At 48.2% G+C, this 57,671-nt stretch carries 33 protein-coding genes and 1 tRNA gene (1 of these 34 running past the window's edge); 23 read left to right on the top strand and 11 right to left on the bottom strand.

Annotation, left to right across the window (positions count from 1 at the left end):
• The 5 genes from PKI34_09300 to PKI34_09320 all read left to right on the top strand — a co-directional run.
• The coding region (locus tag PKI34_09300) for a hypothetical protein (GenBank protein HNS18002.1) at positions 1-2,642 on the top strand (2,642 nt) is incomplete at its 5' end.
• 45 nt (positions 2,643-2,687) lie between these two features.
• A complete protein-coding gene (locus PKI34_09305; GenBank protein ID HNS18003.1) occupies positions 2,688-4,307 on the top strand; it encodes a hypothetical protein in 1,620 nt (539 codons plus the stop codon).
• 3 nt (positions 4,308-4,310) lie between these two features.
• Positions 4,311-4,670, top strand: coding sequence for a hypothetical protein (locus PKI34_09310; protein HNS18004.1), 360 nt, complete (start codon positions 4,311-4,313; stop codon positions 4,668-4,670).
• 13 nt (positions 4,671-4,683) lie between these two features.
• On the top strand, positions 4,684-10,071 hold the full coding sequence (locus PKI34_09315) for a hypothetical protein (protein HNS18005.1): 5,388 nt from the start codon (positions 4,684-4,686) through the stop codon (positions 10,069-10,071).
• A 32-nt stretch (positions 10,072-10,103) separates the two neighbouring features.
• A complete protein-coding gene (locus PKI34_09320; protein ID HNS18006.1) occupies positions 10,104-11,801 on the top strand; it encodes a hypothetical protein in 1,698 nt (565 codons plus the stop codon).
• Here PKI34_09320 and PKI34_09325 read toward each other — a convergent pair.
• On the bottom strand, positions 11,798-12,952 hold the full coding sequence (locus tag PKI34_09325) for a tyrosine-type recombinase/integrase (protein HNS18007.1): 1,155 nt from the start codon (positions 12,950-12,952) through the stop codon (positions 11,798-11,800). The genes PKI34_09320 and PKI34_09325 overlap by 4 nt on opposite strands.
• Before the next feature lie 86 nt (positions 12,953-13,038).
• Positions 13,039-13,125 (bottom strand) — tRNA-Ser (locus tag PKI34_09330).
• 329 nt (positions 13,126-13,454) lie between these two features.
• On the opposite strand from PKI34_09330, the gene PKI34_09335 reads away from it, so the two are divergent.
• From PKI34_09335 to PKI34_09355, 5 genes are all read left to right on the top strand, one after another.
• Entirely contained in the window at positions 13,455-15,227 is a 1,773-nt protein-coding gene (locus PKI34_09335; GenBank protein HNS18008.1) for an aconitase/3-isopropylmalate dehydratase large subunit family protein, read from the top strand.
• 228 nt (positions 15,228-15,455) lie between these two features.
• Positions 15,456-16,793, top strand: a complete 1,338-nt coding sequence (locus PKI34_09340) for a metallophosphoesterase (protein ID HNS18009.1) — start codon at positions 15,456-15,458, stop codon at positions 16,791-16,793.
• A gap of 188 nt (positions 16,794-16,981) precedes the next feature.
• Positions 16,982-17,299 (top strand): TusE/DsrC/DsvC family sulfur relay protein, encoded by a 318-nt coding sequence (locus PKI34_09345; GenBank protein ID HNS18010.1) that lies wholly within the window; start codon positions 16,982-16,984, stop codon positions 17,297-17,299.
• A 10-nt stretch (positions 17,300-17,309) separates the two neighbouring features.
• The gene (locus PKI34_09350; GenBank protein HNS18011.1) at positions 17,310-17,936 is read left to right on the top strand and encodes a hypothetical protein; all 627 of its coding nucleotides are present in this window, start codon (positions 17,310-17,312) and stop codon (positions 17,934-17,936) included.
• A complete protein-coding gene (locus PKI34_09355) occupies positions 17,909-19,231 on the top strand; it encodes a (Fe-S)-binding protein (GenBank protein ID HNS18012.1) in 1,323 nt (440 codons plus the stop codon). Before PKI34_09350 ends, PKI34_09355 begins: the two co-directional genes overlap by 28 nt.
• Positions 19,232-19,280: 49 nt before the next feature.
• Here PKI34_09355 and PKI34_09360 read toward each other — a convergent pair whose 3' ends face one another.
• The 5 genes from PKI34_09360 to PKI34_09380 all read right to left on the bottom strand — a co-directional run bounded on the left by PKI34_09360 (position 19,281) and on the right by PKI34_09380 (position 28,632).
• Complete coding sequence (locus PKI34_09360; GenBank protein HNS18013.1) at positions 19,281-20,456, bottom strand: aminotransferase class V-fold PLP-dependent enzyme; 1,176 nt, start codon at positions 20,454-20,456, stop codon at positions 19,281-19,283.
• 120 nt (positions 20,457-20,576) lie between these two features.
• The gene (locus PKI34_09365) at positions 20,577-22,058 is read right to left on the bottom strand and encodes an aminotransferase class V-fold PLP-dependent enzyme (protein ID HNS18014.1); all 1,482 of its coding nucleotides are present in this window, start codon (positions 22,056-22,058) and stop codon (positions 20,577-20,579) included.
• 155 nt (positions 22,059-22,213) lie between these two features.
• Entirely contained in the window at positions 22,214-24,079 is a 1,866-nt protein-coding gene (locus PKI34_09370) for a hypothetical protein (GenBank protein HNS18015.1), read from the bottom strand.
• Between the two features lie 21 nt (positions 24,080-24,100).
• Positions 24,101-27,832 (bottom strand): hypothetical protein, encoded by a 3,732-nt coding sequence (locus PKI34_09375; protein ID HNS18016.1) that lies wholly within the window; start codon positions 27,830-27,832, stop codon positions 24,101-24,103.
• 143 nt (positions 27,833-27,975) lie between these two features.
• Positions 27,976-28,632, bottom strand: a complete 657-nt coding sequence (locus tag PKI34_09380) for an ABC transporter ATP-binding protein (protein HNS18017.1) — start codon at positions 28,630-28,632, stop codon at positions 27,976-27,978.
• Between the two features lie 128 nt (positions 28,633-28,760).
• Between PKI34_09380 and sucC the strand changes: the two genes are divergently transcribed.
• Positions 28,761-29,960, top strand: a complete 1,200-nt coding sequence (sucC, locus tag PKI34_09385) for an ADP-forming succinate--CoA ligase subunit beta (protein HNS18018.1) — start codon at positions 28,761-28,763, stop codon at positions 29,958-29,960.
• A gap of 74 nt (positions 29,961-30,034) precedes the next feature.
• Here the strand turns inward: sucC and PKI34_09390 are convergent, their stop codons facing one another.
• The gene (locus PKI34_09390; protein HNS18019.1) at positions 30,035-30,892 is read right to left on the bottom strand and encodes a DUF6263 family protein; all 858 of its coding nucleotides are present in this window, start codon (positions 30,890-30,892) and stop codon (positions 30,035-30,037) included.
• Positions 30,893-31,030: 138 nt separating this feature from the next.
• On the opposite strand from PKI34_09390, the gene PKI34_09395 reads away from it, so the two are divergent.
• Together PKI34_09395 and PKI34_09400 are read left to right on the top strand one after the other, a co-directional pair.
• Positions 31,031-31,357 (top strand): YegP family protein, encoded by a 327-nt coding sequence (locus tag PKI34_09395; protein ID HNS18020.1) that lies wholly within the window; start codon positions 31,031-31,033, stop codon positions 31,355-31,357.
• A 19-nt stretch (positions 31,358-31,376) separates the two neighbouring features.
• Positions 31,377-32,291 carry an alpha/beta hydrolase gene (locus PKI34_09400; GenBank protein HNS18021.1) on the top strand — a complete coding sequence of 305 codons (915 nt, stop codon included), beginning with the start codon at positions 31,377-31,379 and terminating at the stop codon, positions 32,289-32,291.
• A gap of 77 nt (positions 32,292-32,368) precedes the next feature.
• On the opposite strand, the gene PKI34_09405 is transcribed toward PKI34_09400, so the two are convergent.
• Positions 32,369-34,699 carry a GH92 family glycosyl hydrolase gene (locus tag PKI34_09405; protein ID HNS18022.1) on the bottom strand — a complete coding sequence of 777 codons (2,331 nt, stop codon included), beginning with the start codon at positions 34,697-34,699 and terminating at the stop codon, positions 32,369-32,371.
• Between the two features lie 212 nt (positions 34,700-34,911).
• Between PKI34_09405 and PKI34_09410 the strand changes: the two genes are divergently transcribed.
• From PKI34_09410 to PKI34_09455, 10 genes are all read left to right on the top strand, one after another.
• Positions 34,912-36,150: a glycosyltransferase gene (locus tag PKI34_09410; protein ID HNS18023.1), complete on the top strand. Its 1,239-nt coding sequence runs from the start codon at positions 34,912-34,914 to the stop codon at positions 36,148-36,150.
• Positions 36,143-37,876, top strand: coding sequence for a hypothetical protein (locus tag PKI34_09415; protein ID HNS18024.1), 1,734 nt, complete (start codon positions 36,143-36,145; stop codon positions 37,874-37,876). The genes PKI34_09410 and PKI34_09415 overlap by 8 nt, the downstream gene beginning before the upstream one ends.
• 5 nt (positions 37,877-37,881) lie before the next feature.
• Positions 37,882-39,165 (top strand): hypothetical protein, encoded by a 1,284-nt coding sequence (locus PKI34_09420; GenBank protein ID HNS18025.1) that lies wholly within the window; start codon positions 37,882-37,884, stop codon positions 39,163-39,165.
• Between the two features lie 27 nt (positions 39,166-39,192).
• The gene (locus PKI34_09425; protein HNS18026.1) at positions 39,193-41,433 is read left to right on the top strand and encodes a tetratricopeptide repeat protein; all 2,241 of its coding nucleotides are present in this window, start codon (positions 39,193-39,195) and stop codon (positions 41,431-41,433) included.
• A gap of 219 nt (positions 41,434-41,652) precedes the next feature.
• Positions 41,653-44,541, top strand: coding sequence for a T9SS type A sorting domain-containing protein (locus PKI34_09430; GenBank protein ID HNS18027.1), 2,889 nt, complete (start codon positions 41,653-41,655; stop codon positions 44,539-44,541).
• 35 nt (positions 44,542-44,576) lie between these two features.
• Positions 44,577-46,067: a T9SS type A sorting domain-containing protein gene (locus PKI34_09435; GenBank protein HNS18028.1), complete on the top strand. Its 1,491-nt coding sequence runs from the start codon at positions 44,577-44,579 to the stop codon at positions 46,065-46,067.
• A 120-nt stretch (positions 46,068-46,187) separates the two neighbouring features.
• Positions 46,188-49,145 carry a gliding motility-associated C-terminal domain-containing protein gene (locus PKI34_09440; GenBank protein HNS18029.1) on the top strand — a complete coding sequence of 986 codons (2,958 nt, stop codon included), beginning with the start codon at positions 46,188-46,190 and terminating at the stop codon, positions 49,143-49,145.
• Positions 49,146-49,256: 111 nt separating this feature from the next.
• Entirely contained in the window at positions 49,257-51,203 is a 1,947-nt protein-coding gene (locus PKI34_09445; protein HNS18030.1) for a gliding motility-associated C-terminal domain-containing protein, read from the top strand.
• 3 nt (positions 51,204-51,206) lie between these two features.
• Complete coding sequence (locus PKI34_09450; protein HNS18031.1) at positions 51,207-53,357, top strand: Tex family protein; 2,151 nt, start codon at positions 51,207-51,209, stop codon at positions 53,355-53,357.
• 5 nt (positions 53,358-53,362) lie between these two features.
• Complete coding sequence (locus PKI34_09455) at positions 53,363-54,046, top strand: porin family protein (GenBank protein HNS18032.1); 684 nt, start codon at positions 53,363-53,365, stop codon at positions 54,044-54,046.
• Here PKI34_09455 and PKI34_09460 read toward each other — a convergent pair.
• Both PKI34_09460 and PKI34_09465 read right to left on the bottom strand, forming a co-directional pair.
• Positions 54,043-55,254 carry an FprA family A-type flavoprotein gene (locus PKI34_09460; GenBank protein ID HNS18033.1) on the bottom strand — a complete coding sequence of 404 codons (1,212 nt, stop codon included), beginning with the start codon at positions 55,252-55,254 and terminating at the stop codon, positions 54,043-54,045. The genes PKI34_09455 and PKI34_09460 overlap by 4 nt on opposite strands.
• A gap of 119 nt (positions 55,255-55,373) precedes the next feature.
• Positions 55,374-57,671, bottom strand: partial view of a TonB-dependent receptor gene (locus PKI34_09465; protein ID HNS18034.1) — the 3' portion only. The gene runs 105 nt beyond the window's last position; only the last 2,298 of its 2,403 coding nucleotides appear in the window; its start codon lies off the right edge, out of view; the stop codon is at positions 55,374-55,376.

The raw sequence follows: 57,671 nt of genomic DNA on the forward strand, positions 1-57,671 counted from the left end.
AATTTTTCCAGAAGAATAAAACCGCCATCCTGTCGGTTTCAGCAGCCATGCTGGTGTTGCTGGGCAACAAGATCAAGACGGCAACCGTCATCGTCACTCAAAACCTCTTGCTCAAGGAAGGCATTGGTTTGCGACTGAAGGATACCATTGCCCTGAAAGCAGCTATCCTTCAGGAAGAATACCTGGCCTTTGCCAAGGCAAAGGGAACCAAAGCAACCAACGTGGCTACACTGGCCACGTTTGCTTTTAACAAGGCGCTGGCAGCCAACCCAATCGGTGTGGTGGTTACAGCCATCACGGCCCTGGTGGGCGCCATAAAGCTTTATGATACCTACAGCGCAGAATCCATTCGGCTGGAAAAAGAAAAGCAGCAGGCTCTGTCCCAGGTGTTGCAAGCCAATGAAAAGCTGTCCCAGTCCTATGATAAGCAGGGGGAAGTCATCGGAGAATTTACCAAACTGTCCATCGCCCAGCGCAGTGCCCTGATCGAGCAGGTGGACAAGACACTGGAGCTGGCCGAAGCTGAACTGATCCTGATGCAAGCACGGCGCCAGGGGATTGCCCAGGATAATTTCCGGTTGAACACCTGGCAGAAGTTTGTCTCGCTTCTTTTGGGCAGCAATGCAGCCACGTATGAAGCAGTCAAATCCGTTGAGAATTCAATCAGTGCCACCCAGGAGCTGGATACAGGGCTTGAGGATCTGATGGGAAAGATATCCCAGCTGCGCGAGCAGAAATTCTCCCTGGATGATATTGTCAATGCAGAAGCCGATGCCGATTTGATCGCCTCGGAAACCCTGGCCAATATCGAGGAGAAAATCCGCCTGTACCAGATTGCCCTGAAGAACGCTGCGTACCAGAGTGAAGATTTTTACCGCATCCTGGCCAAGATCAAGGATGCAGAAAAGATACAGGCCTCCCTGCAGATCGAAGTGCAAACCGAAACTGAAGCTGGTTCCGGCGGACAGAAGATCCAGCAGGCAGTTGACCAGGTACAGCAGGCTATTGACTCGTTTCACCAGCAGGCCTACCTCAATACGCTTTCGGCCAATGAACGGGAACTACAGGCTATCCGTGAAAAGTACGACAGGTACCTTGTCATGGCTACAGGTAATCACCGGCAGATTGCGGAGCTGGAAACCTTAAGGGATCAGGAATTAGAGCAAAAAGCCGTAGAGCAGGCTGCGCAGTCCCGGCAGCGTTATGAGGATTTGCTTAGCCAGAGGGATGAATTCCTGGCGTCGCTGCATCAGAAATCCATGGATGATCGCTCCCGTGAACTGCTGGAGAACCAGAACCACTGGAATGCGATCAAATCCCAGCTGGATATGTTCCACAGCCAGGGTGTGATCTCCGATGAGCAGTATTTCTCAACGCTGATGAATATTACCCGCATGGGGCGGGAGGATCAGCGCAAGATCCATGATGAGTTCAACCAAAAGGAGATCCAGGCCAACCAAGCAAAGAATAAAGCCATCACCCAGGCTAACCAGGAGGCTCTGATGGGAACGTTGTCTGTATTCAGCAACGTTCTTTCCGGGATGCAGGGGCTCTTTGATGAACAAAGTGAGGAGTTTCGTGCCCTGGCCATATTCCAGGCAACCATTGACACATGGGCGGCTGCCGTGGCAGCGTACAAATCCACGGTTGAAATACCCATTGCCGGTCCTGTGCTGGCGCCAATTGCAGCGGCTGCTGCCATCGCATTTGGAATGGCCAAGGTGGCAAAGATATCCACGGCTTCCTACCAAACGGGTGGATATACCGGCGAAGGTTCCCGAGAGGAGGTGGCTGGCGTGGTGCATAAAAATGAGTATGTCGTGCCTTCTTTCCTGATGGAAAACCCCATGGTAAAATCCTATATCCAGGAGATCGAATCCTTAAGAAGCATGAAAGACTATGCGGATGGTGGGTATGTGGAAGGTGGTTCGTACCGTATGGGTGAATCCATGATGGGTGATCCCCAGGTCAAACGTGCCCGCAGCATCATGGAGCTGCTGGCCCAAAACCCGGAGTTAGCCTCTGATCCAATACCAATGGATGCATACCTGGGCATGCAGTCCATCATTGAGGACATGCAAAAGAATTTTCTCACGGTTCAGGAGCTTATCCATCAACGCGATGAGCAATTAAAGAGCTCTGATTCCAATCCGCAGCAGCTGTACGATGAGTTCAGCGAGAAAATCTCCAGGGCAGAAGCCACCCAGATGCGCATCCAGCAGGCTGTTGAAAAACGTGACCGTCTCCTGATACAGTCGATCCGGTATCTGGATGATCATCCCATTGACCAGGAGGCTGCACTTTTGCCCATTGAGGGTGAGGGGTTTTCCCAAAGATCCACCAGTGGGCTGTCTTCGGTAGCGCTTAACCGCTCCATGGCCTATCAGATCAATACCGGTGACATCCATGGGATCAATGTGCCTTCGGCAAAAGACTCCCTCACGGCCTCAGCGGTTGCTCCTGTGGTCAACATTCCGGAGTTTCCCCGCTACACAGAGCAGCAAACTCCTGAAGAGCTGCTGGAGATGCTGGGCAAGCTGATCAAAAAGCTGGATGATCCCATCCAGGCCAGTGTCTCCTGGTGGGACATCAAAAAGAAAAACGATGACTTTGACCGGATCCGCAAAGCGGTCGGGGTGTAGGTGCTGTCCTTTTTAATCTTTGGTTTTCGTTGAAGTTTTGCTCCCATGATTACCATCAGCAAAACTCCTTCAAAAGTCTCTTTTTGCAATAATCCGATCGTTTTTGGCGTGTCCACCAATAACATGTATGCCTCCGATGGGGTAACTGCAAAAATTGTGTTGCAGCTTACCGCCACGGATGAGACCGTAGGACACGGATTTACACTGTCGTTCAACGATCATACCCTGGCATTTACCCTGGCATCTTCTCCTGATGAATCCGGCCTCCAGCTGATCGTTGCCTCAGGCGGGATCACACTTTCAGAGTGGGGCGACCTTCTGGTTGAAGGACTTCGCAGCAACTACCATCTGATATCCAACTACCATATATCGGGTATGTATATGGGCAACTACCGCATCACCCTGGAATCCATCAAACCAAAAGCGGATTATTCACTGACCTTGTCCGATAACACCATTGCCACACTTTCGGTGGAATCCAACCGGGCAGGAGCCACACCGGTGATGAGGGAGAATTTCAAGATCCTTGGCCGCGTCTACCTGGTGAATAATCCCGGTGAACTGACCTTTCTGGCAGAGGAACAACTCACTCCCGATGCTTCGGGAAACGCACAGTTTGACTTTGCCCAGTACCTGCTGGTGGAAATCGTGGACAGTAGCCGGTTTTTGTTTCCCCAGGTTGTCTCGGATTTCATCTTTGACCGCTCCGATCAGATCAAGCGCTTTGTGGTGCAGTTCTGTGAAAGCTACACAGGACTGTATCACCGCTTGCACATCACCTGGTCCACCGATACCTATGTCACGGTGGGAGGCATTGATTTTGCCCAGATGGCTAAATTGAGCCAGGAAGGTTCCTCGTTTTTTGACATGCTGCCCTATAACAAGGATTTCCTCACATGGCGTCCCCAGAGTAAAAAAATCTGGATCCGCCAGCCGGAAATGCTGCATTTTCTGGTGTGGTATGATGATACCTCCTGGCTGGCCCTGCTGATCAAAATCACCTACTCGGATAATTCAACCTATACTTTCACCAAATATACCTATTCGCCTATCCACAAGTACGATATCGTCGAGGTGGTGTGCACCTATGCCAAGCTGGATCTGATCTCTTTACCGCAGTCCCAGGGCAAAACCATCCAAAAATATGAGGTCTTTCTGGTGGATGATGGCGTGCAGGTTTCCCGGACCATGGAGTTCATCCTGGACCGCACGGTGTACCCCAACCAGCGGTTCTTTATCTTTCGCAATTCCCTGGGTGGTTATGACAGCCTCCGGTGCACCGGGGAAACCATCAAAGAAACCGATGTCGCACGGTTTACCGTGGAGCGGATCATCCCTGATTTCTCCGTGATGGATCCTCCCCGAAGGCAGATCCTTGCCCGGGAAACACAAAAATACACGACCAGCACCGGGTTCATCACCAAGCTGGAATCCGAATACCTCCGGGATTTTTTCCTTTCCAATGAAATCTATGAATTCATTGAAAACCGCCTGTATCCTGTCCTGGTGCTGTCCACATCCCTGAAGGTGCATAAGGATAATGACTATCTGTACTGCAGGGAATTTGAATATGCCAGGGCATATGAGGACGTGAATTATGCTCATGATGAGAACATCTATACATCGAAGAATTTCAACCAGAGTTTTAACTCAAGCTACCTCTAGACAATGGCCGTAAGATCATGGAACGAACTGAAGTCCTATGTGCAGCAGTATTTCCTGGAAAACTATGACGAGGAGATCACTGCCGAGCAGCTGCGGGTGTTTCTGATTGACCTGATTGACTCGGTTGCGATGTATTTCCAATCCAACGAGGGAACCATCCGCAAAGGCACGGTCAATGTGCTGACATCCGGCACCCAGGTGATCTTTGAGGTGCCGTTTTCCGATACCAATTATGTGGTCATCGGAAACTGCTTTGCTGCCAATAACCTGGTGCTTCACTCGGAATACGATTTTACCACAACCGGTTTTAAAGTCAAATCTGCAATCAACGGGAGATATAAATATGTGGCATTTCCTTTCTAAAATACTTCTGCTTTTGATTTTGGTACCCGGGGTGCTCCGGAGTCAGTCCATGTACGGGGATCGCATCTATGTGGATTCGCTCTCCTCAAAGATCCCCCAGGGAGTGGATACCTTGAAATTCATTTCCAATACAGATTTTCTAAAGACGGCTCGTTTTGAATCCCTTATCATGCTGGATACCGTAGCTGGAAATAATGGCAATTATATCGTACTGCTGGATACCTTGATCATCAAATCAGGTGACAGTCTGTATCTGCTCAGATTTGATGATGACACGCTGTTTTTAAACAAGGATACGATCCGCCTGGATAAGAACGATACCATATGGCTGCAGGATATCATGGATTGGCCGGATACTTCCTCCCTCATTCAGTACTTAAGCGATACCACCTGGGATGCAACCCGGTGGTGGGTCATAGAGCAATCCTATCTGATACAGGAACAGGATCTGCTCTGGGTAAATGATTCTGCTAATTATCTTCACCGCACAGATACAACCACCAAGGTCGCATCCCGCCACTGGGTGCTGCAGCTTGGATACCTCAAAGAAGAATCAGATCCTATATGGTTGTCGGATTCATCTTATTATTTGCATCATTCGGACAGCCTTACCAAAATAGCATCCCGACATTGGGTGCTGGGTCAGATACATGACAGCATTGCAGGCATAAATGTGGAAAGCTTTTGGACCTGGGTGGATTCGGCAACGGATACCCTCTATAACAATAAAACAGGGGTATTGTACCTGGCCACGGATGTCATAACAGACAATACGTTACGTACAGAAAACAATACAGTACTGGGCCGGAATGCTGGAGGATCTTTCACCCACTCATCCGGTGTGCAGGGGTGGTATAATACCTTGCTGGGCAATAATGCAGGAAACATCATCAGCAGCGGTTATGAAAATACGGCCATGGGATACAATGCCCTGGATGCCGCCACGACAGGATACCAGAATGTGGCCATTGGTAATAATGTGATGACTGCAGGAAGCACAGTATACAGAAATGTCGGGATAGGCTACAATGCCCTTTCCGGAGCATCTTATTCCAGCAATAACAACGTGGCCATCGGTTATGCGGCCATGGATGCCGCCACAACCGCAGATAACTCCGTTGCCATTGGTACGAATGCCCTGGGAGCTAACCAGTCGGCAGATTATTGCATTGCCATTGGCTCAAATGCATTATCCTATCTGACATCTTCTGCAGATGATAATTATAATATTGCCATTGGCCATAATGCGGGAGCCAGCCTGGATTACCAGAACAATGTCCTGATAGGCCATGAGGCTGGCCGGTACCTGGGACAATGCCAGGAAAATGTGGCACTGGGAAAGAATGCCTTATATGGAAACACCTCTGGCGTATTCAATTCCTCCATGAATGTCGCCATTGGAAATAATGCAGGATACTACATTTCCGGTGGTTCGATGGGCAATACAATCATAGGTACAGCTGCTGGGGCCTATCTGACCACAGGAGACTATAATGTTGTCATTGGAAATTATACGGGATCCGTCATGGGCTCCTCAGGGCTGACAACACAGAACAACCAGTTATGGATTGACGCTTCTGCAACTGCCAATCCATTAATCAAAGGTGATTTCAATATGGACACTTTAAGAATCAATGGTGCCCTGAGCATACGCGATGTCTCATCGAGCGTTGAAAAATATTTTCTTGTGCTGGATTCGGCAACCCATCGCATCTGCAAAATGGATACCACCGGATGGGGTGGTGGCGGTGGTGGTGTGGGAGTGGAATCAGATCCGGTATGGACAAGCGAAAAAACCAGTTATCAGGCAAAAGCCGATACGAATGCCTTTGATGCTTCAAAATTCTGGGTGCGTTCTCAGATCCATGACAGTATTGCTGGATTGGATCATTATAGCAATAATGAAGGCGTGCTTGATGTCAAAACTGCAGGAGCAAATTCCTCGGCCATATCAAGTAATACCTCCGGTAGTCCGGACATCTATATTAAGGGCGGAGCTAACATTACGATCACTGAATCTGGTGATACCATATTTATAGCAGGTAGTGGCGGTGCCTCAGGTGATAACCTGGGTGATCACAATGCCACAGAAAATTTAATGCTCAATGGTTTTGACATCAAAGAAGTGGATTCCCTTTACGCTTCAAACATTTATTCGGTAAGTGGAGAATTTGAATCCGCCATTGAAGCCATCTCCGCCTCATCCAGGCCTACTGCTGTTCTTAAAAAGACCACAGCGTATGCCTATGGCGTGCAAAATCCCTTGCAGCTACAATCATACGGTACATCCACCACCGGTGACGGGATAGGTGCAGGCATTGAATTTTTAGGGAAAGATGATGCCCAGAATTATACTCTGATGGGTAATTATCAGGTCATGATGCCGGAGAACGGAAACGGAAATGAAACATCAAAAATGGTTTGGCAGACCATAAAACAAGGTGGTTCCCCAACGGATGAAATGATCCTCAGTAGCGATAGCCTGACTGTCAATGGCGGGATAAGGGTAACAGGCTCTACCTTGAGATTTACCAGCGTTCCCAATGCAGAATATTCTACTGTTTTGATGTACAATCCAGCTACTAAGCTCATAAGCTATTATGACACCACCGGTCTTGGTGGCAGCGGAGCTGGAGGGGATATGTTCAAATCCACGTATGATACAGATAGCGATAATATCGTTGATAACTCTGAGAAAGTCAATAATGCCCTGTCCAATGGGTACGGCATCATGTCGCTTTCCTTTGACGGCTCTTCACCTAAATCCATCGTAATTGATACGGCTACTCTGAAAACTGTCTTTGACGGTGGGGGTGGTGGCGGAGATATGTATAAGCTGACATACGATAACGATAATGACGGTATCGTGGATAATGCCGAAAAAGTAAACAATGCCCTGTCCAACGGATATGGCATTTTGACCCTTTCTTATGACGGATCTGCCACAAAATCCATTGTGATTGATACCGCTTTATTGAAAAGCGTATTTGGTGGTACAGGTGGCGGAGATGTTTATAAGGTCGGAATGCCTGTGAATAATCAAGTGGGAATATGGACAGGCGATGGAACCATTGAAGGGGACAGTGACCTGGCGTTTGACGGATCAAAGCTCACTGCCAGTAAGTTCTATATTTCTTCTCCAGCCTTGGGTTCATCGGATTATGATAAATTCCTGGTTTTGGATGCATCCGGCAGTGAAGTGAAAACCAGGACAGGTTCCCAGGTGCTATCGGATATCGGTGCAGAAGCCGCACTAACCAAAGGCAATCTTACAGAAAATGTACCTGGTCTGCAGTTTGACAATGCCCGACAGGTGATCGGAGGACCTTCCACCTTAAGTCTGACTAGCGGATATGTCATACCCACCACTTCACAGGAGGCAAACTGGAATGCTGCTTATGGCTGGGGCAATCATGCCCTGGCAGGATACCTGACCACTGAAGCCGATCCGCAGGTGGGTGTCATCACTGCGAACTACCTTTCCAAATGGGATGGCTCTACTCTAAGCACCAGCAACATCCTGGATCATCCCAATTATGTCAGGATTGAGGACTCCCTGAAAGTCACCAAGCTCCGCGCCAATGAAACATCCAGGCTGGTCATGTGGAATATGACCACCGGGGAATTCAGCTATGTGGATACGGCTGCTTACCGGGATGGTGGTGGCGGAGTGATCCAGGAAATGGATCCTGTCTGGATCAGTGATTCTATAGATTACCTGCACCACTCGGATACGACCACCAAAGTTGCATCCCGGCACTGGGTGCTTGACCAGGGATACATAACCGAAATCGGTGCTGAAACCGATCCTGTATGGATCAGTGATTCCACAGATTACCTGCACCATTCGGATACGACAACCAAGGTTGCATCCCGCCATTGGGTGCTTGATCAGGGGTACATAACCGAAACCGGTGCTGAAACCGATCCTGTGTGGATCAGCGATTCCACAGAGTACCTGCACCATTCGGATACAACCACCAAAGTTGCCTCCCGCCATTGGGTGCTCAATCAGGGGTATATAACCGAAACCGGTTCTGAAACCGATCCGGTATGGATCAGCGATTCTATAGATTACCTGCACCATTCGGATACAACCACCAAAGTCGCATCCCGACACTGGGTGCTTGATCAGGGTTACATAACCGAAACCGAAGCTGAAACCGATCCTGTGTGGATCAGTGATTCCACAGAGTACCTGCATCACTCGGATACTACAACCAAAGTCGCATCCCGACATTGGGTGCTTGATCAGGGCTTTTTACTGGAAATCCCTGAGGAAAAAGATCCGCAGTGGATCCATGATTCTGCAGCGTATCTGCATCGCAGCGATACGCTGACAAAGGTTGCATCCAGAAAATGGGTGACTGACCAGGCATATATCAGTAAGGAAGAAGATCCCCAGGTGGGATCATCCAACACCACGAACTACCTTTCCAAATGGGATGGTCTGGCCCTGAATGCCAGCCAGGTGTATAATGATGGCACTTATGTTCGAATACCGAATGCCTTGAAAATTGGTTCAGGTTCTCCCAGTTCAAGTCTTGATGTGGATGGTAGTGCTATCATTGATGGCACTTTATCGACTAATGATTTGAGAATAACCGGTGCCAGTGCCGGTGCATCTTTGATTGCCCTTGTGCTGGACGGAGGGCAAAATGTGGATCTGAATACCTTGTCGGATGATTTTGCGGCCATCGAGGATTCTTCCAAATGGAGCAAAAGCGGCAGTTATGTATTCCAGAAAACCCTGACGGATTATGTGGGAATAGGCACCAATACTCCATCAGGACTCTTTCATGTGTTTGGCAACATGTATATTGGCAAGACTGCCGGCAATCCAATAAAACCAAGAATCATCAACAACGAAGTACCTTCCACATATATACAATTTGATCCTGGTGCAATCGTCATCAATCCAGACTGTTACATTCAGGGTGATCTGCTGGTTTCAAACGATTTTCATACGGATGAGATAAATACCGAGGCCATCGTGGAAATGACATCCGGTAATGGTATCACCGTGAAAGACTGGGGTGGAACCTCGATCGCATCTTTTTCATCCAATGGTACTCTGTTAAACCGTCCTGCACGAATCCCTGTAGAAACTCTTTCGAATCAAACTTCCGTGGTATCACCCAGCAAGTGGATATCGGTATATATCATAGATGCAGATGCCAACATTGAAGTATGGTGCGATAATGCCATTATCGGGGCAGGTCAGCTCTTTACGGTGATCAGTGACAATGCAGATGATCAGTCCTACACGATCACCCTGAAGGATTATGGCGCAGGCTCGGTGATCACAACCATTCCGATTGATCCCTCATTCGATACCAAGGCAGTGACACTCCTGTACACAGGAACTAAATGGGTTGTCTATTCCACCGGAAATGATTGAGAATAATTGCTGAAACCATAAATTAACCGATCGTGTTTTCTCTCTGGGTCAATGGTGAATTCCTGCAACTGAAAAAGCAATCCCTGTCGGTTGTGCTGTCCTCGCCCTTGTTCCTGGGACAGGAAACAATGAATTTCAGCCTGCCGTTTGAGGTTCCTAATACACCCTCCAATCAAAAGATATTGGGTTATCCCGGTGCTTATTTTTATTATAAGCTTCCTGAGGATAACCGTTTTGATTTCCGGCTGTATTACTGCGGTGCATTACTATTTTCAGGGATCCTGAAAATAGTTAATGCCTCCAGAGAATCCATGGAACTGCTGTTGATCGTTGCCAATGCCAGTCTGCTTAACCAGGTCAGAGAAAAATACTTGACGGAAATTGACCTTGGAGGTAACCGGGACATTGATCCCTATTATGTGACCTTTGAGACTGTTAAGGAGAAAGGCTATCCCCAGGTGGATTACAATGTTTTTCCTGTAGAAGACACCAAATTCTTTGACGGAACCCCGTTTGAAGCGTATTATAAAGAGCATTTCAACTCGGTCAATTTCTACCTGCAGGCTTATGGATTTTATTTCATCAATGCACCCATTGTCCCGTTCCCATACCTGGGTTATGTGTTCGGACAAATATTCAAAACCGCTGGCTTTGAACTGGTGGACAATGTGTTTAGAAAAGATCCTGACCTGGCCCGCCTGGTCATCTTCAATACATACTGCTCAAGTACCTTTGAAAAGGATAGTGCATACCTTTTGGATCCGCCCCGGACGATCAATTTGCAAAACCATGTGCCCTTCATTAAAGTGGCAGATTTCCTTTGGGAAATGGCAAACCTTGGAATTTTGACGTTTGTCAGTCCCCAGAATGCAAGGGTAATCACCCGAACCATCGACCAGCTTTACAATGATCCCTCATACCTGGATGTCAAATTGCTGGTGGATGCAAATTCCATCAGCATGGAATTTGAACCTGCCAAAGGATTTTCACTATCCTTTGCCGGGGATTCCTCGGATGATTACCTCAAATCCCAAACCTTCGATACATCCTCACTTCATTATGTGGGTGAAGTTCAGTCAATCGAAGATTTGCCTGCGGATGACAACCAGGTGAATGACTGCATGCTGGTGCACAGTGAGCATGCTTTTTATGTCTGGAGCTGGGAGGCTTATGACAGCACGTACCGCTGGATCCGATCCTCGGATCAGCTAAATCCATTTTACCAGGGAGATCGTGAATTTTCAATCGATGCTGCCAATGGATCCCTTGTACCGGATCGGGGCACTTCGGTCTACGGGCAGCATACCTGGCTTGTCCCTAAAACCGAACAGATAGGCAACTGCAGGGGATTTCCCAACTTCCAGTCCAATTCGTTTTCCCTGAGGCTGCTGCTGTACCATGGAATGAAACAGAATGGCGGGTATGAAGAGTATCCGTTTGGTTCCTCGCACAACTTTGATTATTTCAACAACAAATGTGGCGATCTTGCCATAACCTGGCATGGTCAGTACGGCTTTTATCAAAAATACTGGAAATCATTTCTTGATTGGTACCTGGGGGGAGTGAGGATCCTCAAATTCAAAGCCTATGGCCACATAGGGGATATCAAGTCAATTGATCTTTCGCGGAAATACCGCTACAACAACCTGCTTTTCTTTATTAAATCAGTGAAGATCAATTTTGATGAATCCGGTCAGGTGTCGTTTGAATTTGAAACGGCCCTGCTTTAAAACGCCCTGGATTTGTTTTTGATTTGTTCTATGCCATCCGGACGGGCATGCTTGGAGTATATGGTGGTCATGTCCAGGGATGAATGATCAGCCTGCTGCCTCACATATTCTGCAGAAATACCGTCCTCCAGCATTTGGATGATGCCACTATCACGCAGGGAATAAAATTTAATGGATATGGGCAATTTGAGATCCGTCCTCAGTTTTTCCCATCTTTTGGCAATTTTACGACTATCAACTTTTATTTTACCAGGTTTGAATCCCTCGGAAAATAGGTACCAACTAGGATCTATTTTTTCTATATCCATTTTTTTAAACATCTCTATCATATAGTTTGGTATGGTTCCGATTCGATCGGATCCATTTTTAGCCGTTTGTGCCGGGATGAAAATTGTCTGCTTTTTAGTATCAATATCCTTGATTTTGATCCCCATGATTTCTTTTGGACGAATCAATACATGAAAGGCCAGTAAACACATTACCAAATAGGAGTAGTCATTTTTCTCAAGATATTCTTTGATCCTTATTCTCGTTGGTTCGTCAATAATTTCTCTGTTCTTTTTCTTCTCTTTTTTCTTCGAAATTTCACTGAAGGGATTGGTTGCTGTATAATTTTTTTCTATCATCCAATTCCAAAATATCCTAAAGAATATCAGGTAGTTGTTGTAGGTTTTTTCACTGACTTTATTCTTTCTGTAAACATTGTTCATGAACTCTACGGCGAAATACTTGTTGAAACTGAAAATGTTCATTTCAGTTTGTTTTTCTTTCTCCATCCATTCTTTTAGTTTTTTCCCGAATGAATTATAGGATCTGAATCCATCAGGACGCATTTCTCTTTTTTTCTCCGCCAAGAATGTATCAATAACCTCGTACAATCTGTTAAATGCCTTTGGTGCTTCTTCTTCAACATAAGGATTCCAACCCTCTGCAAGTTTCCGGTTTATTTTTACGATCAATTGCTGGGCAATTCTTCTGCGATCCAATCTACTCTTGATCCGATTGAACTTTATTCTTTTCCTGCGTAATAGATTGGAATAGGGATCAAGGGCATAAAAATAAATGTACCAATCTTTGCCTTCCACCAGTCGGGCAGGAATATAGTCGGGGCAGACCACCGAACTTTTTCTTTTTTGTCTGGATTTCGACATTTCGTTATTATTGTCCTGATTCTGTCCCGTTATGTCCTCTAAAAAATTCCGAAAGCTGGATTTATCAATACTTTCGGAATTTTTTGCGGAGAGAGGGGGATTCGAACCCCCGGTACCCTTTCGAGTACGACAGTTTAGCAAACTGTTGGTTTCAGCCGCTCACCCACCTCTCCGTTTGTCAAACTACCCCGCTTTCATTCAGAGGTGCAAAAATAGGAATTTTTGGCAAATCGGCGAGGAATGTGGAAAATAAATAAAGCTACAAGCTACAAGCTGCAAGTATTATCTTTTAAATTTTTCATTTTATATCCTTCATGCTTCATGCTTCATAGACTATTTGATCATACCTAAGATTTCGATAACTTTGCCGCTCAAAAATATCCACGAATGACCACAAATGACGCGAGGCACTCAGCGCTTCGCAAATGACAACGAATGACCGCGAATAACGCGAGGCGCGCAGCGCCGAGCAAATAACCACAAACCACCAAATCAGAATCCTATGGGACGAACATTCGCAGAAAAAATCTTCAACGCCAACGCAGGCGCCATTGTATTTAAAAAGCCCGACATCGTCATGTCGCACGATAATACGGCCAGCATCGAGAAAACTTTCCGGAAAATGGGAGGAACAAAGGTCAGCGACCCGGATCAGCTGTTCATTGTGCTCGATCATAACGCCCCACCAACCAGTTCAAAATTATCCAACGACTACCAGCGGATACGGGAAATCGCTGCAGATCAGGGTGTGACCAAATTCCACGATGTCGGTGATGGTATCTGCCACCAGCTAATGGCCCTCTATGCCCGCCCGGGTATGCTCATTGTCGGCAGCGACAGCCATACCTGCACCGCCGGCGCCTTCAACGCATTCGCCGCCGGTATCGACCGCACTGAAACTGCCGGGCTTTGGAAACAGGGGGAAACCTGGTTCCTGGTACCAGAAAGCATTAAAGTAATACTTCATAAGAAATTTAATAAAGGAGTGTATGCTAAGGACTTATCTCTCTGGATCATTGGCATGATCGGTTCCAGCGGGGCCGATTACCGTTCCATTGAATTTCACGGGGATGGTGTAGCCACCCTTTCGATCTCTGACCGTATGACGCTCGCTAACCTGGCCTCTGAAATGGGTGCCAAGAATGCAGTTTTTCCGGCTGATCCTATTCTGGAAGAACATTTTGGTAAAAAAATTCCGGGTGTATGGGCGGATGAAGATGCACAGTATGTCAGGGAAATTACCATCAACCTGGATGAAATCTTCCCCGTGGTGGCGGCACCGCACCATGTGGATAATGTGAAAGCGGTTTCGGAAGTACAGGGTACCAGGTTGCATCAGGCCCTGGTGGGAACCTGCACCAATGGCCGCCTGGAAGACCTGCGCGAAGCAGCCCGCGTACTCAAAGGCAAAAAAATACCTCCCGGATTCCAGTTCCTGGTGATCCCTGCATCTAAGGAGATCTATCTTCAGGCAATGGAGGAAGGTCTTATCCGCATATTCATCGAATCCGGGGCCAACGTCCTGTCGTCTTCCTGCGGCCCCTGCCTGGGTACCGGCCAGGGAATTCCTGCCGACGGTCATACGGTCATATCCACGGCCAACAGGAACTTCAAGGGAAGGATGGGGAATAAGGAATCCGGCATCTACCTTGCATCGCCGGCAACAGTGGCGGTGTCGGCCCTTCACGGTGAAATAACGGATCCCCGCGGAATAAAGGCTTCGGATAAGTTCCCTTACGCTTCGGCTCAAAGTCCTACGGTCACTATCCCCGATGGCGAAGACCGCTTCCTGAAAGGAACGTGGAACTACGCGGATGTCAACAACCTGAACACGGACCAGATGTTCGCCGGAAACCTGACGTATAACGTCCTCAGCTCTGAGCCGGATAAGATAATGCCCCATTTGTTCAAGGGTTTCGACGACAGCTTTGCCGAAAGGGTCAAATCAGGGGACATTATCATTGCCGGTGCCAATTTCGGCTGCGGCAGCTCACGCGAACATCCGTCTGTGGGGCTTGCCTATGCCGGGATCAAAGCCGTCATCTGCAAATCCGTCAACCGTATATTCTACCGCTCATCCGTCAACCAAGGGCTTCCGATCATTATCCTTCCAGAGGCTGTGAATGACTATAAAGCTGGTGATAAGATTGAGATCGAATTCGAGAAAGGGATCGTTAAAATAGGGGAGAAGTCGTTCGCTTTTGAACCTTTGCCCGATAAGCTGATGGCCATCTTTCAGGCTAAAGGCCTTGTCAATTATATCCGGAACGCGTAAAAATTGATGGAATAGAACACGGATAACGCGGACGAAAAGGAATATCACGGGATAATTTGTCCGCGATATTCACCTTAAGCCACGTTGTAGTCAATGTACCCTACCCCTGCACCCCTCCCCTGCTTGCAGGGGAGGGGACGGGGGAGGGGTACTTGGTAGTTTCCCTGGTGCTTGTACCGGAAACATGGGGGAGGGGTAATTGGTAGGCCTCACCGGATAATGTTCATAATGAGTAAAAAAACAAAGATATTGCTATCGGCAGCAGCCCTCCTTCTCCTGGCTGCCTTCTATGTCATCACTCTGAAGACCGCTCCGAAAAATGCCAGTTACTTCCCTTTCCTGCTTCTGCTCATTGGGCTTGACCTTTTCCTTTGGAAATCAATCCATCCGCTCTTAAGAAAAACGGCAGTTTACTTCCGGATACCTTTTACCATACTTTACTGGTCACCCTTCCTGATCCTCATCCTGAGCCAGTTATCAGCGCTGTTCCTTGAAGCTGGTGACACATCATCGCCTTTCCTGATCTACCTGATGGGCTTTGTATTCGTAATGTATGCCTGCAAACTCATTCCTGCACTCATCCTGCTTCTGACGGTGATTTTACGCCATCTTTTAATCACAGGCAGACGGCTCTTCAGCAGGAAGAGCGACTCATCGGCCAGAGGATTGAAAAGCCTCCGTATGGTGCAGTACGCTGGCTATGGCTTCGGGATGATCCTGCTGGTCTTTTTGGTTCTCGGCATGGTTGTATGGGGATATAATTACCAGGTCATTGAACAAAAGCTTGAGCTCTCCGACCTTCCTGAAGGTTTCCAGGGATTGCGCATTGTCCAGATCTCTGATCTCCATTTGGGTACCTGGCCCTCCGTGAAGAAACTGGAACAGGTTGTAAACACGGTGAACTCCCTTGACCCTGATCTGATCCTGTTTACAGGAGACCTTGTCAATTCGGTGACCGGTGAGGCGATTCCCTATGAAGGTACCTTAAGCCAGTTCAGTGCGCCACTTGGAATTTTTGCAGTACTTGGCAATCACGATTATGGTGATTATGCATCGTGGGATACCCCTGAAGCAAAGGAGAAGAATATGACGGAACTGTACAGTTACTTTGACAGGATTGGCTGGAGGCTGTTATGCAACCGTCACGAAATCGTTCACTTGAACGGCGATAGCCTGGCAATTGCCGGGGTTGATAACTGGAGTGTCTACGACCGTTTTGAAACAAGGGGAGATCTCCGGCAAGCGACGACGGGATTGGATGATACCCGGATGATCATCCTCCTGACGCATGATCCAACCCATTGGGAAGAGGAAGTCATCCGGGATTTCCCGCAGATTGATCTTACACTGTCCGGTCATACCCACGGTTTTCAGTTTGGCATTGAGACCAACCGCTTTCAGTGGAGTCCTGTCCAATGGCTGTACGGCAAATGGGCCGGAATATATGAATTTGTTCATGCAGACGGGCGAAAACAATACCTTTATGTCAATCGCGGGTTGGGAGCTATCGGGTATCCGGGGCGTGTAGGGATTAAGCCGGAGATAACGCTATTGGTGCTTGAGTGATTGGTAGCTGCAAGTTACAAGCTACAAGCTGCAAGCTGCAGGAATCTTTATCCGTAGTGAAGATTTTGATAACTTTGCACCCAATAATATCGACAAATAACCACGAATAACGCGAGGCGCGCAGCGCCGAACAAATGGCCACGAATGACAACGAATGACTACGAATAACCACGAATAATCTTCCATTTATGCCAAAACTTGATATACAGGGAACCGCGTTTGATGTTGACGGCGATGGTTTTTTACAGCAGCCTGAGCTCTGGAACGAAGAAGTGGCCGTACTCTTTGCCAAACACGATGGTACTGGGGAATTGAATGAAAAACACTGGGCCGTGATCCACTTTATCCGTGACCACTGGAAAGAAACGGATATGGCTCCGATGGTTCGCAAAATCTGTGAACATACCGGACTTCGGCTCCGGGAAATCTACGAATTGTTCCCGATGGGGCCTGCGCGGGGCGCCTGTAAGATCGCCGGCTTACCCAAACCGGATGGATGTGTTTAAATAGTCCATTATGACCACATTCCATTGGGTTTTTCTGACCTGCACAGGTGTTTGCTTCCTGGTTTGCCTGTATCATTTCGTACGCTCCCTGTTCCTGACAAGGCCCAGGGAATATGCCAAAGCCAGGGGGAAGGTGTTCCCGGCCGTTGCCTACTCCTTTACCAAGGCGATGTCCCCTTCACGTAAGGAATCAGCCTACCTTCACCTGCCAACCTACGTCAGTGGCCTGGTCTATCACCTTGGAACATTTTTAAGCCTGTTCCTGGTCTTTCTTTTCTTTTTCAATGTTTACCCTACCTTACCCTGGTCTGCAATTTTTGCCGGTGCACTGTCCATTTCTTTTCTTGCTGGCTGGTTTATCCTTATCAAACGGATCATCAAAAAGGAGTTACGGCAGCTCTCCAATCCTGATGATTTTATCAGCAATGCACTGGTCACGGCCTTTCAGGGGTTCGTTGTCCTGACACTGCTGATAAATTCCCTCACTCCGGCTTTGCTCATCTGCGCTTCCGTGCTGATGCTCTATATTCCCATTGGAAAATTGAAGCATGTCGTTTATTTTTTCACTTCCAGGGTTTACCTGGCCATTTTTTTTGGAAGACGGGGTGCATGGCCCGTAAAAGAAGAGCGATCATGAGCGATGACCTGATGACATCCCGGGAAAAAGCACTGAAGGCATTGAAGGATAACCTCGACGGGCGCCTACTTTCAAACCTGAACAGTTGTGTTCATTGCGGATTGTGCGGTGAATCCTGCCAGTATTTTCTGACAACACGGGATCCCCGGTTCATCCCTGGCCGCAAGGTGGATTTGATTTCGGGCATTTACAGAAGATACCACACCGTAGCCGGCAGATTCATCCCCAGGCTGGTTGGCGCCCGGGATCTGGACGAAGATGCGGCCCGGGAAATGGTGGATGTGCTCTTCGGTGCGTGTACGATGTGCGGAAGATGTACGGCACACTGTTCCATCGGGATTGATATTCCGTTTTTGGTCAGATCAGCCCGGACCTTGCTCTCTGAAATGGACCTGGTGCCAAAAGGTTTAAGGTCAACGGTCGATGCCGCCATCCAGTCGGGTAATAACATGGCCATACCGCACAACGAATTTGTGGATACGATCCTCTGGCTGGAAGAAGATCTGAAAATGGAGGTAAATGATGAATCTGCCTCGATCCCCCTTGACCAGCCAGGCAAAAAGATCATGTATACGCTGAATCCCAGGGAGCCAAAATTCTTTCCGCTTTCGATCAGTGCCATGGCCAAGGTCTTCTATGCAGCAGGTGAGAGCTGGACTTTGTCGAGCAAGGTCTACGATGTCACCAATTATGCCTATTATTCAGGCGAGGATCGGCTGGCTGCTGAACTCACCGACCGGCTGGTCAGTGAAATGCAAACCCTCGGCTCGGAGATAATGGTTCTGGCAGAGTGTGGACACGGTTCCCGCTCCATCCGCTGGGAAGGACCCGAATGGATCGAAAGGTCCTATCCATTTGAGGTGATCACGGCCGTTGAATTACTGGCAGATTACATCCGCTCTGGCAGAATAAAGGTAGATCCCGCCAAAAACAAACTTCCGGTAACCCTTCACGATCCCTGCAACCTTGTCAGGCTGGGCGGAGTGATTGAAGAGCAGCGCTACATTCTGAAGCATACGGTCAGCAACTTCATTGAGATGACACCCAACCGCACCGACAATTACTGCTGCGGTGGCGGTGGCGGCCAGCTTTCGATGAGTGAATACAACGACAGAAGGCTGAAGATCGGCAAGCTGAAAGCTGACCAGATACAAAGAACCGGTGCAAAGATCGTCGCCACGCCCTGCCATAACTGCATAGACCAGATCATGGGACTTAACCAGCATTACGGACTGGGCGTGGAGGTTAAAACACTGGGCGAGATCGTAGCAGATGCGCTGGTGCTCAATCCATAAAATCAAAGGTCAAAAAGCAAAACTTAAAAATACTTTTGATCTTTGATATTTACTCTTTGCTTTTTGATCTTCTCATGAGGGCTATTTCCTTCACAGCCTCAATAGCCCTATCAATGTGCTCTTCCGTGTTGAACGGTCCAATGCTGAACCTGACTGAGCCGTGGATTTTATCTGTTCCAAGCTGCACATGCACCAACGGTGCGCAATGCAATCCCGTACGGCAGGCGATGTTGTGGTCAACATCCAGCATGGTCCCGACATCTCCTGCCTCCCAGCCCTGGATGTTAAAGCTTAAAACGCCGTTGTGGTGATCTGAACTCTCAGCACAATAGAGAATGACACCGTCAATTTGCCGGAGTCCATCCCGTAATTTTTGCCAGAGCACCATATCTTTCCTGTGCAGGTTCTCAACGCCCTGTTCCCTGATCCAGCGGTTCCCCGCACAAAGCCCTGCCACGCCGACAATATTCAACGTGCCGACTTCCATCCTGTAGGGAAACTCCTCCAGATGGAACGGATAGGCTGAACGCACACCTGTCCCTCCAAAGCGTGTACCCCTGATGGGAACATTTTCTCCAACATAGGAGCCGCCGATGCCCGTGGGCCCGAACAGGCATTTGTGCCCGGTGAAGGCAAGCAGGTCGATGCACATGGATTGTACGTCAATCGGAATGTGACCGGCTGTCTGGCTTGCGTCAACGGCAAAATAGATCCCTGCTTCCCGGCAGCAACGCCCAATTTCAGCAATTGGCTGAATGGTGCCAATCACATTCGATCCGTGGTTGATGATCACCAGCCGCGTGTTCTTCCGGAAAGCTTTCTTTACATCATCAGGATCAAGGTAACCACGATCATTAAATGGAATATAGGTGACGTCAATATCACCATCGTGTTTTTTATGATACAGGGGCCTGAGAACCGAATTATGCTCCAAATTGCTGGTGATCACGTGATCCCCCTTGCTTAACATGCCCTGAATGATCATGTTCAGCGAGTCACTCGCATTGTAACTGAACGTAAGATAGTAGGGATTCGTACCATTGAAAAAATCAGTCAGCATTTTTCGTGTTGAAAAAACCAGTTCTTCACATTCCAGTGTCTTGTCATACCCTGACCGGCCTGGATTGACACCGTTCTTCCGGTAAAATTCATCCATGAAATCGTAAACCACTACCGGCTTCGGGTAGGTTGTCGCCGCATTGTCAAGGTAAATCAATTCTCCCATCCCTATGCTTATTTTGATCTGTGAAATTAATAACAATAATTCAGTTACCAATGAACAATTTCCAACTGAATATTTTTAATTGACAATCGACAATTGACAATTGACAATCATTCTAAACCTCTACGTCAGATCAAACCAGTCTTTCACAAGTACAGTCTTGTCCTCAGGCTCGCTTATGTGCCTGAACTCATTGGTCCTTTTGTTATATTCATACTGCCCTGAATAACGATGACCATTCAGGGCAATAAATTCTATGCCTTCCAAAATACGGTCAAGGTCATCGCCGGTTACGGTGGGATGAAGTGAAAGCCTCACCCAGCCTGGTTTCACCGAAAGATCACCGTGACTGATCCGCTGCGTGATCTCACGCGAATGCTCGTGGCTCACGTCCAGCAGGAAATGACCGTAAGTTCCTGCGCAGGCGCAGCCGCCCCTGACTTGGATGCCAAAAAGATCATTGAGCAATTTGACAACCAGGTTGTAATGCAATCCGTCCAGATAGAAAGAGATCACTCCCAGCCGTTCCCTTATGTTGTTGGCCAGGATATGGATCCCCGGGATCTGATCCAGTCCTTCGAATGCCTTTCTGACCAGAAAGGCTTCCCGCTCCTGTATCATTTGTGTTCCCATCTGGTTTTTTAACTCTATGGCGAGCGCAGTTTTGATTGCCTGTAAAAATCCAGGAGTACCCCCGTCTTCGCGTGCCTCAATGTCATCAATGTATTTATATTCTCCCCACGGGTTGGTCCAATCCACTGTGCCACCTCCCGGTTGATCGGGTACGGGATTATCGTAAAGTGAGGAAGAGAAAACCAGCACGCCTGAACTGCCGGGCCCGCCCAGGAACTTATGGGGAGAAAAGAAAATGGCGTCCAGCCTTTTCATTGGATCTTCGGGATGCATGTTGATATCGACATAGGGCGCTGAAGCAGCAAAATCAACAAATATGACTCCGCCGTTCTCATGCATGATCCTGGCGATCTCGTGATAAGGTGTCTGAATCCCCGTGACGTTGGAGCAGGCAGTCACCGATGCGATCTTCACCGGCCTGTCGCTGTACTTTTCAAGGCTGCGACGCAGCTCGTCCGGATCGACCAGCAAATCTTTGTCGGGCTGCAACTGTACGATGTCGGTCGCTGTCTCAAACCAGGAAGTATGATTGGAATGATGTTCCATATGGGTGAGGAACACCACAGGACGTAGCTTTTCCTCAAGGCAATCCCTTCTGGCCAGTCGCCCACAACCCCTCAGTCCCAGGATACGCTGAAACTTATTGACAACACCCGTCATCCCAAATCCTGAAGTGATGACCACATCCGACGGGCTGGCGTGCACGTGGTCCTTGATCTTCTTTTGTGCCAGGTGATAGGCCTTGGTCATCAGCGTTCCCGTTTCGGTGGTTTCGGTGTGGGTATTGCCAACATAAGGTCCGATCACATTCACCAGTCTTTCTTCTATCGGCCTGTAAAGCCTTCCGCTTGCAATCCAGTCGGCGTAGAGGATCAATTTTTTTCCAAATGGAGTGGTTATCACCAGGTCCTGGCCGATGATGTTTTGTCTGAATTGCTGGAAATATTCCTCGAGCTCTTTTTGCCTGTCCATTGGGGGGATTTCTGCCGGTAAAAGTAACGAATTATTTCGATTCTATTCCTCCGTGCTCCTCAGTGAAACCCTCTGAGCGCCTCTGTGGTTAAAGGTATTTTTACTACAGAGGTGAAGGAGATAACTCAGAAGCATACGGAGAAAATGAATGATAATTAATCCTGAATTATTCTAAAAATCTTTATTTCCATGTCATCCAGATAAAAACTTCCCTGATCTTTATTCCAGATGTAAAAGCGTATCTGATCAGCGTCATCGTAAAGGTGTGGTAACCTGAATCCTGTTTCCGCCAGTCGCCATTGTCCCGTAAGAGCATCAGGAACCTTTTTTAACTTAAAATTCCTGTAATACAATGACCTGTATCGGTCATCCAGTATGTCAGTTATGAATACTGCACCTTTTGCTGCATTTGTATCCTCTTCAAAATACCTCACGGAGAAACTGACATAAAGGTCGCCCCTCCCTGTAAGGTCTTCTCTGGTTGCCAACGGATAGCCAAAACTGTAAGGATGGATGCTGTCCATTCTCAGATGATGGTTCCCCGAGAAGGCCTTTCCGGTATCGGCCTCCTGCAGCTTGATCCAGCCCGGATATTCCCGTTCGAAGTCTTGAAATACGGAGACGACGGGTGTCTCTGCCAGCCTGCCGTAGATTGTTTCCTTATCCGTTCCTGTCTGGTCTTCAAACCGGGTGGAAGTTTTTAGAAAGGTGTACCAGTAAGCAGACTTGTCCATCGAATCCGCGTGAATGATGCCCCTGGAGTACTGGTAGCTCTGGATAAGGTTCAATCCGATTGCTAATACAATGAGTCCGCAGATGATCGTTTTTCCTGTTCTGGCCAACCGGTCATAAAAAATACCGACCGGGATCAGGAATATTCCGTAGTGATCAACCATTGGCCTCATGCCGAAACCATCCCCGTAAAACCAGTTCCACCAGGCGGAAAAAAAGTAGAGAGCAGATAGGAGAAAGGAGAGATGAAAAATGAATTCATATCTAGATTTATTCCAGAGAATGAAATAGCCGGGAATCAATAATAACATGAAAGGGGTGTACACAAACCAGCCTTTCTTATAACTGAACAGAAAATCGATGATATGCGGATGAGTCAGGTTAAATCCTTCTCCCGGATACAACCAGTGAAACGGACTGCCGGTCTGAAGGATAAGCAGGATCAACTGCGGTGAAACGGTTAGTAAAAATATAGCTGCTGCTTTCAGGATAGTGGGGGCAGGGTATCTCTGTGCGCCTCCGTGACTTCCTCCGCGCGCCTCTGCGGTAAAAAAAGATTTGATGCCGGACAATAGGGTACTTGCCTTACCTGCCAGAAAAGGAACTGCAAGGAGCACGATGATGTTCACCGGCCGGATCAACACCACCAGACCCAACGCAAAGGCCGCAAGCAGCAGCATATTGGATTGCCCTTCTGTGAAGTATCTCCTGACTGAGAAAGCAAACAGCGTGACCGCAAAAAAGGAATATACGTGGGATAACGATGGTTGAATGAAAGCATAGAAGAACAAATTCGTGGCAAACACAACAGCTATTAACAGCATCAGTAAGACATTATCGGATAGCGGATACGTCCTGAGCAGCCTCTTTAGAAAAAGCAATCCCAGGAACAGATAGAGCAAAGCTGACAGTGCCACGCCGTACTGAAACAGGATTTCGTGCCCATCCGCTCCCAGGCCTGTCAGGTGCGACGCACCCAGTGCCGCCAGAAACAGGGGCGTCTGAAGCAAGGCAGTACCGCAGGTATACTTGTTGATCAGAACCTCGCCACCCCTGATGAAATAATGAGGCTGGTGATACCTTTCGTCTGCTGCCGATGATCTTTTTATGAACTCTTCAAAATCAATAGTATGGTAAATAAAAATTGATGGTAACCAGGCATAATACCCATTCCCGTCACCATCGATGAAGACCTTCCTGGAGGAATAGAATCCGAAATTGACAATAAAAAACGCAATGATGAGGGTCAGGAGAATAAACAGCTGTTGTTTCGATGACCGGCTTTTCATGAACAGAGAAAAACAGCTTCCTTAGTCAGCCGTTGAGATCTGGATATAGGTCACTTCAATGTCACCGCCTTCGGAGTATAGCTTCAGCCAGCTGTTGTCGATCCGGTACCAGGGATCCTGTGCGCTGACACGGATGATATAGTCGTTCAGCTCATTATCCTTTATGCTTTTTAGGACGATCCCGCCGCTGCGCGTGGCTTCACGGCCATAATTGAGGTACACTTTGGGCTTGGTCTCACTCAGCACGCGAGCTTTCATCACGATGTAGTTATTCTTGCGCTGGCGAATATCCACCGGGATGAAATCAAATTTCCGTTCGGTGTTGTTGCTGATGATCACCGAGGAGTTCAGAATGTCCACAATGGCATGGTCTGCTATGTATTTCTTGATCTGGTTGATCATGTTCAGAGGATATACCTCATCATTCTTGATTTCGTGGGCCGTCATATAGGCATCAATGGCTTCATCGAGGATCTTTTGTGTGTAGAGGTTATCCGCCTTTGCAACCGCATCCTGGTAGGCCTTTTTCAGCTCCATTTCTTTGTCGAGCAGGATCTGTTCCACCTGTTTCAGCTTATCCTTTGGGTACTGTTGTCCGGGATCAATGCTGATGGCGTTCTGGTACTGCACCTTTGCGCTTTTATGGTCCTGAAGTGCAAAAAAGGAATCACCTGCCTCAATGGCCTTGTTGTAGGATTCCAGACGTGCCTGTTCATTGGCCGCCAAGATCGAATTGATCTCGTCGATTTTGCTTTTGGGGTAGTTCTCACCCGGCTTGATGTTGATTGCCTTCTGGTATTCAGTCCTCGCCTTGTCATAATTTTTTGCACCGAAAAACTGATCCGCTTCGGCGATGGCTGCATCAAACGATTTCTGAACCTCCAGATCCCTTAATACGGAACTAATACGCTCAATCTGTTCCTGAGGGTATGACTGGCCAGGGTCGTGGACCAGGGCATCCTGGTATGCCTGTTTCGCCCTTTCATATTCCTTGCCGTTGAAAAGTCCATCTGCTTTTGCAATGGCATCGTCGTAAGCCTTTTGCCGGGCACTGATGGCAGCCAGGATCTCTTCTATCTCGCTGACCTTACCTTCAGGATAGGCTTCGGCAGGTTTCAGGGCCAGGGCTGCCCGGTATTCATTCAGGGCATCCTGATACTCCTTTTTTGCCAGGAGTTCGTCGCCAGAATCAATGTGGGATGCATACGATGCCTCCAGGTTCCTGATCTCTTCCAGGATCTGGTTGATTTTAGCAATTTGTTCCGGAGGATAAGTTTCCGCTGGCTTCAGGCTTTGCGCTTTTTGATAGTCAGTCAGGGCTTTCGTATAATCCTTCGAATTGAAATACTCATCAGCCACTCCAAGGGCTGTCTCATACTCTTTCTGGATCCGTGCCATTTCCGACAGTATCCTGTCGATCTCTGCAATCTTTTCCTTCGGATAGGACTCGGCAGGCTTGATACCGGATGCTTTCTGGTAGGCGGAGCGTGCATCTTCATAGACCTTCAGGGCAAACTGGCTGTCACCTTCCGCGATGGCCTGGGCATAGGCGTCCTCTTTTGCCTTCAGATCGGAAAGCAGCAGGTCGATCTCATCGATCTTCTGCCGGGGGTAGCTCTCCGCTGGCTTGATCTCCCGGGCCTGCACAAAAGCACTCCTGGCCTCAGCGTAACTTTGCTGTGCTAAAAGCTTATCCCCCTGGGCAATGGCTTTTTGATAGGTTTCTTCCGTTGCTTTGATATCCGTCTGAATCCTGACGATCTCTTCGATCTTTTGCTGTGGGTAATCTTCCTCTGGTTTGATCTTCAATGCATTCTGGAAAGCGGTCATCGCTTCTGCATAACTTTGGACCGACAGCAAACTGTCGCCTGTTCCGACAGCCTGCTGGTAGGCTCTGTCACTGGCGGCGATGTTAGCCAGAATGCCTTCAATGTCTGAAATTTTGCTTTTGGGATAGATCTCATCAGGTTTCAGCGTGAGGGCCTGCTGGTATTCGGAAAGTGCACCGGGATAATCTTTTTTTGCCAGCAGTTCGTCGCCGGAAGCAATGTGGGATGCATATGATGCCTCCAGGTTCCTGATCTCCTCCAGGATCTGGTTGATTTTGGATAGTTGCTCCTGAGGATACGTTTCTTCGGGTTTCAGGTCGTGGGCTTTCTGATAATCCGTCAGCGCCTTGCTGTATTCATTGTCTGTGAAATACTGATCCGCCCTTGCGATGACCAGATCATACTCTTTCTGGATCCGTGTCATTTCCGACAGGATCCTGTCGATCTCTGCAATCTTTTCCTTCGGATAGGACTCGGCAGGCTTGATACCGGATGCTTTCTGGTAGGCGGAGCGTGCATCTTCATAGACCTTCAGGGCAAACTGGCTGTCGCCCTCGGCGATGGCCTGGGCATAAGTGTCCTCCTGGGCTTTCACATCAGCGAAATGCCGGTCGATCTCCTCAATCTTTTGCCGGGGATACGTTTCCTCCGGTTTGTACGTAAGTGCCTTCTCGTAGTAGGATTTTGCAGACGGGAGGTTGCTGGCGGCAAAAAGACTGTCAGCCCTTGCAATGGAGACCACGTACTGCTGTTCCTTTTCACTCTGGAGGGCAATGTTGTTGAGGATGCGGTCAATTTCCGCAATTTTATCCTTTGGTAAGGCTTCGGCGGGTTTTAAAACACTGGCTTTTTCAAACATAGCCCTTGCTGCTGCATAATCGTTTTTCTGCAGCAATGTCGTTGCGTTGGTTACCGTGAGGTCATACGCCGACTGGACACGCTGCATCTCGGCGAGCTGCGGATCGATCCGGGCGATCATGTTCCGGGCGTAGGTTTCCGAAGGCTTCATGGCCAGCGCCTTTTCATACTCGATCCTGGCATTTTCGAAATCCTTGTTCAAGTAATACTCATCGGCCAGGGCAACGATCCGGTCATAAGCATCTCTTTCAGCCTTGAGTCTTGCCAGGATGTCGTCAATCTCCTTGATGCGGTTTTTGGGATACGCTTCCTCTGGTTTGATGTTACTCGCATCCTGGTAGGTGGATCGTGATGAGGCGTATTCCTTGTTATCATACTGGCCATCTGCCTTGGCGATAATGCTGTTGTACTGATCCTGCAGCAGCTGCAGCTTGGCAAGAATTTCATTGATCGCTATGATCCGGTCAATGGGATATTGTTCGTACGGTTTCAGGTCGCTGGCAACCAGGTATTCACCTTTTGCCTCCAGGTAACGTTTTTGCGCAAACAAATCATCCGCGTGGAGTATGGCAGCAGCATATTTCGCATCCACTTCCGGGTCGGACCAGATTTTGTTGATCTGGGCAAGCCGGTCTTTGGGGTATTGAGCGGTGGGATCTATTCGAAGCGCATTCTCGAACTCAGCCTTTGCCCTGCGGTAGTCAGCAGCTTTAAACCATTTCTCAGCCGATGTGACAGCAACTTCAAAAAGGATATTTTTTGTTTTCTGATCATCCAGTATTTCCTTGATCCCTTTTATCCTTTCCTGAGGATATTTTTCCCCGGGCTTCAGTTTGCGGGCAGTTTCAAATTCGTAAAGGGCACGGTCATATTTTCCTTCTTCAAAATACTGGTCTGCCTTTTTGATGGCCACAGTGTAGTCCTGTTCGGTTTGTACAGGGTCTGCTGTCTGTGCGAAGGATGTTACAGGATGGGTTGTTGTCAGTAAAACGATGATGATGAGCAGGGGTAGTGCACGCCTGTTTCCGGAATGAAGTAACCACTGCGTTCGTATCCGATGATGCATGGGAGTTACAAATAGTTATAAATCAAATACTTGTTCGATAAAAAAAATGAATGAAAATAAGTCGCAAAAGTACGACTAAGCCGAATACCGTTGTGAGGATAACGCAAATTTTCACGAAATGTTTGACGCAGTGTAAATTCCTGTCAGGCTTCAATGATGATCCCATCGCGTATCAGAAGCTGACGGTCCGACATTCCTGCCAGTTCCGTGTTGTGGGTGACAATGATGAATGTTTGATTGAACTGGTGGCGAAGGTCAAAAAAGAGTTTATGCAATTCTTTGGCATTTTGTGAATCGAGGTTCCCGGAAGGTTCATCAGCCAGAATGACGGAGGGGTGGTTGATCAGTGCCCTGGCCACGGCCACGCGCTGCAGTTCACCTCCTGAGAGAGCGGCGGGTTTGTGGTGCAACCGTTCGGTGAGCCCAAGGTACCCGAGTATTTCCGCTGCTTTGCTTTCGGCTTCTTTTTTACCGGATCCGCTTATGTAAGCCGGAATGCACGTGTTTTCCAGCGCTGTGAACTCGGGCAGCAAATGATGAAACTGGAAAACAAAACCAATCTGGCGGTTGCGGAATTGAGCAAGTTTTTTATCGGCCAGCAAATGGACCGGTGTTCCATCGATGAGTATGCTGCCCCGGTCGGCCCGCTCCAGCGTGCCGATGATCTGAAGAAGCGTCGTTTTCCCTGCTCCTGATGCACCCACGATCGTTACGATTTCTCCCTTGCGGATGTCCAGATGAATGCCTTTCAGCACAGCTAGCTGTCCGTACGACTTGTGAATATCTCTTGCGGTGATCATCATGACAACAAAAACAGGGGCAAAGGTCAGCTGAAAATAAAAATTTACCAAGCAATCGTGGTAAAATATTATCAAATACGTATTTTTGAGACCTTCTAACCATTAATTTTTTAACATCATTCATTTGTATGAATCTTCACGAATACCAGGGCAAGTCAATTCTGAGAAAATACGGTGTACAGGTACCGGAGGGCACAGTGGCATTTTCGCCGGATGAGGCGGTGGACGCGGCGTGGTTGATCCGTGAAAAGAGCGGTGTGGACAAATGGGCTGTCAAGGCCCAGATCCATGCAGGCGGACGCGGAAAAGGCGGAGGGGTGCGGATTGCCAAATCGTTCGATGAAGTGAAAGAACACGCCAAAAATATGATCGGCATGATGCTGATCACCCCTCAGACAGGCCCGGAGGGGAAAAAGGTTGGCAAGGTGCTGGTGGAGCAGAACATCTACTATGAAGGCGAATCCCCCGTTCAGGAATTTTACATGAGCATGCTGCTGAACAGGAATTCGGCAAAGTATATGATCGTTTACTCACCCCGCGGTGGAATGAACATCGAACAGGTGGCTGAGGAAACACCTGATCAGATTTTCAGGGAAGAGATTGAGACCGGGGTGGGCATCACGGATTTCCAATGCCGTAAGATCGCTTTCAACTTCGGGCTCAGCGGGAAAGCGTTCAAGGAGATGACGGCTTTCGTAAAAGCATTGTACAAAGCCTTTCTTGATTCAGATGCATCCCTGTTCGAGATCAATCCTGTTTTCAAGACATCCGATAACCGCATCTTCGCCGCCGATGCCAAGGTAGTCATTGACGACAATGCAGTTTACCGCCACCCAGACATCCATACCATGCGGGATCTGGAAGAAGAGGATCCCACCGAGGTGGAGGCCAGCAAATTCGATCTGAACTACATCAAGCTCAATGGCAATATCGGATGTATGGTCAATGGCGCAGGGCTTGCGATGGCCACCATGGATATCATTAAGCTTTCGGGTGGTGAACCGGCTAACTTTCTGGATGTGGGAGGCTCAGCCAGCGCCCGAAGGGTGGAGGAGGCCTTCCGGCTTATCCTCCAGGATCCCAACGTCGAGGGAATCCTGGTGAATATTTTTGGTGGCATTGTCAGGTGCGATATCGTTGCTCAGGGTATCGTGGATGCTTGTAAAAACATTGGAGAGATCAAGGTGCCGATCATCGTCAGGCTGCAGGGCACCAACGCCACGGAAGGAAAAGAGATCATCGACCGGTCAGGCTTGAAGGTCTATTCAGCCATACATCTTCAGGAAGCTGCTGAACGGGTGACAAAAATCTTACAGGAAAAATCCTAATGGATGCAGTGGGCTTCCGGTTGCCAGTAACGCTTAAATTTCCTGCCAACCGTACCAGGTCAGATGCCGACGGATCAGTAGAGGGTTTTCATGGTCACATCCGAATCAATCTTGATTGAAACCCGCATTCCCTGTTCTTCAAGAACCATTTCAATGTGCTGCTTGGTCACTGATTCCAGGGGGTAACCCGTTTTCCGGTCAATTTGCACGGTACCGGCGGCGGTCCCTTTCATCGAGCTGAGCTTGGCGCCTTCGACAGGTTCATATATGGAGGTAACTTTCAAAAAAGCTCTTTTTTTATTGACAGACTCCAGCGTATAGGTCGTGATGCAATCAAAGGTAAATCCCTGACTTCCGATGGTCATCCGCTCTTCCCAGGAACTTCCCGGCAAAACGCTCTTTGAGCTGAACACCGGATACCAGGTCTGGCTGTTATCGAACATGAACATTCCCCCTGAAGAACCCTGGCTGAGCGTTTCAACATAATTGGATTGAAGCACCTGACCTCGTCTATCAATGCTCATTAGTATCACTTTACCGATCAGGCCATCCATTGCTTTCTTGACCTCTTTTCCCATCGGATCCGCGGGTTCGTCAGTGCTCTCGCTGTCGAAGGTGGATTCCGAACCCATCATTTTCTGGGTGCCTTTTATCCGGTCGATCCGGGTAGCCAGTGTGTAACGCGACAATGAATCCTCTTCCACCGTGGTCGTATAATAGGTGTCCATGTTTTGGTCAAGACTGATATTATACCCTACGGTCTCGGTCTGGATCAGATTTTTCATGAGATATGCCAACTTGTATTCCTGGCCGGCACGGAGGTTATAGGTCAGTAACAGGCTGTCCTTTTTCGTGATGGCTGCAGAGCAAAGTGCAAGGGTAATCAGCGACACCACGATTAGAATTCGTACGGGAAATGCATTACTTTTCATCTTATTCACTTGTTTTTGGAACGCAAAAGTATGAAATATTTATCGTTTTGCGCTTCGAATGCATAACTAAATAATGAATATAACATTTTATGTATCTTTGCAGAGCGGGAAAAATGTTTCATTTAAAATACAGTAAAAATGGCAAAATTTGAAATTTATCAAAGCGGCGCTAAGAATGAATACCGGTTCAGGCTGGTAGCTTCCAATGGACAAAATATCCTCAGCAGTGAAGGATACAGCTCGAAAGCAGGATGCATGAACGGAATCGACTCCGTAAGAAAAAATGCATCGAATACAAAGGCTTTTGAAAAATCGGTCACCCCCAACGGAGCATTCCGCTTCAACCTGAAAGCACCGAATGGACAGGTCATCGGCACAAGTCAGAATTATAAATCCGAAAGCGGCCGTGATAATGGAATCCAGTCGGTCATGAAAAACGCCGGCGAGGCAAAGATCATCGAATAACGGATCTGAAAATCTTTTCATGAAAATCCGATTTCCTGGATGTAAGGTCAGCTATGTTTTTCTGATCTCCATCTTTTTATTCCTTCTGACATCCTCCTGCGAACAAGGGGATGTCAGGAGGGATGAGAATGATTCCATTATGGGAGAGGCCCTGTCAAGTGATAAGGTAAAAATCGATTATCGCGTCAACGGAGATAAAAAGGATACGACCCTGATCTTCATCCACCAATGGCTTTGTAACCAGACCTATTGGCAGAACCAGATCTCTTACTTCAGTGGCAATTACCGTGTGGTCACCCTGGACCTTGCAGGCCACGGAAGATCCGGGAACGACCGGAACGATTATTCAATGGACCTGTTTGCCGATGATGTCATTGCTGTGATGAAGGATATCAAAGCCAGAAAAGTTTATCTGATCGGTCATTCCTTTGGCGCCTCTGTTGCTGTGAAAGTCGCCCTGAAGGTACCCGACAGGGTGTTGGGCATCCTGGCGGTGGATGCGTTTCAAAACCTCACCCAGGATTACCCGGAAAACGAGATTGAAAATAAGTTTAAGCCTTACCGGTCGGATTTTCAAACGACGGTGAAAAAACACGCCAGTCTGTTGTTTGGAGATCATCCCGATACGCTGCTGGTACAACGGGTGATCAACGACTGGGCTTCTGCTGATCCGGATATGGCCATTGCGGTGATGACTGAATATTTGCGCTTTAAACCTTCGGAATGGACGAAAAATCTGACTGTTCCGGTCTTTGCACTGAATGCAAGCAAATTTCCGGCAAATGCCCTGGGCAATCAAAAGATGCTGAAAAGCTATAAAATGTACTCGTTGCCCCGGGTTGGCCATTTTCCCCAGCTGGAAAATCCGGGATATTTCAATGAAGTCGTAAAGACGATCTTGCGGGAACAATCCCAAAAACCTTCACCGAGGTAAGCAAATCCTGACATTTTTATTGTCAGCCTGCCGCTCTGCCTTCCACGGCAAGGATTCCTCACCATTTTCCGTGCGAGTCAATCCTGAGTCATGGAATAAGGAATTTCTTCAGCGCTGATCATTTGCCTGACGGGTTCCGGTCCCATCGTGAATTCCAGCTCACCGCCATTCATCAAAGTGGAATGCTCCAGGTAGTACCGGTGATACGGTTTGCCATTCAGCGATATGGACTGAATATAGCTATTTTTCTCCGTTCGGTTGATTGCTTTCACCGTGAATATTTTTCCGTTTTCCAGATGGATGTCAGCCCTGTTCACTGACGGGGCTCCGATGACGTACTGACCGCTTCCCGGACAGACCGGATAGAAACCCAGGCTGCTGAAAACGTACCAGGCCGACATTTGCCCGCAATCCTCATTTCCGCAGACGCCGTAGGGGGTATCGTCAAACAGATTCTGCATTACTTGATGGATACGCTCCTGCGTTTTCCAGGGCATTCCGGCATACACATACAGGTAGGCAATATGCTGACTGGGTTCGTTCCCGTGGGCATACTGCCCGATCAGCCCTGCTATGTCTTCAACCTGCCCGTACTTCTCCCTGCCCACCTCCAGAACGAACAGTGAATCCAGTTTTCTGACAAAAAGTTCATTTCCACCCATCAACCTGATCAGCCCTTCCGGATCGTGAGGAACATACCAGGTGTATTGCCAGGCGTTTCCTTCCGTATAATCACCCCCGTATTGCGCATAGTACGGATCAAAAGGTTCCCTGAAGGGGCCGTCGGATCGTCTTGCTCTCATAAACCCGCTGTTGCTGTCCCAGACATTCCTGTACGCCGTTGCCCTGTTCATGAAAAGTAAATGGTCCTTCTCCTTTCCCATCATCTGGGCCATCTGCGCGATGGCCCAGTCATCGTAAGCATATTCAAGCGTTTTGGATGCTCCTTCGTTCTCTTTGTCAATCGGAACAAATCCGTAGTTCATATAATGTTCCAGTCCGTCATAGGGCCCGTAGGTTGCACTTGCTTTCATCGCTTCAAAAGCACGTTCCGCATCAAATCCCCGGATGTTTTTCTGATAGGCGTCAGCAATGACCGAAACGGCATGATAACCGATCATGCACCAGGTTTCATTGCCGTGGAAGGACCACACCGGCAGCAGATGGTGAACACTCTGGTCATAATGTGTCAGCATTGAACGGATCATGTCGGCGACACGGTCAGGCTGGATGATGGTGAACAACGGATGAGCGGCCCGGTAGGTATCCCATAGCGAATAGATCGTGTAATTCGTGAAATCATCCGCATGGTGAACCTGCTGGTCCAGCCCTCTGTACCGCCTGTCGGCGTCCATATAGAGCACAGGAGCCAGCATGGTATGGTAGACCGATGTGTAAAAGATCGTTTTGTTCTCCTGTGATCCGTCAATGATGATCCTGTTCAGCTCTTTGTCCCATTTTTCCCTGGCCGACTGTCGGACCCGTTCAAAATCCCACCCCGGGCATTCTGCATCCATATTGTTCAGGGCGCCCTGGATATCCACGGCTGAAAGGCTCACTTTCACCCGGATCTGTTCACGGGCGGGATCCGGAAAATTGAAATATGCCTTTATCTTTCGGCCACCTCGTTCAGGGTAATTCGTGAGATGCGCCTGACGAGGCCCGAAGCCGTAATACTCCATCTGATCGTCCCTGACGATTCCATACGTTTCAAACGGCCTTGAAAAAGAGATCGCAAAAAAAACATAGCGGTCGGGTGCCCAGCCGCTGGTCTGCCGGTAACCCGTCACCAGGGAGTCGTTTTCAATTCGGATAGAAGTCCACCTGACCTTGCCGTCATAGTTATAGATGCTTTGCGTAAGATCCAGTATGATCCTGGCGGTGTCAGCTTCTGTAAACGTGTATTGATGAAACCCAACTCGTTCGGTGGCTGTCAGCTCAGCCAGGATATCATCGTCCAGCAATTTTACGCGATAATAACCAGGCTCGGCCATTTCCTGATCGTGCGAAAACCGCGACCTGTAGCCTGAGTCAGGAGCGGAGGAGGAGCCGGCGTTCAAATGGAGGTCACCAACGGTGGGCATCAGAAGAACGTCTCCCAGGTCGGAATGGCCCGTACCGGAAAAATGTGTATGACTGAATCCCAATATCGTACTGTCGCCATACTGGTATCCTGCGCACCATGGGAAACTCTGCCTGAAATGCTTGATTTCCGTATCCGGACTGACCTGCACTGCACCGAACGGGACCGTCGCACCGGGATAAGTGTGCCCTTCGCCGCCTGTTCCGATGAAAGGATCAACGTAATCATACGGTGTCCGCCCGGCTTCATCCGTGAAAGAGCATTCCTGCGAAGCCGTGTGTTTTGTATGGCTCTGATAACCCGTCAGCCCCCAACACAGAACCAACGCCAGTAAAATCACTGCCCAATCAAAACATCTGCAAATAATCATAAACCTCATTATATCTATGAATAACTATGAATAACTTCGAATGACTGCAAATAACCACAAATAACCACAAATAACCACGAATAACTACGAATAACAATGAATACCTTTGCATCAATAATCCCGACTTTTGTTCGTTCGTATTATCAGGGCAAAAATAAACCGTTATCGTGAAAGATCTACCAAGGGGTACAAATACAGCCAATCCTCAGGAAGCATTGTTGCATTCACATCCTCCCCACATCCTGTTTCTGGCCCGATGGTACCCCAACCGGTATGATCCCATGCTGGGTTTGTTTGTCCGCAATCATGCACGGATAGCTTCCTCTTTCGCCAGTGTCAGCGTCGTTTATGTGCAACCGGTATCGGGAGAACTTCAAAAAACGGTCATTGAACATTTTGACGACCAGGGCATCAACACCTGCTGCGTCTATTATCCTGCATCTGCCGTTCAGTTACCCGGTCTCGACAGTCTGTGGAAAGGCTTGTTGTATCTGCGTGCAAACCTTCAAGGCATCCGTAGTGCGTTACAGTCTGCGGGTAAGCCATCCCTTTTGCACGCACACGTGCTCACCCGTGCGGGCGTCATCGCTCTCTTATTGCACTGGAGGTACCACATCCCGTTTGTCATCACCGAGCACTGGTCGCGCTATCTGCCATCCGTAAACACCTTCAGGGGAACGCTCCGGCAATGGGTGACCCGTTTTGTCGTCAAAAGAGCGGCCGCTGTTACAACCCCGACCCTGAACCTTCAGAACGCAATGCAAAGCTTCCGTCTGTTCAATTCCAATTATTCCGTGTTGCCGAACCTTGTTGATACCGACAGATTTATTCCGGCTCCGTATAAAATGACAAACACGGACCGGAAAAAACAGTTCGTGCACGTATCCTGCTTTGAAGACAGATCAAAAAACATATTGGGTCTGCTGCGTGTAATATTTTCATTATCAAAAAAAAGAAACGATTTTCAGTGCCGGCTGGTTGGAGTGGGGGAGGACTTTGAAATGCTCCGGGAACAGGCCCAGCAATGCGGATTCCTCAACAGCCATGTTGTTTTCACAGGCTTGCTGGAGGGAGATCGCCTGGTAAAGGCGATCAACACAGCGGATTTCATGGTTATTTCAAGCCACTACGAAAACCTCCCGGTCGTGATCGGGGAAGCATTTTCCTGCGGCATCCCCGTTTTATCGACCGATGTCGGTGGAATTTCAGAGATCATTACGAATGAAAACGGTTACCTCGTCAAGGCACGTGACGATCAAAGCCTTTCAGAAGGCATTGAGTATATGCTTGACCATTTTCCCGATTTTGATAGCAGGGTCATACGGGATCAGGCCAGGCGTCTCTTCAGCGGGGAAGCGGTTGCCCAGGCAATGAAGTCACTCTATATAAATGTTTTATATGGCTGAATCAGGTAAAACAGCATCACCCGATACACACACACACGCTGAACCCCTCCGGTTCGGCATTATGTGCAATGGATGGGTGCTTCAGGCCTGGCAGATAAAAGCAATCCGACTGCTCGAAGAAAAAGGATGCCGGCCGGAATTGCTCATTTTTAACGATAACCAGGATAAGCCTCCTGCAGGATGGAAGAAACTGATCCATTACCCTTACAATAAGCTCTTTTATCGTTTATACCTCCGGTTCGCTCACCATCCTGCCTCCAAAAAACCGATCAATATAAAAGATTTTTTTAATACGACCGAAGCTGTTCACTGCCGGCCTGACCGAATAGGTCATTCAGAAGTTTTCCGGGAAACCGATGTCATTCAGATAAAAGAGATAAAACTTGACTTTATCCTTCGTTTTGGGTTTAATATTATCCGTGGAGAGATCCTCACCGCTGCCCGTTACGGGGTCTGGTCGTTCCATCACGGGGATGAGCAGCACTACCGGGGCGGCCCTCCGGGATTCTGGGAGATCTATCACGGAAACCCGGTAACGGGGGCGATGCTGCAAAGGCTTACCGACAGGCTGGATGCAGGTGTCGTCCTGCGCAAAGGTCATTTCAGAACCGTGCACCACTGCTGGTCGGGAAGCATTGACCAGCTGTTTATGGAAACAGCTCACTGGCCGGCACAGGTGGCGACTGACATCATGAATGATGTCAGTTTGTCATGGAATCAACAGCCAGTCAGAACGGAAGCGCCTGTTTTCAAAGTCCCGGGCAACGCGCAGATGATGCGGTTTGTGCTTTCACTTATGATTTCAAGGGTCCGGTTTCACTTTGATCGTCTGTTCAGGGCCGAGAAGTGGAATATCGGAATCATAAGGGCTCCGGTGAAGGACATTTTGACCGGTCACACCCGTATTCAACCTGAATGGCTGCTTCCAATCCAACCTCATCGCTATGCAGCGGACCCATTTGCGATAACTGCTCCTGACCGTTTGAGAATTTTCTATGAGTCCTATGACTATCACGCAGCCAGGGGAACGATTGCGTCCATTCAGGTCGATCTGAATTCAGGGAGGGTGAGCCCGCCCTCCACGGTTTTGGAGAAAGACTATCATCTGGCCTATCCCTATATTTTCGCTGTTGACGGCAAATGGCACTGCATTCCTGAAACCGCACTTAACCGGACCGTTGACCTGTACTGCTGGGATGAAGATGCAGGCAGGCTGGTTTTCGACAGGACACTCCTGTACGATGTTGACGCCGTGGATTCAACGGTCTTTCAACATGATCAGTACTGGTGGTTGTTCTGTACAAGGAAGTCGCTGTCGGACACGCACTTATATGCATATTATTCCAGGGAATTTACAGGACCCTATCAACCGCATCACAACAATCCCATCAAGACAGATGTCCGGTCAGCAAGGCCTGCCGGGCCACTGCTCATCCTTGACGGTTTGCTGCTGCGGCCTGCCCAGGATTGCTCAGTGAGGTATGGTTACAGGATCACGATGCAGAAGATCATCCGGTTGACACCTGATGAATTCGTGGAAACGTCCGCAGGGTGGATCGGGCCGTTTAAGGGTACTTCATTCCCGATGGGTGCGCATACGCTGATAGATGCTGGTGATCATACCGTGATTGATGCAAAGAGATATGTTTTCGATGGATGGAATTTTGTCCATGAACTCAACAGGAGCGTACAAGGCAGGATCCCGCCGAAACCTAATAATCACTGACCAGTATGCTCCGGCACATCATAGGCACAACGTTCACCAGGCTCTTCAACGCATTGATGGCTCTGGCGATGTTGTGGATCAACACACAGAACCTGGGCAAAGAGGGACTCGGAACGATCGGGCTGATCGTCCTGGGGATCACCCTGATTTTGTTGATCAGTAATTACATTGGAGGTGGTGCCCTGGTTTTCCTGTCATCGCGTCACGATTGGCGCCGGCTGATGATACCCTCTTATCTCTGGGCCTGCATCGTTGCGGTGGCAGGTGCATTCTTGCTGAAAACCTTCCACCTGATCCCCGTTGAGTTCACCCGCGACATACTCCTGCTTTCGTTAGTGCAGTCGTTCATGACCATCAACCTCAACCTGCTGGTTGGAAAAGAAAAAATCAGTTTTTTCAACGGAATTTCCGTCCTGCAGATGCTGGCCACCACCATTGTCCTGGTGATCATGATCTATTCGGTGAAGCTGTATGATGTAAGGGCCTTTGTGTATGCCCTGTATGCCGGCTACCTGACAGGATGGCTCCTCAGTCTGATCGCCGTGATGCCGATGATCCGCACTACATGTCAGCAGGATCGTCAGCCGGTGATCCCTCAAATCATACGTTACGGAAAATTCATTCAGACCGCCAATGTGCTCCAGTTGCTGAACTACCGGTTGAGCTTCTATCTGATCGAGTTTTTTACGGGCAGGGCAGCACTTGGAATATTCAACGTCGGTGTGCAGCTTTCGGAAGGGGTTTGGCTGGTGGGCAAAAGCGTGGCAACGGTTCAGTATGCACGAATTTCCAACACATCGGACCAGGAGTATTCAAAACGCATCACGCTGCTGTTGTTCAAGCTTACCTTTGTTGTTTCCCTGCTGATCACGGCAGTCCTTGCCATCCTTCCTGAATCCGTTTACGGTTGGTTCTTCGGCGACGATTTCACCGAGGTAAGAGTGGTCATTTTGTCACTCGCGGCAGGAATTCTTGCCACGGCTGTGGCATTGATGTTCAGCCATTACTTTTCGGGAATCGGCCTTCCTGTCCACAACATGATCGGATCAGCCATCGGTCTGATCCTGACTTTGGTACTGGGTTTGTTATTCATCCCAAAACACGGAATCATTGCGGCAGGTATTACAGCATCCGTATCTTACCTGGCTAATCTGGCCTACTTGATGGCCGTCTTTATTGTCAGGACAAGGCCTTCGATCAGGGATTTTATCATCCAAAAGGACGATTTCAGGTTACTGGTACAGGAATTGAGAGGAAAACGCCAGCAGGTCACCGGCAACACTCATTGATCCTGCCTTCATTAAAATCTGTTCATTATGACACTCCGGGAAGTGGAAAATCTTTATAAGGAAATCATCCGGGGCCTGTCGCAAGGCTCTGTAAAAGATGCCCTGGATGATTTGCTGCGAATGATTGTTTTGACTCAGCAGTCAGAGTTCCGGATCCAATATGAAAAAAATCTGGACATCTACAAGAACATTCTTAAATACACGGCAGAGGGCATCGACGATCCGGACCGGTCCAGGATTTTCGACAAAATGCTTTCTTCGGTCTTTGAGCTTACGGATCTGGTTTACCAGCATTTGCTTACCCACAGGTCAGGGATGCAGATTTATCAGATCAAAAAGGGACTGGAGAATAAAATGGACTGGATGATCGATCAGGCAACAGCTTCTCTGACGAACCTCAATTTTGAAACGGATCTGGACGAGCTTTTAAGGGACATCAACCTGACGCAGGCTGATCCTGCTCAACGACAGGAAGAAAGAAGCAGGATCCTGGCCAGGATCTTTGAACTGGTCTGGCTTACCGATCGTTTTGACGAAAACGAGATCAATCTTATCCTGGCGGTCCGGAATTCAAGCCAGGTTGCGTGGTACGAAAAATGCCTGGTTGTCAGTGCACTGACCTTAAGCCTGATCCGGTGTTTCGACCAGAACAAACTGGAGTCGCTGATTGCATTCTATGAGGACGGTGCCGATCAGATTGCACAAAGGGCACTGGTGGGATTGTTGTTCGGACTTGTGGCGTACGATAACAGGCTGAGATTTTATCCGTCATTGCGTAACCGCATTTCCTTTCTAAAGGACAGGGAAGGATTCTCAGCTGATATGCAGATGGTGATCATCCAGATCCTGCGCTCCAGGGAAACGGAACGCATCACCCGAAAGTTGCAGGAAGAGATCTTGCCTGACGTAGCCAGGCTGGCACCCAAACTGGAAGACAAACTGGATCTTGATAATCTGATCAACAGGGATCCGACGGATGAGAAAAATCCGGACTGGGAAGACTTTTTTAAAGATACACCTGACCTGTATCATAAGATGGAGGAATTCACCCATCTTCAGATGGAAGGCTCCGATGTGTTCTGGAGCGCCTTTGCCATGTTGAAGCATTTTGATTTTTTCCGGCAGGTGCATAATTGGTTTCTCCCCTTCCATACCGGCGATCCAGCCATCCGGACTCTTTTGGATGAAGGCATCGGAGGCAAGGATCCTGATCGGTTTTTCGATGGCATTGCCCGGACCGCTTATCTGTGCAACTCAGATAAGTATTCATTTTGTTTGAACATCCGTTTTCTTCCGGAAACCCAGAAGACTCTGCTTTTGAATTATTTCATGGAGGAACTCAATAATCTGAACGAGATAACAGATGAGGATGCGTTGCTGAACAAATCGACAAAGGATAAATTCATCTTTACACAATACATCCAGGACCTTTACAGATTTCATAAATTACATTCCCTTAAAAACGAATTGACTGACATTTTCACCATTCCATTTGATTTGCACAGGGCGTGGTTTCTGTCCATAATGGACGAAAGCAGTTCCACCCTCAGGAACATTGCAGAGTTTTACTTTGAGCGGGATCAGTTTGACCAGGCCCGTGAAATTTACCAGGAGCTCAACAGCAAAGGAGACAACAGTTATGAAATTTTTGAAAAGACAGGATACTGCTTCCAGCGTACAAACCGGTATGAGGAGGCCCTGGAATTCTACCTGAAAGCCGAACTTTTCGACACCAACAAGATCTGGCTGAACAAAAAGATCGCACTCTGTTACCGTAATTTGAAGAACTACGACGAGGCATTGCGCTATTATCAGGAATTACTGAAGATGACGCCCGACAATGCAGGCATTCTTGCATCCATAGGTCATTGCTATCTTGATAAAAATGAAATGGATCAGGCGTTGAATTATTTCTACAGGATTGAGTTTCAAAATTCAGATGACATCAGTGCCCTGCGGCCTATCGCGTGGATCTTTTTCATAAAAGGTGATTTTGAAGCTGCCTCGGAATACTATCACCGGATCATCCGCAAAGAGCCCAATAAGTATGACTTCATGAACCTTGGCCATGTGGAGTGGTGCCAGGGCAACAAGCTTGCTGCCATCGATTATTACAAGCAAAGCATCCACCAGAAAGACAATAATCTGGAACAGTTTCTTGCCGGATTCAATGCTGACCAGCCATATCTTTTGAAGAACGGAATCAATCCCGGTGACCTGCCTCTGATGCTTGACTATCTTAAATATGCGCTTGATTCAACCCAATAGATAGGTGATGGACCGGTTTCTTTTCAGAAACCGCCGCAAACTGGCCCGTTTTTTTCCCGGATGCGATAGCATTTATCTTTGGTGTCGGCAGAGCAGTCAGAATTAAACATATCTTTGTTAACATTTTTGAACTTTTGCGTATTGCTGGTTTTAAAAAAAAGTGTAACTTGAGCCCTTTTAAAACACAAAGCAATCAATTATTCATTATAATTCAAACGTATGAAAATTAGAAATTTACTTTTTCATCTGGTTGCCATCGCTGGCGGTGTTGGACTCATTTTGGGGACAACTTCGTGGATTGCAGGTTTACATGACTGGGGAGAAGGTGATGAAAAGGATGGAGGGAGTGTTCATTCTGCATCGGCTTATCTTTTATCGCTCAGAGGTAATCAGGTGACCGGGACCGTTGAAATGAAAGATGTTTTACAGGCCCGGGAGCAGGTGGCAGAACGGACAGGAAATCCAGCGCGGGGGTTGAACATGCAATGGTCCGAGCTGGGACCGGACAACTATGGTGGCAGGACCCGTGCTTTGCTGATCGATAACCGGGATGCCACGGGTAAAACGGTTTACGCGGCCAGTGTCAGCGGCGGTATCTGGAAAACAGTCAACGGCGGGCAAACCTGGGCCAGGGTAAATGGTTTTGAGGAAAATCCAAATGTGGTTTGTATGGTGCAGGCCTCCAACGGCGATGTCTATGCCGGAACCGGTGAATTTTTCATTGCTCCTGACGACAAAATTGCCAGATACAGTGGATTCATAGGCCGTGGAATTTTTCATTGCACGGATGGAGACAACTTTACCGTTATCCCCTCAACCGTTCCCGTTCTTTCTGAAGGAACATCCTCCCTGTGGGCCTATGTCAACCGGCTGGCCATTGATCCCGGCTCAGGAAGGATCTATGCTGCGACGAACGGTGGACTGGTGTATACGGATAATGGATTTTCGACCTTTACCTTCGCTCAAACCAGCGGGGGAGACGTCATCGACACCATTGCCACGGATGTGGATGTTGCCGCCAATGGACTGATCGTTGCCTCTGTGGCCTCTCATTGCTACGTTTCAGCGTCCGGGAGCCCTTCCGGTTTCGTTGACCAGTCAACACGGTACTATAAGACACCTGATACGATCGTCAACGAAAACAAACTGCCCAGGGATAAGATTGCACGCCTTGAACTGACCATTGCACCTTCCAACAGCGATGTCATCTATGCAATGACAGCTTCATCAACAGATGCCGTCAACCAGCTGGAATTTGGAGAACTTGAGGGGATCTACCTTTCAGAAGACAAGGGTGAAAGCTGGATGACCATCGGCCCCGGTGGAAGTAATTCATTCAATGTGTTTGGAGACGGTTCGGATTACTACGGATTCTATAATAACACCCTGGCGGTTCATCCCACCGATCCCTTTGTTGTCCTGGCTGGTGGCATTGATATGTGGAGAGGTGAAAAAGTGAATGAAGCAGGATATTATAACTGGATTAAGCTTTCTTCGAGCGCTCAGGGAGCCTTTACGTACATCCATTCCAGCCATCATATTTATGTTTACAATGCTACCAATCCCAATATATGTTACATTGGTTCCGATGGCGGAATATTCCTTACCGATGATGGTTTTTCATCGTTCCGTAACGTCAACCGCCAATACAATACCTGCGAGTTTTACTCGGTTGCATTCGATCGTAAAGGTTATCCCATCGGGGGCACACAGGGAAACGGGATCGTTTACCTGAACCAGGAAGGAAACACTCCTGAAACCGGTGCACAGATGGGTTGGTCCGGTCTTGCCATGAACGGTGGCCACCAGGAGATCTCGATGATCATGCCCAACTGTTTCATCCTTTCAGGAGAAGCGCTTAACCTTTACCGTTCCGACGATTATGGAAGGAACTTTTCCCCTGTATTCATACCTGCCGGCATCACCAATCCAAACGCATACCTGACGCCCTTTGCCCTGTGGGAGAGCTTCAACAATCAAAACAGCAGGGATTCGGTATCGTTCATTGCGGATAAAAATTACAACGCGGGTGACACACTGATTGTAACCAGCGCAAACAACGATGTTCCCTTCTCCTATGTCACCCCGGACCCGCTATCAACAGGACAGGAACTTATGGTGAAGGATATCGTATCGGCACGTTTCTTCCTTCCGGTCCAGGGTGCGGTTCACATGTCAACGGATGTGCTCGATTTCACCAAAGAACCTGCCTATTTCAAGATAGCAACGATCGAGGGCATTCCACTTTGCATGGCCTACTCAACCGATGCCAATTATGTGTACGTGGGGACCGATGGAGGAAAAGTATACAGGATTGCCAACCTGGCCCTGGCCTACAATACGCAAACAGCTGACATATCAAGCAGTTCCTGTATCGTTTCCACCACAGTCGTTGCCAGTTTCACAAACCGGTCGGTCACCTCCGTCGCAGTTGATCCAAATAATGCCGAACATGTGGTTATCACGCTCGGTAATTATGGCAATACAGATTATGTGTTCCGCACGACCAATGCCCTGGACTCTCTTCCATCATTTGCGTCCATACAGGGTAATCTGCCCAGAATGCCCGTTTATGCCTCCTTGATCGAACTGAACAGCTCTGAGCGGATCATTCTGGGAACTGAATTTGGTATCTGGTCAACCGATAACGCCAATGCAAATACACAATGGAGCAATGAAAACGAAGGAATGGGGAACGTGCCTGTTTTTATGCTCAGACAGCAATGTATAGGTCAATACCCCATCGCCAACTTTGGAGTCATTTACGCAGCCACTCACGGTCGGGGATTATTTCAATCGGTCGATTTTGTGGGCATCGACGAGTTTGACGATGCTGAACCTGTCATTTCCGGATCGCTTACGGTCTATCCAAACCCGGCAAGCAATGAAATCAGGATATCCTATGTTCTCATAAAACCGGCTGCTGTCACCCTGGAGATCTATGATCTGAATGGTCATAAAGTAATGACTGTCCAACCATCGAAACAGGTGTCAGCGGGTACCCATTTACTCCCTGCTTCCGTCAACAGCCTTCAACCAGGAACCTATATCCTCATCCTTAAATCAGAGGGCCAGGTGAAAACATCCAAGGTCATCATCATGAGGTAATTCTTATGTTTTTGATAAATATAAAAATGAACGATATGAAAAAGAGCGCTATATTTTTAATCTGTCTTTTTGCTTCTCTGACCCTGTTAGCTGACATCACAGTCTACACACCTGCACAGGTTGCTCCCAAGGACGGTGCTGATTATCAGCCGCCGAATGTGCTGCTTGACTGGGAACCGGTTGCAGGAGGGATTGACCTTCATTATGATGTTCAGGTCAGCATAAGTTCAGACTTTACAGATCCGATTCTGCTTACCACCACCATGAGCAGCATAAACACCAGTGAACTTTTATTTGATACCCAATACTTCTGGAGAGTAAGAGCAGCTGATCAGAGCGGTTCTTCCAACTGGTCGCCGGCACGCTCCTTTAAAACAGCCGATGTGGTCGAACTGTCGAAGCCCAAAAAGAACGGCACCGACATCATTCCAAACATATTCCTGGAATGGGATAAAAACAGTGAGATTACCGGAATCACCCACTTCGATGTCGAACTCGATCAGGTAAATACATTCGACAGTCCAAACTATCACCGCTTCCTTCTTCCATTTGTTGATGGAATCAATAAATACCAGATGGAAGACCTGTATTTTAATGTCGATTATTTCTGGAGGGTCAGAGCCATCCATTCCAAGGATACCAGTGAATGGTCACAGACCTGGAAATTCACCACCCTGGAGACATTTGAGCTGAAACGTCCAAAGGACAACGCGGTTGATCAGAATCCGGATCAGGAGCTCATCTGGGACAAAATCAGCGGTGTGAATGCCTATCTTTTTCAGATCGATCTTGATCCTAATTTCGCCACGGCCAAGACCTATGAAACCATCAATGACAGGGCGAATGCTGAAAAATTGCATTTTGGCCAAGTGTATCACTGGCGGGTCCTGGCCTATCACGAGCTCGACAGCACTGAATGGACGGATCCTTTTCAGTTCACCACCATTGATCACGTCAACCTGCTTCAGCCGGAAGACGGACAGGGCGGACTGAGCGTTTTCCCGACGTTTACCTGGGAATCCATTACGGGTATCACTTCGTATTGCCTCGAAATTGATGATTCTCCTGATTTCAGTAGCGATCCTATCCACAAAAGTGTCGCGGCAGTAACAACCAGCAAAGTGACCTATTCATTGCCCGGACCGGCGCTGGACAGTGCCACCACGTATTACTGGCGGGTATGTGCCCTTCACGAGTACGACAGCAGTGGCTGGGGGCAGGCTAGGTCATTCACGGTGATAGCCACCGGTCTTGAAGACCCGTCATTGAATGCAGCGTCCGTTGAGATCGCACCCAACCCGGGCAGTGGCCTGTTTACGTTAACGATTTCATCAGCTTCACCTGCTTTGCTCAGCGTTTCTGTAATGGATCTTGTTGGACAAAGCATTCAAAGCCTGGAGTGGAACCTGACACAGGGATTGAACAAGCGGGTGTTGGATCTGCGCGATCTGCAGGCGGGAATCTATCTGTTCAGGCTGCATCAGGCAAATGCCGTTGTGACCAGGAAACTGGTCATACAGAGGTAATTACGGCATTTCCGATCCCCTCTTTTGTGAACAGTGAGCTGTTCATTCATTGACAAAAGATGTTGTTGCATTTAGTGCAAGACATCGTTATCTTTGTGGCATTCTGCTAAAATCCGCTTGATGTTTCGTCATTTACATCTGAAAATAGGATTGTTTTTTACTTTTTTCTTTCTGAGCAATACCGTTCTTCATGCCCAGATCGATGCATGGACAAATACTCCGGAGATATGCCTCGGAGAGCAGGCGGAAATGAATTCGGTCATTGAACTGCCTGTTGAGGAATATAATCCCGTTTACTTCATTCATAATGACACTGTTTTAGACGATGTATTTGATATTGGATTTGATTTCAAATTTTACGAGACGGTCTATAAGAAGTTCGTGATCGCACCCAATGGCTGGATAAGCTTCAATACGACGCTGGCCGGGACATTTGACGACTGGCACGCTACGAAACTACCCAGTGAAACGGCACCCAAAAATGCAATCCTGTTCCCGTGGCAGGACTGGTATCCCTATGTGGATGACGGATCGTATGTGGGGTGGGCGGTTTTGGGTTATGCACCCATGCGAAGGCTGGTCGTCAATTTCTTCAATGTCAAGCTGGCAGGAAATGAAAGTTCCAATGAACGAGGGACATTCCAGCTGAAATTATTTGAAACCTCAAATACGATCGAGGTTCATATCACGAAGAAACCCTCGTCAGGTTCTTATCTTAATAACATTGCCACCATTGGCGTGAATGATGAACAGGGCGTTCGATGTTTTTATCCAACCGTACCTGACCGAAATGGAACTTCCTGGACCACGGAAAATGAGGCCTGGCAATTTTTCCGGACCGGAAATCCTGCCAATGCCTATGCAGTTGTTTCCATTGATTTCGAACCTGAAATCATCGGGGAGATCGGCCCGGTAAAATGGTACGAAAATACGGTTGACCTGGATCACTACCTTTCAACGGGGAATACACTTTTTACCACTCCGACTGAAACTACTCAATACATTGCCCAGATCCTTGTCAATGGAACCGTTCCTTACTCAGACACGGTTGAGATCAAGGTCAATCAGATACCTGAGGTAGACGCAGGAGAAGATAAGACCATTACGAGTGGAGAAACGGTGACCTTAAATGGAACCGTGACCGTCGGAACCCCACTTTTTCAATACTTCTGGGAATCAGCAGATGGTTCGTGGTCATCAGAAGAACAAAATCCACAGGTGTCCCCGGTAAATACGTCAGAATATCTCTTCTGGGTGATTGACGCCAACGGGTGCATATCTTTGAAGGATAACGTGATCGTTGAGGTGATGAACAGTCCGTTGTTTATGACAGTCAGCGCAGATCCCCTGACCGTTTGCAAAGGTGATGAGGTGCTGTTGACTGCCAAGATCTATGGCGGTTATCCACCCTATCAGTGCAGCTGGGAAGCAAAACCTCAGTTAACCGGATGGAATCCCGATAACGAACCTTTGCAAACCGTTAATCCCATAGAAACTACTACTTTTCTAGTGACGGTCACTGACGACAATAGTTCAACCTACACTGACAGCATTACGGTCACTGTTGTTACCGTTCAACCTGAGCTTTCAGGCCTGCAGGATTTCTGTGAACTTTCGCAGGGGATTGTATTTTCAACTCCGCCTACAGGCAACCTGTTTTCCTGGGACCTGACCGGTGACGTACCCGGAGAACTGTCATCCAGCAATAATGAGCTGACCGTTGATTTTGGTGAAGGGTACGGACTGGATACCATCATCGTGATTGAAACGACGAATGATCTGTATAAATGCAAGGCTTCCGATTCAATCGTTGTTACAATACATCCCAATCCCGGTCCGGTCATTATGGATCAGGGAGGGAATCCGGTATGCCAGTATGCCAGCGGAGTGATTTATTCTGCTGATTTTGTGGCTGGCCATTCCTATCAATGGGATATGGTTCGAAACTACGGAACCTTTGTTGACGCTGATTCGACACAACATCAGATCAAAATTGACTGGCATTCTTCAGGCCAGGAGCTTCTTGTTTTGACCCAGACATCTGATTATGGCTGCGTCAAAACCGTTACGAAAGACATCATCATTCATCCGGCACCCACACCTGTCATCATGGGACCCGAGGCGATCTGTGAAAAAGATACATCCATCCATCTGACTCAGAGCCATTCCGGCCATTCTTATTTTTGGGAAACGATCCCGCCATTTCCGGGAGATGTTCTATCGGACTTCACTACAAATGAGATAAAGGTCAGTTGGAAGCAGGCCGGAACCGCGTTGATGACTGTCACTGAAACCATCGACGACACGCAATGCACAGCCGAGTCTCTGCCTTTCACCACGACCATCCATGCCCTACCCAAACTTGAACTGCTTTCGGAATCCCATAGCGTTTGCCAGGGCGATTCGGTTCTGATCGAATTATCGGGAGGAGACCTTTACCACTGGCAACCCTACCAGGACATGAGCTGGATAGACGACTCCACTTGGTGGGCAAGCCCTGGCCAGACAATGAATTATATCGTCATCGGAGAGGATATCCTCACCGGGTGCTTTTCCAACCCACTTGCACTGGAAGTTGAAATCAGGCCGAATCCCATCATTGACCTGGGCGTTGATCAATACCTTTCTCCCGGTGAAACCATTACACTGGATGCCGGTGAAGGATTTGATGAGTACCTGTGGAGTACGGGAGACATTGGACAGACCCTTTCGGTGAATTCTGCGGGTTTATATGAAGTGCGTGTGGGACTGAAAAACTGTGAGGCCCAGGATTCCATCCGGATCAAAATGCCGGCAGGACTTATACCGATACCAAACGCCTTTACTCCTAATGGTGACGGATCCAATGATCACTTTGGCCTGGCCGGATCCCTGGAAGAAATAACGCGGTTCAATATGCAGATCTTCAACCGCTGGGGAGCAAAAATCTATGAGACTACCGATCCCTCCCAACCCTGGGATGGCACCTATCAGGGAATCCTTTGTGAAACAGGAACTTACCTCTGGGTTATCTCTGTCGAGGAAAAATCTCTCGGGCAAAACATAACAAAACGGGGTTATGTTTCCTTACTAAGATAAAATTTTTCATTAATTTCGCGTTTATATTTTCCGCAGCAATGTTTTACTGGTTCTCCTGTAATATATTCTCGTGATTTGAGTTTTCATTGCAGGTAAAGATTTATGATCGGAATGAGAATTACCGCATTTGCCATTTTGTTGTTTTTTTCGCTGACGGTCAGCGCCCAGGATGATTGTGATTACATCCCTCCCAGGCAGGCCAATACCTGGTATTTTTATCTGAATGCAGGTATTGAATTCAATACGACTCCTGTTCCGTTAGGCAATAACACCCTGTTATCCGATGGTTTTACGAAAACAGCCGTATCGGTCCTGTGTGATGAGAGCGGAGACCTTTTGTTATTCTCCGATGGTGAGAGGGTCTGGAATTCAAATTTCCAGGAACTAACCTACAGTTATGTTTCCAAACTTTCCGGGAGCAACGATTGCAGCCAGTCATCCCTCTTCATCCCCAATCCGGATCCCACCAATCCTTATTGTTATCTTTTTACGGTTGACGTCCTGGATCCATTTCCACAGCCCTGGGCTTCAGACGGATTGCGCTATTCCATTATCAACATCCAAACCGGTCATGCTCAATTTCCGAACATTCAACTGAAACCAAAAGCTGCCGAAAAGCTGACAGGGGTTCGTCATGGCAACGGTATGGATTACTGGGCGATTGCACACGGCTATGATGTCAGCGGGGGAGAATCGGATGTTTTTTATTCCTACCTGATCACAGAGGAAGGAGTGACAGAAAATCCCGTTACATCCAAAGAGGGACTTGCTCACGATGGCATTCCCGGAGATCAGAATTCAGTTGGTTATATGAAGGCCGCACCGGATGGTTCAAAACTGGCAGTGGCCATTTTTGGAAAGGATGTGGTCGAACTGTTCGATTTCGATAACCAAACTGGCAGGGTGGGGGAGGATTTCCGGTTCACATCTGATAAGGTCGATGATGCATTTTGCCTGGAGTTCTCGCCCGATGGATCCAAATTGTACGTATCGACCTACGTGCCCCAGGAAGGACACCTCAGATCGTATATCTATCAGTACGATCTTGCAATATTGCCTGCAAATCCTCTCCAGCAGAAAGAGATCATCACATCTTCCATTGACAGTGTTTACGCCGGAATGCAGCTCGCGCCCGACGGGAAAATTTATATCAGCGCCATCAGCAGGGATGGGTCAACACGTTACAAATCCCTGAGTGTCATTGAGAATCCGAACAGACCAGGGACTGATTGTAACTTTGTTGCGGAAGGAATTACCTTACAGGGTAGCGGTGCAGCTTCTTACAGGGGACTGGTCAACGTGAACCAGAGCTTTGTGGACATCCCGCATTTTACCTATCTGAATCACTGCTTTGGTGATTCGACCACGTTCACCATATCGAACGATGCCAATACGGACAGGTGGGAATGGGACTTTGATGGCGATGATGTGATGGACACCATCGCTGAGAATCCTTTCAACATCTTTCCTTCCCCCGGGACCTTCCAGGTCGCAGTGACTGAATATTTGAACAATAAGCCTTTTACAAATTCCGAACCTGTGGTTATTTACCCTCTCCCGGTCATTGATGTCGGGAGCGGGGAGGATACGATCTACAAATATCCCGGTGCACCTTTTGAGCTGAATGCGGGTGAAGGCTTTGATTTTTATTACTGGAACGATCAACCCGGTGGTCCTACGTATATTGCTTATGACACAGGGCTTTACCAGGTAATGGTCATCGATTCGAATTGTTGTTATAATGTTGACAGGGTATGGATTTACGATTCGAAGATCATAATCCCGAATGCCTTCACCCCAAACGGAGATGGCGTAAACGATTTTTTCAAACCTTTGATATTGACCGAAGGGGTAAAGGATTTTTCCATGGCGATCTATAACCGCTGGGGACAGCTCATCTTTGAAACCAACGATTACATGACCGGATGGAATGGTAATTCCAACAACAATCCCTCACCTACCGGAGTGTATATTTATATGATCAGCTACAGGGTGCCGGTTGGGATAGGTGAATATAAATCCGAGACTCAAAAGAAGCATGTAACGCTCCTTCGATAAAAAATGTCTGCCCCTTCCCACCCCTACACTCCTATCATCGCCAGGGAACTGAGCCTTTCGGCCCATCAGGTGGAAAATACACTGAAGCTGCTCAACGAAGGCGCAACGATCCCTTTCATAGCACGGTACCGAAAAGAGATGACAGGCAGCCTCGATGAGGTCATGCTGATCAGGATCCGCGACCGTCTGAAACAACTTACCGAACTCGACAAACGTCGCGAAACGATCCTTTCCTCCATCCAGGAACAGGGAAAGCTGACCCCTGAGCTGGAGAAACAAATTCAGGAAGCTGCCACGCTCTCCGAGCTGGAAGATATCTACCTTCCCTATAAACCCAAAAAGAAGACCAGGGCCTCCGTTGCAAAGGCCAAAGGACTGGAACCGCTGGCGGAAATCATTTATTCCCAGCAATTCATCGATCCTTCTGAGGCAGCTCTGAAATTTGTCAATCCTGAGCTTGGTGTTGCTTCGGCAGATGAAGCACTTTCAGGTGCCAGGGATATCATTGCTGAGTGGATCAACGAAAACAAGCATGGCAGGCAGGAAATGCGCTTTTTGTTTTTAAAGAAGGCCCTGCTTCATTCAAAGATCCTAAAGGAAAAGGAAGAAGAGGGGATTAAATACAGGGATTATTTCACGTATGGCGAGCTGATGGCAAAAGCACCTTCGCACCGTGTGCTGGCCATGTTCAGGGGAGAGAATGAAGGATTCCTGAAGGTGACCATTGCACCGGAAGAACACCTTGCCCTGCAGTTGCTGGAAAGGATTTTCATCAAGAACAGTTCATTGTCGGCAGAACAGGTTCGCCTGGCATTGCAGGATTCTTACAAACGGCTTCTGCAGCCTTCAATGGAAACTGAAATGCGGCAGTGGGTGAAACAAAAGGCTGATAAAGAGGCAATCCGGGTTTTTGCCGAAAATCTCAGCCAGTTACTGATGGCCCCGCCTCTGGGACAGAAGACCGTGATGGCCCTTGATCCGGGTTTCAGAACCGGATGTAAAATCGTTTGCCTCGACAAGCAAGGAAACCTGCTGCACAATGAAACCATTTATCCAAATCCGCCCCATAATGAGGTTAGACAGTCGATACCGAAGATCCTCAACCTGGTGGATGCCTATAAGATTGAAGCGATTGCCATTGGTAACGGTACTGCCGGCAGGGAAACGGAGTATTTCATCCGGAGAATACCTTTCGATAAGGAGATCATGGCGGTGATGGTCAATGAAAGCGGGGCATCGGTCTATTCCGCCTCGCCTGTGGCCAGGGAAGAGTTTCCCGATTACGATGTAACTGTGAGAGGAGCCGTATCGATTGGCCGACGGCTGATGGATCCCCTCGCCGAACTGGTCAAGATCGAGCCAAAATCTATCGGGGTGGGGCAGTACCAGCACGACGTTGATCAGAATGAATTGAAAGAAAGCCTGGCAGATGTTGTGGTGAGCTGTGTTAACGCAGTGGGTGTGGAAGTGAATACAGCCAGCAAGGAGTTGCTGACCTATGTATCGGGTGTCGGACCTTCACTTGCTCAGAAAATCGTTGATTTCAGAAAGGAAAAGGGTCCGTTCAGCTCACGGGAAGAACTGAAAAAGATCCCCCGTTTCGGGGCGAAAGCCTTTGAGCAGGCCGCCGGATTTCTCAGGATCCATCAGGCAGTGAATCCACTCGACCGCTCAGCAGTGCACCCGGAAAGTTATCACATCGTTGAAGCGATGGGGAAAAGTGTGGGAGCAGGTGTAGAAGAAATCATGAAAAACGAAACGCTGAGAAATCAGATCAGGATTGAGGATTTCATCTCTGAAACAGCTGGCCTCCCGACACTACAGGATATTCTGCAGGAACTGGCCAAACCCGGCCGCGATCCCAGGAAAAAATTTGAATTCTTTGAATTCGATAAATCCGTGCATTCCATCAACGATCTCCAGCCTGGTACGATACTCCCCGGGATCGTGACCAATATCACCGCATTTGGCGCCTTTATTGACATTGGTGTACATCAGGACGGGCTGGTACACATCAGTCAGATGGCCGATAAATTCATCAACGACCCGAACCAGGTGGTCAAACTCAATCAGAAAGTGAAGGTGAGGATTCTTGAGGTGGATATCGACCGTAAAAGGATCCAGCTTTCGATGAAGAACACCAACACCCCTTGACCCGTATGTCGCGGCAACTGAAAATAGGGATCGGCACCGGATGGATGATTGTCATCCTGCTTGCCTGCGCTGCGGGAATCAAGGCACAGGTCATTAAAGGAGCCATCATTGCCGGATTCAACCTTTCGCAGGTGGACGGCGACGAGATCTATGGTTTTAAGAAATTCGGCGCAAATGTAGGTGCATCGGCCATCATTCCCCTGGCTGACCACTGGGAGGTATCGCTCGAAACCCTTTTCAGCCAGAAAGGTTCGCGCCAGGGACCCCAACGGGATGATTCGATCAGCGGGGAATACAAACTGAAACTGAATTACCTGGATATCCCCTTGGTTGTTCATTACAACGATAAAGACCGGTTGATGTTTGGTCTGGGATTTTCCTACGGAAGGCTCACCAGCGTTGAAGAATATGAACACGGTAGGAGGATTGAAACGACCACCCTTGATGGGCCTTACGCGAGGGATGACATCAATGCCATCGCCGATATCCGGTTCAGGATTTACAAAGGATTGAAATTCAATGTCAGGTATGCCTATTCGTTGAAAAAGATCCGAACGCGTGAATATTCTCCGCCCAATGTAGATCCCTGGAAACGTGATCAATTCAACAATTTCTGGTCCTTCCGGATGGTATACGTGATCAATGAAAAGCAGTCGGAACGGATTAAAAATGAAAATCCACCGAACTAACCAACGCGATCCTGTTTTTCCAGCAGCTTTTTCGCCATCCCACGTGCGATCATTGCACACCGGCCATAGTCTTCATCCGTTGCAGCACCTTTAGCCTGGACCGGCTCACCGACAACTTCCCATCCGATGTCTTCAGCAAACTGCCCGATGGCTTTCACTCCGCCGCCTCCCCAGGCTGCAGATCCGAAAACTCCGAGAAACCGGTCCCTGATGCCCGTGTTCAGGATCTTGCTGATCAGGGCTTCAACCGACGGGTAGAGCCCCCCGTTGTAAGCAGGGCTTCCCATCATCACACCCCTGTAAAGGAACAGATCGCTCAGGATATAGGACAGATGTGTGCGTGAAGTATCGTAAATGCGGAGATCACGGATCCCTTCTTCGGAAAGGATACGGCCAAGGTAATCCGCCATTTTTTCCGTATGTCCGTACATGGAACCAAATGCGATGACGACACCGTTTTCAGCTTCGAACCGGCTCCATTTCAGGTACTGCTCCTGGATCCAGCCGGGATTCTTTCTCCAGACCGGCCCGTGGGTTGGGGCTATGATCCTGATATCAGTATTTTCAAGGCTTTTTGCTGCCCTTTGGACCGGGTTCCAGTACTTGCCGACGATGTTGGCATAATAACGGCGTATCTCACTTTCATAAAGGGAAAGATTCAATTCATCATCAAAAATGCCGCCGTCCAGTGTGCCGAAGGAGCCGAATCCATCTCCTGAAAAAAGGATCTTTGATGCCGGATCATAGGTCATCATCGTCTCGGGCCAGTGAAGCATCGGCGTCAGAAAGAACTTCAGATGCCAGTCTCCCGTCTCAAGGGTAAGCGTGTCGTCGATGGCCACAAGGTTGTCACGTACCTGGTAAAACTGCTCCAGGATTTTGAAGGTTTTGCTGTTTCCAACAAGCTTCAGCTCAGGGTACTTCGTTATCACCGACCGAATGGCCCCGGAATGATCGGGTTCCAGGTGATTGATGATCAGGTAATCCACTTTTCCGTCAGGTCCAAGCACCCGCGATATTTTCTCCAGGAACTCATCGCATTTGGAGGCTTCCACCGTGTCGATCAAAACGTTCGTATGCCCTTTGATCAGGTAGGAGTTATAGGCCACTCCCTTTTCCAGGGGCCAGAGGTTCTCAAACAGGTGCGTTCTGCGGTCGTTGACGCCGATCCAGAAAATGTTTTCTGCAAGGGGAATGGGATAGATCATGGGGATAAGATGAAGTAAAATTTCAATGCGTTCGTTCTGCAAATAATGATGCACAAAGATAATCAAAGGTGCAAATCCCAGGGCAAGCCCCGGGGAATTTGCCCATACCGGTAAAACGATTAAAAATTGAAACGAACACCGGCCATGAAATTCAGGGTTGCCTGCGGGAAATAACCGTTCATCATAAGATCCTGATCTTCATAGACATAACGGTACACCCAGGCGTCGGTTTCATACCTGGCATTGAAAAGATTGTTGATCATAAGGTTGATCCCGATCTCATCAATGATTTTGGTCTGAATGGAGTAATCGATCAACAGATGATTCACAAAATACGGATCCAGCTTGCGGGAATCACTTTCAGTATTGTCAATATATTGCCTGCTAACATATTTCGATATCAGGTTTACCGTCAGGCCCTTCACCGGTTTATAGGTGATCAGGTTGTTGAAGATCAGGGCAGGGGAGAAGGAGAGATCGGCCAGACCCAGGTAATTCGCTTCCTGGGTCCACGTATCCCAGTTATCCACATACTCCGTAAAATCCAGTATTTTGTTACGGCTGAGGCCGAGATTGGCATCCAGCGTCAGGTTCTTCAGGATCTTGATTACGATGCCGGTTTCAAGACCTGTCCGGTAACTTCGCGGTACGTTCACCATGATGGGATCTCCGACGTTATTGATCTCACCCGTCAGAACAAGCTGGTCGTTGTAATCCATGTAATAAGCGTTGACATTCAGTTCAACATTCCCTGAATGAAAAGCATAGCCCAGTTCATAATCGTGAAGGGTTTCGTGACGTGGCTGATACCCTTCATCGGCATCCAGGTAATTTCTCCGGCTGGGTTCCCTGTTGGCCATTCCCCAGAATCCATACAGGCTGTGCTGATCGGTGATCGCATAGTGAATTCCCAGCTTTGGATTAACGAAATGGAAAACAGGCCCAAGATCAACCTCCTGCAGGTTATCGTGTGTTCCTTCAATTTTGTAATGGATTTCCCTGTATTGAACATCAGCAAACAGTCGCAGGGATTTATGGAGAAAATAATCGCCCTTGACATAGAGGTTAAAATCGGATTTTTCTCCGGTGTTTTCATACCACGGCCTGTCCTTATCCACCACAACGGCATCCCTTGCCCAGAGTACATAGCCATAGTGATCACCCCGGTAGCGGTTGTAGGCACCCCCGCCGGTCAGCTGGAGCTTGCCTGAAGGGTGGTAAAGTGTGCTGAACGTAATGCCTGCAAAGTGATTATCGAGCCATTTCTGACGAATCAGATCAGAGCGAAGAACGGCCGTATCCGGCTTGAAAATCCCGTCCCCGTAGTCTTCCAGCTTCTGGTCCGTCTTATAGTTCTCATAATAGCCCTTACCCCTGACATAGAACAAAGCGGCGTTAAAAATGGTAGATTTCCCGAATTCGCGGGTAAACAACAGCTGATAATGATCCTGACGGTATTTATCGATCTGGTTATCATAATAGTGAACCGTGCCGTCATCGCCCACATATTCGCCGGCGGGATTATAGGTGCGGTTGGTCGTCAGCGAATCATAGGGAACGCCCTCCCAGGCGTGATAGGTTTGTTCATTGCCTGAAAAAACAGCCAGTTTGAGGATGCTTTTTGCATCAAAATAGGCACCTGAAAGGTAGTAGGAATACAATTCTGATGATGCCCGGTCAATATAACCATCGGATGAGATCCTTGACAGTCGTCCATCAAACGTCCACCTGTCGTTGATCAGGCCTGAACCGAGGGAGATTTTATTTTTCAAGCTGTTGAAGCTGCCATAGGAAGATTCGATCCTGGCATAGGGTTCGGTTTCGATGGATTGCGTTTTGAAATTGATGCTGGCTCCAAAAGTGGCCGCTCCATTGGTGGATGTACCTACGCCACGCTGAATCTGCACATTGTCCAGCGAAGATGCAAGATCGGGAATGTCGACCCAGTATACATTATGGGATTCCGGATCATTATAGGGGACTCCATTGATGGTCACGTTGATGCGCGTAATATCCGTCCCGCGGATCCTCAGGCCCGAATAGCCGATATCATTACCCGCGTCGGAGGTTGTTGTCAGCGAAGGAGTTGAACTTAACAGGAACGGGATATCCTTCCCGATATTCATTCGCCCGATCATCTCCTGCGTAACGTTCCTGTACGTCCCGGGTACGCCCTGGGCAATCCTTGTCGACTGGATCTGGACTTCCTCCTGCATGAGCGATGTTCTTACCATACGAATATCGATTTCAATATCCGAGGTCAGCGACAGTTCCCGTGTGTAATTTTCAAAACCGACAAAGGAAACTTCCACTTCATAAATTCCCTGTTGAAGATTACTCAGATGAAAGGTTCCGTCAGGACCGGAGGTGGTTCCCAGGAAAGTATTCCTGATGAGGATATTGGCGCCGGTGAGGGC

This window comes from Bacteroidales bacterium (genome assembly GCA_035342335.1).
GTDB lineage: Bacteria > Bacteroidota > Bacteroidia > Bacteroidales > JAGONC01 > JAGONC01.

Excerpts from the sequence above, each read along its gene's own strand:
- PKI34_09305 (HNS18003.1), top strand. The coding sequence starts at position 2,688 with ATGATTACCATCAGCAAAACTCCTTCAAAAGTCTCTTTTTGCAATAAT.
- PKI34_09310 (HNS18004.1), top strand. The coding sequence starts at position 4,311 with ATGGCCGTAAGATCATGGAACGAACTGAAGTCCTATGTGCAGCAGTAT.
- PKI34_09325 (HNS18007.1), bottom strand. The coding sequence starts at position 12,952 with ATGTCGAAATCCAGACAAAAAAGAAAAAGTTCGGTGGTCTGCCCCGAC.
- PKI34_09335 (HNS18008.1), top strand. The coding sequence starts at position 13,455 with ATGGGACGAACATTCGCAGAAAAAATCTTCAACGCCAACGCAGGCGCC.
- PKI34_09340 (HNS18009.1), top strand. The coding sequence starts at position 15,456 with ATGAGTAAAAAAACAAAGATATTGCTATCGGCAGCAGCCCTCCTTCTC.
- PKI34_09345 (HNS18010.1), top strand. The coding sequence starts at position 16,982 with ATGCCAAAACTTGATATACAGGGAACCGCGTTTGATGTTGACGGCGAT.
- PKI34_09350 (HNS18011.1), top strand. The coding sequence starts at position 17,310 with ATGACCACATTCCATTGGGTTTTTCTGACCTGCACAGGTGTTTGCTTC.
- PKI34_09355 (HNS18012.1), top strand. The coding sequence starts at position 17,909 with ATGGCCCGTAAAAGAAGAGCGATCATGAGCGATGACCTGATGACATCC.
- PKI34_09360 (HNS18013.1), bottom strand. The coding sequence starts at position 20,456 with ATGGGAGAATTGATTTACCTTGACAATGCGGCGACAACCTACCCGAAG.
- PKI34_09365 (HNS18014.1), bottom strand. The coding sequence starts at position 22,058 with ATGGACAGGCAAAAAGAGCTCGAGGAATATTTCCAGCAATTCAGACAA.
- PKI34_09370 (HNS18015.1), bottom strand. The coding sequence starts at position 24,079 with ATGAAAAGCCGGTCATCGAAACAACAGCTGTTTATTCTCCTGACCCTC.
- PKI34_09375 (HNS18016.1), bottom strand. The coding sequence starts at position 27,832 with ATGCATCATCGGATACGAACGCAGTGGTTACTTCATTCCGGAAACAGG.
- PKI34_09380 (HNS18017.1), bottom strand. The coding sequence starts at position 28,632 with ATGATCACCGCAAGAGATATTCACAAGTCGTACGGACAGCTAGCTGTG.
- sucC (HNS18018.1), top strand. The coding sequence starts at position 28,761 with ATGAATCTTCACGAATACCAGGGCAAGTCAATTCTGAGAAAATACGGT.
- PKI34_09390 (HNS18019.1), bottom strand. The coding sequence starts at position 30,892 with ATGAAAAGTAATGCATTTCCCGTACGAATTCTAATCGTGGTGTCGCTG.
- PKI34_09395 (HNS18020.1), top strand. The coding sequence starts at position 31,031 with ATGGCAAAATTTGAAATTTATCAAAGCGGCGCTAAGAATGAATACCGG.
- PKI34_09400 (HNS18021.1), top strand. The coding sequence starts at position 31,377 with ATGAAAATCCGATTTCCTGGATGTAAGGTCAGCTATGTTTTTCTGATC.
- PKI34_09415 (HNS18024.1), top strand. The coding sequence starts at position 36,143 with ATGGCTGAATCAGGTAAAACAGCATCACCCGATACACACACACACGCT.
- PKI34_09420 (HNS18025.1), top strand. The coding sequence starts at position 37,882 with ATGCTCCGGCACATCATAGGCACAACGTTCACCAGGCTCTTCAACGCA.
- PKI34_09425 (HNS18026.1), top strand. The coding sequence starts at position 39,193 with ATGACACTCCGGGAAGTGGAAAATCTTTATAAGGAAATCATCCGGGGC.
- PKI34_09430 (HNS18027.1), top strand. The coding sequence starts at position 41,653 with ATGAAAATTAGAAATTTACTTTTTCATCTGGTTGCCATCGCTGGCGGT.
- PKI34_09435 (HNS18028.1), top strand. The coding sequence starts at position 44,577 with ATGAAAAAGAGCGCTATATTTTTAATCTGTCTTTTTGCTTCTCTGACC.
- PKI34_09440 (HNS18029.1), top strand. The coding sequence starts at position 46,188 with ATGTTTCGTCATTTACATCTGAAAATAGGATTGTTTTTTACTTTTTTC.
- PKI34_09445 (HNS18030.1), top strand. The coding sequence starts at position 49,257 with ATGAGAATTACCGCATTTGCCATTTTGTTGTTTTTTTCGCTGACGGTC.
- PKI34_09450 (HNS18031.1), top strand. The coding sequence starts at position 51,207 with ATGTCTGCCCCTTCCCACCCCTACACTCCTATCATCGCCAGGGAACTG.
- PKI34_09455 (HNS18032.1), top strand. The coding sequence starts at position 53,363 with ATGTCGCGGCAACTGAAAATAGGGATCGGCACCGGATGGATGATTGTC.
- PKI34_09460 (HNS18033.1), bottom strand. The coding sequence starts at position 55,254 with ATGATCTATCCCATTCCCCTTGCAGAAAACATTTTCTGGATCGGCGTC.